We start from the raw sequence: 54819 nt of genomic DNA, 5'->3' as shown, positions 1-54819 counted from the left end.
CCAAAGGAGACCGCCATGCAGTTCTTTGCCCTTCTCACCCGCAACACCGAAAATTTGCCGATGCCGATTTCGCTCCGCTTCTACCCGGCGAAGCCGAACAGCGGCGCACGCTCTATGCCGAAGGCGCGGTACGCCAGATGTGGAACCGAGGCGACATCCCGGGCAGCGGCATGATGTTCGAGGCAGCCGATGATGCAGAGGTTCGCGCCCACCTCGCCACCTTGCCGTTGGTCAAGGCCGGCATGATGGACATTGCCGCAATCGTATCCCTAAAGCCCTACCCCGGCTTCGGCCCGAAGCACTGACAGGGACACAATCCGGGGGTGGCGAAGGCCGTCACCACCGGATTGACGTAGGTGATCGACAGACCGTGATCGGCTGTCAAGAAACCGTCACACGGAACCGGGTTCGCTCGTGCTAGAAATCAAGGCCAGGCAGCCGCCGTGCGGTGCCATCTTCGGAACATGCATCTGGCACCGCCCCCATGGATATCACTGTCGCCCCGGAAGGCACCGACCTGTCGCCCTACCTGCCCGACGAGCACGGATTGTTCTTCATCTATCACTTCACCGCTGAGGGCGTGCGAACCAGGGACGCCGCCGCCGCGCACTGGACATGGCGCAGCTACCAGCTTTCCGACATGCGCGCTCGCCATGAGATCGGCACCGATCAGGCTTTGCCGGCACCGGTGCGTGAAGCTTTCCTGTCCGCCAGCCATGGCTGCCACATCGACCTCGAGGACGACTGGCTCTATGGCGACCTGCCGGATCTGCGCCATGACTATTCGGCGGAAGCGGGCGGACTTGGCCATTTCCGCTTCGCCCTCAACGACACCATGCTGGTCGGCGCCCGCAAGCAGCCGCTGCAGTCTGTCGATAACATCCGCAAGGCGATCGAGAACGGATCGCGCAAATTCCGCTCGCCGGCCGCGCTGATCGAGGCGGTCGTCGGCCAGTCGTTCGACGGCATGGTGGCCGAACTTGCGGCACTTGGCGACAGTCTCGACGGCATCGAGGATCGCATCGTCTGCGACGCATGGCACAATGAGCGGCAGGCGCTGGTCGACGCGCGCCGGCACCTGGTGGTGATCCACCGGCAGATGGCGACGCTGACCAATCTGTTTCGCCATCTCGACCATTCGCACCGCAACGACCTGCCGGATTCCATCAACGACATGGCGGCGCGGCTGTCGCATCGTGCGCAGACGCTGCACTATGACGGCGAGCAGTTGCAGGCCCGCGCCCGGCTTTTGCAAGACGAGCTGATGGCCAAGCTGACAACGCAGTCGAACCGGCTGCTGTACGTACTGTCGGTGATGACGGCGGTGCTGTTGCCGATGACCATCATCTCCGGCCTGTTCGGCATGAATGTCGGCGGCCTGCCGCTGGTCGACACGCCAATGGGCTTCTGGGTGGTGACGGCGGTAGCGATGGTAATCGCGGGAGCGACCTATCTCTTTGTCAGGCGGCTCGGACAGATGTAGCACCCGCCGGCGGCTATCACGCCGTGGCGCGAAGATCCTCGATGACTGTGCCGGCGGCGGCCACTTCCGCTTCGTGATCGGACTCGCGCCAGATTTCGGCAAGGCCAGCCGCATACCATTCGCGCATCGCCGGTAGAGCAAGCAATTGCGCCGGATAAGCCGCAGCCGCACCCTCGAAGGGGAGCCCATAGGACTGGGCGCGGAACGCCACCGGAGCAAAGAAAGCGTCGACGGCGGTGAAATGAGCGCCGGCCAGAAACGGCCCGCCGAAACGGGCAAGACCATCATTCCAGAGGTCACCGAGGCGGAAAAGGTCCTGCTTCAGCCCATCGGACATCGGGAACGGCTTTACCCGCACGCCGCAACTCATCGGGCATGCCCCGCGCAATGCGGTGAAGCTCGAATGCATCTCGGCGGCGGCCGAGCGTGCCCAGGCGCGCGCCTTGGCTTCGACGGGCCACACGCCATGGTGGCGTTCGGCCAGATATTCGACGATGGCCAGCGAATCCCAGACCGCCCAGCCGTCCTCGATCAGGCACGGCACCCGGCCGCTGGGCGAAAACGACCGGTAGAGTTCCCAGCTCGATGCGGTCGGGAATGGCGTCAGCCGCTCCTCGAATGGGATATCCAGCGCGCGCATCAACACCCAGGGCCGCAGCGACCATGAGGAATAGTTCTTGTTGGCGATATGCAGCAGGTACATCGAAACTCCTTACCGTGCGGGCTGCGGCGCGGCGCGGCGCGCTGTCGTCAACATCGACCAGGAATAGACCGCCAAGGCCGCCCAGATCAGCGCGAACGCAATCGCCTGGGTGGTGCCGAAAGGCTCGTCGAAGATCAGAACGGCGATCAGGAACACCATGGTCGGCGCGATATATTGCATGATGCCGATGGTTGACAGGCGCAGCAGCTTGGCGCCGAAGGCGAACAGCAGCAGCGGTATCGACGTGACTGGACCGCAGCCGATCAGCAGCGCCCTATCGGCACCGCTGCTGGATACGATGTGGTCCTGCCCGGTCGCGATGAGATAAACGATGTAGCCAAGTGCCGGCACCGACAGCAGAAGCACTTCGAGCAAAAATCCCTGGCTCGGTCCGATCGGCAGCGTCTTGCGGAAGAAGCCGTAGGCGGCGAAGGAAAAAGCCAACGCCAGCGACACCCAGGGCAGCTTGCCGCCCTCGATGGTCAGCACCGCGACCGCGACGGCCGCCAGCACCACCGCCGCGATCTGCAGCCGGTCGAGGCGCTCGGCAAGCAGCAGCGCGCCGACAACGACGCTGACCAGTGGATTGATGTAGTAGCCGAGCGCGGTCTCGACAGTGCGGTCGACGGCAATCGCCCAGACATAGATGCCCCAGTTGACCGAAATCAGCGCAGCCGTCAGCGCGGCCATGGCGATGGTGCGCGGCGAACGCAGTGCCGCCTTGAAATCCGCCGTGCGGCCGGCCCAGATCAGGACGGCGGCGGCGATCGGCACCGACCAGACGATGCGATGGGCAATGACTTCGGCGAGCGGCAGATGAGCGACCGCCTTCATGTAAAAAGGCAGCAGCCCCCATAGCAGATAGGCCCCCAGTGCCAGCAGGAAGCCGCGACGGGCCTTGGAATCCGCATCCAGGGTGATTGTTTCAGTGGCCATGGGCCAACGCTATGGCCCAGCCACCTTGGCAAGACCATCGCAAAGTTCTGATGGATCAATGGACTTTCGCTGATGGTTCAACCCTATTCGGCGGCCACCAGTCCGGCCATCTCGCGGTTCTTCATCAGCTTGTAGACGATGGAATCCATCAGCGCTTGGAACGAGGCGTCGATGATGTTTTCGGAAACGCCGACCGTCCACCAGCGCGCGCCGGTGCCGTCATGCGATTCGATCAGAACGCGGGTGATCGCCTCGGTGCCGCCATTGAGGATACGCACCTTGAAGTCGGCCAGTTCCATGTCGGCGATCTCGCTCTGGAACTTGCCAAGGTCCTTGCGCAGCGCGATGTCGAGTGCGTTGACCGGGCCATGCCCCTCGGCCACCGACATCTTCTCCTCGCCGTCGACCACCACCTTGACGATCGCTTCGGAGACCGTCTTCAGCTGGCCGTTGGCGTCGAAGCGGCGCTCGACCATGCAGCGGAACGAGGTGACGTTGAAGAACTCCGGTAGGCCGTGCAGCATCTTGCGTGCCAGGAGCTCGAAGCTGGCATCGGCGCCCTCATAGGCGTAGCCCTCGGCCTCGCGCTCCTTGACCACTGATATCAGCGCGTCGAGCCGGTGATCATCTTTCGGCACGTCGATGCCGCGCCGCTTCAACTCGGCGAGGAAATTGGCCTTGCCGCCCTGGTCCGAAACCATGACGCGGCGGCGGTTGCCGACCGTTTCCGGGGGCACATGCTCATAGGTCGCCGGCTCCTTGGCCAGCGCGGAGGCATGGATGCCCGCCTTGGTGGCGAAAGCAGAGGCCCCGACATAGGGCGCTTGCGCTTCCGGGGCGCGGTTCAGGAGTTCGTCGAAGGCGCGGGACAGGCGCGAAATGCCGGTCAGCGCCTCAGCCGAAATGCCCGTCTCGAAACGATCGGCGAAGGCCGGTTTCAACGCCAGCGTTGGTACGATCGAGATCAAATTGGCGTTGCCGCAGCGCTCGCCGATGCCGTTGAGCGTGCCCTGGATCTGGCGCACGCCGGCCTCGACAGCGGCGAGGGAATTCGCCACTGCCTGGCCGGTGTCGTCATGAGCATGGATGCCGAGATAATCGCCTGAAATACCTGATGAAATAACCTTCTCGACGATGGCGCGGACTTCCGAGGGTTGCGTGCCACCATTGGTGTCGCACAGCACCACCCAGCGCGCGCCGGCATCACAGGCGGTCCTGGCGCAGGCCAGCGCATAATCGGGATTGGCCTTGAAGCCGTCGAAAAAATGCTCGCAATCGACCAACGCCTCCTTGCCGGCGGCGATCGCCGCCTCGACGGAGGCCTTGATGGCGTCGAGGTTCTCCTCATTGGTGCAGCCGAGCGCGACACGGACATGGTAGTCCCAACTCTTGGCGACGAAGCAGATGGCATCCGACTTGGATTGCACGAGTGACGCAAGGCCGGGATCGTTGGAAGCTGACACCCCAGCCCGTTTGGTCATGCCGAAGGCGACGAATTTGGCGCGCGACGTACGTTTCTCCTGGAAGAAGGCTGTGTCGGTCGGGTTGGCGCCGGGATAGCCACCTTCGACATAATCGAGGCCGAAAGCGTCGAGCAGTTTCGCGATAGCGATCTTGTCCTCGACGGAAAAGTCTATGCCCGGCGTCTGCTGGCCATCGCGCAAGGTGGTGTCGAAGAGGAACAGTCTTTCCTTTTTCATGACAGCAAGGTGCTTGAGCACCCCCCTGTGGCCTGCCGGCCATCTCCCCCGCAAGGGGGGAGATCGGCAGCTTTGACGATAGCGCTGGTCCTGCATCGTCGGCGATTGGCGAAAGCGAAGGCGACATCCAATCTCCCCCCTTGCGGGGGAGATGTCCGGTAGGACAGAGGGGGGTGTGAAGGATCGCCGTGCATCGACTATATCTTCCCTGCAAACCGATCCGTCGCCCGGATCAGTTGATCCAGAATCCCCGGCTCCGAATAAGCATGACCGGCGCCCTCGATCAGATGGAAATCCGCCTTCGGCCAGGCCTTGTGCAGCGCCCAGGCATAGCGCGCCGGGCACGGCATGTCGTAGCGGCCATGGACGATGGTGCCGGGAATGTCGCTCAGCTTGTGCGCGTCGCGCAGCAGCTGCCCTTCCTCAAGCCAGCCGGCATGGACGAAATAGTGGTTTTCGATGCGGGCGAAGGCAATGGCATAGTCGTCCTCACCAAACGGTCCACTGGTCTCCGGTTCCGGCAACAGCGTGATCGTTTCGCCCTCCCACAGGCTCCAGGCGCGGGCGGCTTCGATCTGCGCCTTGCGATCCGTGCCGACCAGCCGCTTGCGGTAGGCAGCCATCATGTCGCCGCGCTCGGCCTCCGGGACCGGCGCCAGAAAGCGCTCCCATTTGTCCGGGAACATTTCCGAGACGCCGAACTGATAGTACCATTCGAGTTCCGCACGTGTCAGCGTGTAGATGCCGCGTACCACCAACTCACTGACGCGTTCGGGGTGCGTTTCGGCATAGGCGAGCGCCAGCGTCGACCCCCAGGAGCCGCCGAACACCAGCCATTTGTCGAAGCCGGCCATTTCGCGCAGGCGTTCGATGTCGGCGACCAGGTGCCAGGTCGTGTTGGCTTCGAGCGAGGCATTGGGCGTCGATTTTCCGCAGCCGCGTTGATCGAACAGGATGACATCGTAGAGCTTCGGGTCGAACAGCCGCCGGTGCTTTGGCGAGATGGTGCCGCCCGGCCCGCCATGCAGAAACACCGCCGGTTTGGCGCCTTTGGTGCCGGAACGTTCCCAGTAGACCTGATGGCCGTCGCCGACATCGAGCATGCCGGACTCGAAGGCCTCGATCTCGGGATAGAGGGTACGCAATTGACTGCTCATAGTTGCAAACCTTTGGTCGGCCAGTCCGCTGTTTCATGGTCGGGGTGCTGGAAGGAGATGATGGATTCCTGCCTGTTATAGTAGTCGGGATCCTGGTGGACGGGCTGATCGAAGATCGTCTCCACCCAGGGCAGCCGCGCGGCGTAGTTGACCTGGATCTGCGGGGCGAGATCTGAGCGGTCGTCGAAGGCACCGATAGCGATCTCAAGTCCACCGGGCTGCCGGTAGGTCAGCGGCGTCCCGCAGCGGGCGCAGAAACCACGATCGATGTTGACCGACGACTGGAAATAGCTTGGCTCTTCATGGGTCCATTTGACGCCATCCCTGGGCACCGTGACCAGCGCACCGAAGAACGAGCCGAACTGCTTCTGGCACATCCGGCAATGGCAGATCGAGGGACGGCCGAGCGCCCCATGAATGCGGAAACGCACGGCGCCGCATTGGCAGCCGCCAGTTCTTACTGTCTCGGTCATGGTCTTTCCTTCGGCGGCCATTGTTCGGTGTCGTGGTCCGGATGCTGGTAGGAGACGAGATCGGCCAGATAAGAGGCCGACGACACGTCGGCCATCGTCTCCTCGCCCGGCAATTGCGGGATCGTATCGACATAAGGCAGCTTTGCCTCGACACCCCATTGGATCAGCGGCACGATCTCCGCCGGATTGTCGAACGCGCCGATGGCGAGGCCAACGCCGTCCGGCGCGGTGAAGGTCAGCGGCGTGCCGCAATCGGCGCAAAAACCGCGATCGACATGGTTGGAGGAGCGGAAGTATTTCGGCTCGCCGCGCGTCCAGTCGAGCCGGGCGCCACGCACCGAAACCAGCGGCGCATAGAACGAGCCGAACGCCTTCTGGCACATGCGGCAATGGCAGACCGAAGCGTCGCCGAGCGCGCCTTCAACGCGAAAGCGCACCGCGCCGCACTGGCAGCCGCCGGTGTAGATCGGCCGGTTGTCGAGGCTCATCTCGGCTCACTCCGGCGCATGGCAGACGGCTTCGACATTGTTGCCGTCGGGATCGAAGACGAAGGCGCCATAGTAGTTCGGGTGATAATGCCGGCGCAGGCCCGGCCCGCCATTGTCCTTGCCACCGGCAGCAAGTGCCGCTGCGTGGAAGGCATCGACCTCGGCGCGGCTGCGCGCGGTGAAGGCGACGTGCTGGTGATCCCTGGGCTTGTCCTTGGCCGAACTCAGCCAGAACACCGGCCGGTCACGGCCATAGCCGCCGACCTTGGCGCCGCCGGTGTATTCCAGCGGTACCATGTAGAGGAGCGCTGCACCAAGCGGCGCCATCGCCTTGTCATAGAAAGCCTTCGAAGCATCGAAATCGGCAACGGTGATGCCAAGATGGTCTATCATGAAATTGCCTCCCTAGCTGGTTCGATCGCCAGCACTTCGGCAGCGGCCAGGCCGGCCTCGATGACGATGTGCTGGCAGACATTGTCGATATCGCGAATGACGTCGTCGTTCCAGAAGCGCAGGATGGTCCAGCCACTGCTCTTAAAATATGCGCTGCGTGTCTCGTCTTGTTGTAGATTTTCGCTATCCGCATGCTGGCTGCCGTCTACCTCGACGATGAGACGATAGGCCGAGCAAGCAAAGTCAACGATATAAGGTCCGATCGGCACCTGCCGTCGAAAGCTCATCCCCATAAGCTGGTGAGCACGCAACTCATTCCAAAGTTTCAACTCCGCATCGGTCATGACGCGACGCATGGATTTTGCATTCCGGCGGTGTCGTTGCGGAACGAGATCGTGTCCCATCAAACACCCCTTCGCCGGTGATTAGCGAAATCGGCGACGAGGGCTGATCTCCCCCCTTGCGGGGGAGATGCCCGGCAGGGCAGAGGGGGGTGCTGTCCCGCCCGCTTATCAATTGGAGACCGCTGCCTTCTCAGGAAACGGTCGAAACGAGGGTAGGCAAACAGAAACGATGGCGTTCCTTCACACCCCCCTCTGTCCTGCCGGACATCTCCCCCGCAAGGGGGGAGATCGGCTGTCACCAGGGTCTCCGCCAACCTTTCAAAAGTGTTTCGCGCCAACCTCACCGCTTGACCTCCCACGTCGTCACTCGCTCGCCAGTGACCAGATCCTTACCGTCCTTCAACTGTACACCTTGCGCCAGCAGTTCGTCGCGGATGCGGTCGGCCTCGGCCCAGTTCTTCGACGCTATGAGGGCAAGTCGGGTTTCAATTGCCTCAACAATGGCATGTTCGGCAACTTTTGCTTCCGCAAAGTCAAAACCAAGAAATAACAAAGCTGCCTTTACCTCAGCAGCGGCATTCAACTTAAATTCGACGTCTATTGGATCGCCATCAATTTCAACAAAGGGCGTTTCTGAGCCCTCCGACCCCAGACCTTTGCTCGCGTCTGAAACGAGCTCCGCCAATATGTAAAAGGCCTGAGGTGTCGAAAGGTCGTCCGAAAGTGCCTTAACAAAGCTGCTAGGGGGGCCCGTTTCATAACGCGCTCCATCAGCTACTCGCTTCCATTTGCGCAGCGTGTTCTCGGCCTCTTCCAGCTTGCGCACGGAAAAGTCGATTGGTTCGCGGTAGTGCGTCATCAGCATCGCCAGCCGCAGCACCTCGCCCGGCCATTTGCGGCCGCCAAAGGTCTCGGTCTCCAGCAGTTCGTTGATCGAATAGAAATTGCCGACGCTTTTCGACATTTTCTGGCCTTCGACCTGCAGGAAGCCGTTGTGCATCCAGATGTTGGCCATCACGTCCGTGCCATGGGCGCAGCGCGACTGGGCGATCTCGTTCTCATGGTGCGGGAAGATCAGGTCGAGGCCGCCGCCATGGATGTCGAACACCTCGCCAAGATAGGCGGCCGACATTGCCGAGCATTCGATGTGCCAGCCCGGCCGACCCCTGCCCCATGGCGAATTCCAGCCGGGCTCCTCCGGCGACGACAACTTCCACAGGACAAAATCGCCGGGATTTTTCTTGTGCGCGTCGACGGCGACGCGAGCACCAGCCTGCTGCTCGTCGAGATTGCGCTTCGACAGCTGGCCGTAGTCCGGCATCGACGCCGTATCGAACAGGACTTCGCCCGCGGCAACATAGGCATGGCCGCGTTCGATCAGGCTTTGAATCAAGGTGATCATGTCGACTTTGCCGTCGGCGCGGGGCTCGACGAATTCGGTGGCGCGCGGCTCGACCGTCGGCTCCAGGCAGCCGAGAACCGCCACATCGCTGTGGAACTGGTCGGCGGTCTTTTCGGTGACCCGCCTGATCGCCTCGTTGAGCGAAAGTGTTCCGGAAGCGATCTCGCCGCCGAAGTCGCGCAGAGCGCGCGCGTTGATCTTGTCGTCGACGTCGGTGATGTTGCGCACATAGGTGACGTGCGCCTCGCCATAGACTTGGCGCAGCAGGCGGAACAGCACGTCGAAGACGATCACCGGTCTGGCATTGCCGATATGGGCAAAGTCGTAGACGGTCGGACCGCAGACATACATGCGCACGTTCAGCGGATCGATCGGGACGAAATCCTCTTTCGTCCGCGTCAGCGTGTTGTAGAGGCGCAGGCCCTGCGATGCGTCAGACATTCGTGCCTTCCCGTTTCAGATCTTTCATCTGGATGGAGCCAGCCCGCGCCAAGACGCAAATCAGGCTCCAGCCTGCTGGCCGGGGCGTTTGTCCAATCTGGGGAAAGATGAGGCGAAAACGTCCGGACCAGCGCGAGGCTAGCCAATAATGCAAATGCCACAAATGGCGAAAGACGTTTTCATGGGCGGCTTTATCGCCTTGGCGAGTGTTGCCGTCAAGTCGCTAGTTTCGGCAAAAACGTCGCTGGATCACAGGTAATGAGCCACTGAAACATTTTATTAAACATGTCGGCACAGTCATGAAACATTCGCCGGCTAGATCAGCAGGCGTCACGATTTGGTCAGAATCGGCCATCAAACGCAGACACGAAAATGTTACCTGGGAAGAGAGACATGCTCCGAAGCAAGCAGGAATCCAATCGCGCCAAGCAACCGGCGCTGGCCAACCACTATCGCGCCATAGGCCCGGCCGCGATCGTCGCCGCACTTCTCCACACCGCGAAGAAGAAGAAGCCGGCGCAGAAGATCGTATCGCCCCGCGCTGCCTGAAGCAGTGTGTGGCTGGCGCCAAAGGTGCCAGGCATGAGGGCGCTGACATGCGGCCCTGAAGAACAGCTCAGCTAAAACAACGTCAGCTGACTGTCGTCCGCGCCGGGCTTCTGGCGCTTGACTTTTTCGGGCTCCGGCCCGATCTCGCCCCGCTCCTGGATCTCCGGTCCGGTGTTGACGACCTTGTTGACGAGGTCGGAGACGGGAATTGCCTCGAAGAAATCAGGCTGTGCCGGCCGCAACAGGTCGGCGACATCGCGCGGCTCGAGCGTGCGGCAATCCAGCCAGCGGGCGAAATCCCTGGGATCGATCACCACCGGCATGCGGTCGTGAATATGGGCGATGTCGGCATTGGCGTTGACGGTCAAGATAGCGCCGGTGTCCATTTCCGAACCGCCCGGCTCGGCATAGGTCTCGATCAAGCCGGCAAAGGCGACCAGCCCGCCATGCCTTGGGCGTATCCAGTAAGGCTGGCCTTTCTTGCCGCCGGTTTGCCGCCATTCATAAAAGCCGGACGCCGGCACCAAGGCGCGGCGATGGCGCATGGCGGCCTTGAACGACGCCTTTTCGGCAGCCCCTTCGGAGCGCGCGTTGAACAGCAGCGGAAACTCGCGTGTGTCCTTCACCCAGGTCGGGATCAGCCCCCAGCGCACCAGCATTGGCTGCCGGTCCGGCTGATTGGAGCCCGGCGCCCGCGGGGGGCCGGCGACCGCCATCAGGATCGGCTGGGTCGGGGCGATGTTGTAGCGCGCCGGGAAATCCTCCAGTTCCGCCAAGCCTAGCAACGCGGCAGTCTGGTCCGGCGTCGCGGTCAAGGCAAAACGTCCGCACATGGTCGATTGGCGTCCTTCGAATGGTTCAGCTTGAAAGTGGCGATGCAACCGGCGTTGCGCAACCGCTAAAGCTTGCCCATACTGGGCGATCCACAACAGACCTGCCTACACGCCTGATCGGGAACCCGTGAACGAAGCGCGCAAGATAGTTCCGGCAGTTTCGGTCGCCGTCATACGCGCGGATGCCGTGCTTCTGGTCAAGCGCGCCCGGCAACCATCGCAAGGGCTCTATGCCTTTCCGGGTGGCAAGGTCGAAGCCGGTGAGACGCTGGAACAGGCCGCGGTCCGCGAACTGTTGGAAGAGACCGGCTTGCGGGCCACCGATTACCGCCCGCTGCGGGAAATCCACATCGACGGCAGGGATGACAGCCACCCGGTCGATTATCTCCTCACGGTCTTCGGCGCCGCCTATGCCGGCGGCGAGGCCGTAGCCAGCGACGATGCAGAGACGGCGGCCTTCTATATGCTCAGTGAGATGGCGGCATTGCCGCTCGCCGGCTCGGTGTTCGCCGTGGCCGAGGACTTGTTGGACCCGGACGGAGACGACGGGCCGAAGCCCTGAAAACCGCCTTGCAGGCGACAAATTGTTTCGCCACAAAGACTTATCCTGTTTGGCAGAGCCACGCCGTTGGGTAGAGAAGGCTTATGAACCGTCCGTCCATGCTCCTCGCCGTGTGTCTTGCGGTCGGTGCGACCGTTTCGATACGGCCCGCGCTCAGCGCCGAATCGCCGTTCGAGCCTGGGTTGATGCGGCTGGCGGAGGTTCTGGGCTCGCTGCATTTCCTGCGCAATCTGTGCGGCGAGAAGGGCGACCAGTGGCGTGTCGAGATGACAAAACTGCTCGATTCGGAAAATCCGGACGCCGAGCGGCGCGCCCGCTTCATCGCCAGCTTCAATCGCGGCTACCGCTCCTTCGGCGGCACCTATACGAGGTGCACGCCCTCGGCGACCGAAGCCATCAGCCGCTACATGAAGGAAGGCGAGACGCTGTCTCGCGATATCGCCTCGCGTTACGGCAACTAGGCATTCGCTCATCAACAACTATCCGGATCATTGCTGGGCACAGCCGATATATCGGCTTGTGCCAGGCGATATCTTGGTGCAATCCTCATGTTGCACTTCTGCAACAGTATTAACGAAACCTTACCGCGCGAAAGCGGAATTAACTCAAACTGAAGGTTTTCGCCCCGCAGGCCGCCCCAATCGGCTAAGTTTGACTCGAGCTGAACGCAGCTTCGCACAAGGCAATCGGGCTTTGTAAAAGACGATCAAAAAAATGTCGTATTTACAAATACTTAATTGCCCCTGCGTGTGAAATGAACAGATCAGGCCTGATCCACATCGATGGATCGCAGCTTGAAAGGGTGGACATTCGCTTATGGAACATGGTGTCAACGACATCGACGCGCTGGTCAGGGAAGAAAAACGCCTGACCGCCGTGGAAAGCCACAGCGAGGCCTGGGCGGAAGGTCTCTCCGCCGGGATAGAGCCCGAGATCATCGCCGAAGCAGCGCTCGAAACAGCCTTCGGCGAGATGTTGCGTGCCAATGGCGAGACCTCGGCCCTTGCCCTGCTCGACCGTATGCGTGAAAAGGTGATTGCTGGCGCCTTCGAACCTGAACGGCTGCGGCACTGAACCGACGTCCGGTTCTTTGACGGGAACATGCCGCTCGGGCGTCATGCCCGGAAGCAGGGAGAAACGGGCAGTGAGTTTTTCGATGTCAGGCAAGCCGTGTGGCTTGATCCTTCGCATCTCCTTCGCCGCTTGCTGTGCCGCGATTCCCCTGCTTGTGTGTCTCGCGAGCAGCCCCGTGTATGCGCTGAGCGAAATCAAGCGCGAAGAGCTCCCCCCGACAGTCACGCCGCCGGCCGACGACGACATGTCGCCCCCCGGAAGCGCCGTGCCAATGCCCAACCCGGTCGGAACACCGCCGCCGGCCAGCCAGCCGACTGCTCCTGCCGAAGCCGAGCCGGACAGCCCGGCGGATGGCGGCGTGACCAGACCGCGCGTCGATCCGGAAACGCCGGTGCCTGAGGTCGTCTACGATCTCGGCAAGCTGCCGGAACCGGTGCGGCGCATGCACGATCTGATCGTCGAAGCCTGCAAGGGCGGCGATATCGAAAAGCTGCGGCCGTTGATCGGCACGGGCGAGAGCATGACACAGATATCGCTGACCGACATAGACGGCGACGCCATCGCCTTCCTCAAGGGCCTCTCCGGAGACCCAGACGGCCAGGAGATTCTGGCCATCCTGGAGGAGGTGCTTAATGCCGGCTACGTCCACCTCGATGCCGGCACGCCACAAGAACTCTATGTGTGGCCGTATTTCTTCGCCCTGCCGCTGGACAAGCTGGACGCCAAGCAGCGGGTCGAGCTCTTCAAGATCGTCACCGCCGGCGATTTCAATGATATGAAGCAGTTCGGCGCCTATATCTTCTACCGTGTCGGCATCACGCCTGCCGGACAGTGGTCGTTCTTCGTCGCCGGGGATTGAGCTTTCTGCCTCTGCCCTTGCAGAGATCCGGGAGCCTAGACGGGCAATGCCTCGGAAAACTCCACCGCTTTGCCTTGGCCTGGCGTGACGATTTCGCCCTCCCACATGACACGTCGGCCTCGAATGACGGTGCCGACCGGCCAACCCGTCACTTCCCTGCCATCATAAGGCGTCCAGCCGGCTTTCGAGCCGGCCTGCGCATTGGTGATCATCTCGCGCCGCATCATGTCTACGATGGTGAAGTCGGCATCATAGCCGGCGGCGATGCGGCCTTTCCTGGCCATGCCGAAGATCCGCTGCGGGCCATGACTGGACAGGTCGACAAAGCGCTGCAAGGTCAGCCGGCCGGCATTGACGTGGTCGAGCATGATCGGCACCAGCGTCTGCACGCCGGTCATTCCCGACGGTGAGGCCGGATACGGCTTGGCCTTCTCGGCCAGCGTGTGCGGCGCATGGTCGGAGCCGAGCACGTCGACGACGCCTTGGGCAATGCCGTGCCAGACGCCGTCGCGATGGCGGGCGGCGCGTACCGGCGGGTTCATCTGGATCAGCGTGCCAAGGCGTGCGTAGTCGTCGGCGCTTAGCGTCAAATGATGCGGCGTTGCCTCGCAGGTCGCGACATCCTTGTGTTGTTCGAGAAACACAATCTCCTCGGCCGTCGAGATGTGCAGGACATGAATGCGGGCGCGAACGCTGCGCGCGATGCGTACAAGCCGTTCGGTACAGCGTAAGGCGGCGATCTCGTCGCGCCAGACAGGGTGCGATGCCGGGTCGCCCTCGATGCGCTCGTCAAGACGCTCGCGCAGCCGGAATTCGTCTTCCGAATGAAAGGCGGCGCGCCGGCGCGTGTTTCTCAGGATCGACGCCACGCCCTCGTCATCCTCGACCAGCAGGTCGCCAGTGGACGAGCCCATGAAAACCTTGATCCCGGCAGCGCCCGGCAGCCGCTCAAGCTCGCCGACATCCCCGGCGTTTTCGCGGGTACCGCCGACCCAGAAGGCGAAATCGCAATGCATGCGATCCGTGCCGCGCCGGACCTTGTCGGCAAGCGCTGCCTCGCTGGTGGTCAAAGGATTGGTGTTGGGCATCTCGAACACGGCGGTGACGCCGCCAAGCACGGCCGCGCGCGACCCCGTTTCCAAATCTTCCTTGTGCTCCAGTCCCGGCTCGCGAAAGTGCACCTGGCTGTCGATGACACCCGGCAGGATATGCAGGCCGCGGCAGTCGATCGTCTCGCCGGCCGAGGCCTGGCGGAGACCGCCGATGGCAGCGATGCGCCCGTCCTTCACGCCGATGTCGCGAGCCCCTTCGCCGTCATGGTTGACCACTGTGCCGCCTGTCAGGATGAGGTCGTAGATCATGGCCATGCTCTCTTGCGGGGGGAGTGCCAGCGGCTTACGTAAAGGCCGACCATTTTGCAAGATCAGGTTGCTTTTCCGCCCATGCCCTTTGCCCAGCTCAAAGACCGCGCCCTCATTTCCGTATCAGGTCCGGATGCCGAGCATTTTTTGCAAAACATCGTGACCACCGATCTCGACATTCTGGCTCCCGGCGAAGCCAAGCCCGGTGCGCTGCTGACGCCGCAAGGCAAGATCCTGTTCGATTTCCTGATCTCGCGCACCGGCGAGAATGCATTCCGGCTCGAATGCCGTGCCGACATAGCGGACGATTTCATACGCCGGCTGACGCTCTACAAACTGCGCGCTAAGGTCGAGATTGCAAAATCCGATAAGGCATTTGTCACCGTCGCATGGGGACATGAATCAACACCCTCACAATCTGATTCAACGGCAGCCGCCGACACACGCTTTCCGAAGGGTGCCGTCACGCGTTCCTATGGCGAAACAGATGAGCGCAGCGATCTTGCCGCGTGGCAAGCCTTCCGCATTGCCGGCGGCATTGCCGAAAGCGGCAGCGACTACCAACTCGGAGACGCCTTCCCCCACGACGTGCTGCTGGACGAAACCGGTGGCGTCGGCTTCAAGAAGGGCTGCTATGTCGGCCAGGAGGTCGTCTCTCGCATGCAGCATCGCGGCACCGCCAGGCGGCGCGTGCTGATTGTATCGGCCGACGGACCCCTGCCCGCGCCGGGCGCCGAGCTAACCGTTGCAGGCCGGCCGGTTGGCACGCTCGGCTCGACCACCGGCACGACCGGTCTGGCCATTGCCCGCATCGACCGGGTCAAGGCGGCGCTCGACGCCGGCCAGCCGATCATGGCCGGGGACGCCACCGTTTCACTCGCCATTCCCGGTTGGGCAAAATTCACCTTCCCGCAGGAAGCCGTCAGCGCGGAGGGGGTCTGATGGCCGCCGACCGCGTTGGCGCGCCGGCACGCGCCTGGCAGCGCATGCTGTCGGGCCGCCGGCTCGACCTGCTCGACCCCTCGCCGCTCGACATCGAGATTTCAGACATTGCGCATGGGCTCGCCCGCGTTGCCCGCTGGAACGGCCAGACCAGCGGTGAGCATGCCTTTTCGGTCGCCCAGCACTCGCTGCTGGTCGAAGCGCTGTTCCGCGACCTGGTACCCGAGGCTTCGGCCGACGCCCGGCTGGCGGCCCTCCTGCACGACGCCCCCGAATATGTCATCGGCGACATGATCTCACCGTTCAAATCGGTAATGGGCGGCAGCTACAAGGATTGTGAGTTGCGGCTGCAGCGCGCCATCCATCTGCGCTTCTCGCTGCCGGAACCGGGTGCTGCGCTGCGCAAGGAGATCAAGCGCGCCGACCAGATCGCCGCCTATTTCGAGGCAACGCTGCTCGCCGGCTTTTCGACCGCGGAGGCGACCGAGTTCTTCGGCCGTCCGCGCGGCTTCAATGCCGACCGCTTCGATTTCACGCCACGCTCGGTGACCTGGGCGCAAAATGCGTTCCTGAAGCGGTTTTCCGCGATCGAGACATCGCGACACCAGGTTTCGGCGACCGCAATCGACTAAAAACGCTAAATTAACCGGCGGCGGCCACAATAGCGCGTTCGATCACGGTCCGCAGGCGCGCTCATGCCCGTCGCTGATGCCAAGGATGGTTCGACCAACCCGAAACGGGAGGCCGAAGGCATGGACCGCTCCCGCCACATGGAAGACGAACTGCGCGAGCAGAACCAACGCTTTTCGGCTGCGGTCGAGAACATGTCGCACGGCCTGTGCATGTTCGACGCCGACGAGCGGATGATCATCTGCAACGGCAACTACCTAAACATCTTTTGCCTCGACACCAGGGTGATAAGGCCCGGCATCCGGTTCCTCGACATTCTGCGCCACAGCGTCGATATCGGCATCGCCTCGCAAACCGCCGACGAACTCTACGCCATCCGCAAACCCTATATCGATCAGGCAAAGCCCTCGACCTACGAAGAAACACTGTCGGACGGCCGCATCGTCAGCATCTCGCACCGCCCTCTGGCTCTGGGCGGCTGGGTCTCGATCTATGAGGACATCACTGAGCAGCGCCGCGCGCAAGAGGACCTCAAAGAGCAGCACCGCCGCTTCGACGCAGCGCTCGCCAATATGTCGCAAGGCCTGCTGATGTATGACGCCGACGGCAAGATGATCGTGCGCAACGGGCGTTTCCTAGAACTCTACAACGTCACCGCGGCGGACTTCCCGCTTGGAACGACGCACCGCGACGCGCTCGAACGATTGCTGGAACTCGGCATCTATACGAAGATCGATGTCGACAGCGAAGTCGCCAAGACCGAGGCCTGCCTGGTGGCGAAAAAAATGCATTCGGCCTATCGGCATCTTACAGACGGCAGGACGGTTCTGGTCACCCGCCAGCCGATGAACGGCGGCGGTTGGGTGGCGACCTTTGACGATGTTACGGAGCGCCGCCGTACCGAAGAGCGCATGACCCATCTTGCGCATCACGACATGCTGACCGGACTGCCCAACCGCTCGATGTTTCGCGAACGGCTCGACCTTGCGCTGGAGGACACGGCGGCCACGCCGCTGGCGATCTTCTCGCTCGATCTCGATCGCTTCAAGGCGGTCAACGACACTTGGGGACATCCGGCCGGCGACTGGCTGCTGAAGAGCGTGGCCGAGCGGCTGCAGCGCTGCCTTCATAATGAAAACGACGTCGTTGCCCGCTTCGGCGGTGACGAATTCGTCATCATCCAGTTCAATTTCAAGGGCATTGCCAATGCTGAAAAACTCGCGAAGCGCATCATCGAGACAATAGGAAAACCGTTCCGCGACAAGAGCCGCGAGATGCATATCGGCATCAGCCTGGGCATAGCGGTTTTCCCCGACGACGGTGGAGATGCCGACACGCTGCTGAGGAACGCCGATACAGCGCTTTACCGGGCGAAGAGCGAAGGGCGCAATCAGTATCGGTTCTTCGAACCCGGAATGGACGCTATGGTACAGGCACGGCGTGCGCTGGAGATCGACCTCGAGACCGCGCTGCCGCGCCAGGAATTCGACCTCGACTTCCAGCCCATCATGAACATCGCATCCGGGGAGATCGTCGGCGCGGAAGCCTTGATGCGCTGGCATTCGCCGACACGCGGCACGGTGGCGCCGGACAGCTTCATTCCGGTCGCCGAAGACACTGGATTGATCGTGCCGCTTGGCGAATGGGCGCTGAGGAAAGCTTGCACGGCGGCGGCCGACTGGCCCGCCGGCCTGCGCGTCGCGGTCAATGTCTCGGCCGTGCAACTTAAAAGCGGCAGCTTCGCCCGCAGCGTCATCTCGGCGCTGGCTTTCTCCGGCGTGCCAGCCGATCGGTTGGAACTGGAGATAACCGAAACCGTGCTGATGGACGAAAGCGAGGCGGTGCTAAGGACGCTGCGGCAGTTGCGCGAACTCGGCGTCCGCATCGCGCTGGACGATTTCGGCACCGGCTATTCCTCGCTCGGCTACCTCAGGCGTTTTCCCGTCGACAAGATCAAGATCGATCGTTCGTTCATCCACGACCTGGGCAATCGTGACGCCGCGGCGATCGTTCGCACCGTCATCGGGCTGGGCGCCGAGCTTGGCATCACTGTCACCGCCGAGGGGGTCGAGACCGAGGTGCAACTCGACATCCTGCGCGGCAATGGCTGTACCGAGGCGCAGGGCTATCTGATCGGCGTGCCGTCAACGGCCGCCGAGATCCAGCGTCTGTTGAAATCCCGAGCGCTCCACAGCCAGACCGGCTGAGGCCGGCCATCGTCAACGCAGCGTGTCGATGTATTTGCCGTGGAAGCTGACATAGCCGGGCTCGACCACCTTGAGATGCCGCCCGATCAGTGCATGAAACTGCGGCAGTTGATGAAACGGCACGCCGGGATAGGCATGATGCTCGGCATGGAACGGCATGTTCCACGCCAGCTTGCGGACCAGCCAGTTGGTCAGCGTGGTCCGGGTGTTCTCCAGCATGTTGGCGACGAACGGACAACGGCCGTGCTCGGCCAAGAGATAGAGGCGCAGAAACGGCTGTCCCAACAGCGCGGGCAGGATCCAGACATAGAGAAGCACCGAGAGCTGGAAATAGACGGCCAGCAGAATGACCACGGCATAGAAGGCAATCATGGCACGCGCCTCGATGCGCACCTTGTCATAGCCCTTGGGTGGAACGTAGCTTTCCCGGCCGCGGTCCATCGCGTTGGCATAAAGCGTCTTGAGGTGGCCCCACCACAATGGAATGCCGGATATGTGGACAAGATATTGCCGCCATGTCTCCGGTTTGGGAAAGGCCAGTTCCGGGTCGTTCTGCGGGTCCTGCGTGTATCGATGGTGGGCGAAATGGAAATAGCGAAACCAGTCCGCCGGCAGCGCGATCGCCAGGCTGCACACCCGCGCCACGGCATCGTTCAGCCATTGCGACTCAAAGGCCGTGCGATGGACCGTTTCGTGCAGCAGCGTGAACAGGAACACGATGAGGATGCCTTGCGGCAGCATCAGCAGCGGCCAGAAGGGCACCTTGGCGGCGATCAGCGATCCGATGATCACGATCGCACCCCAATGAGCGCCGAGTTGGACGAGACCCGCGACATCCGACTTGGCGGTCAGGCGGTTGCGCTCTTCCTGCGTCAACGATGAAATTACGTCGCGATGATCCATAGGCTTCGATCCGGGCTGGATTTGATGGCACCGACTGTAGTCAAAGAAAAAACTTTCCAAAAACGACGATTTCTGCAATTTTGATAAGCTGAGCTTATCTATCTGATGATCATGGCAACATTTCCATCTCTCAAAGGACTTCAGGCCTTCGAGGCCGCGGCGCGTGCGGGCAGCTTTGCCGCGGCGGCGGAAGAGCTTTCGGTATCGGCCGCCGCCGTCAGCCAGCTCATCCGCACGGTCGAGGAGCAGATGGGCCGCAAGCTGTTCCACCGCGTCAACCGGCGCGTCGTCCTCACCGAGGCCGGCGTCGAGATGCTGCCCAGGCTGACCATGGCCTTCCAGGAGATCGGCAGCGTCGCGCGCCAGCTGGGCGGCGATACGTTCCGCCCACGCCTTGTGGTGTCGGTGCCGCCATCCATGGCCATGGGTTGGCTTTCGCAGCGTCTCGCTGGTTTTGCCTCAAGCCATGGCGTCGTCGACATATCGCTCAGAGGCGACGACGACCCGGTGCCGTTCGACCGTGAACTGATCGACATCAGGCTCTCCTATGGGCCGCATTATCGCGAGCACCCGACCGAGGACATCGTCCAGGACGCAGTCTATCCCGTGTGTGCCCCCGGGCTGGCGGACACAATCAAACCCGAGGGCCTGGCCAGCCTGCCGCTTATCCACACGGGCTGGGGACCGACTGGTGCGTCCTTTCCGTCCTGGCACAACTGGTTCGAGGCGGCCGGCATCGAGCCCGGCCGGGCAGCGCAGCGCGGCCTCTCGGCCAACTCATCGCGCGCGGCACTCGACCTTGCCATTTCGGGATTGGGCGTGGCGCTGGCGCAAGGGATCTACTGTGCCGCGGCGCTGGCAGACGGCCGACTTGTCAGGCCCCTCGCCCAGGCACTGGAGCTGCGCCAGCCCTATTGCCTGACGATCCCGGAGCGCAGCGCCAGGCGCGATGTCGTGGCGGCGTTTCGCCTGTGGCTGATCGACGAGTGTCGGCGCGCAGTCGGCTCGCCGGCACTGCGTTGACGTAGCGTGCGGCGATGATCAGAGGTGCCCGCTCAATGCCTCAGCCATGTCCTTGTTTGTCGCCACGGGGATGATCTCGAACTCCACCAGATCCGCCCATTCGATGACCCAACGCTGCAGCAGCGTGACGTCATCGGCCTCCACCAGCAGGAAGCAGCGGCTCATGTCCGCCGCGATCCAGCTGTGGTGCACGAGAAGCCCGTCAGGTTTCAGGCGGCCGCGGTCGCGAAAGCGGCGGTAGATCTCCTTGCGATCGCAGCCGGTGAAATCCTCGATGACGATGAACTGCATGTTCTACCCCCGATCAAATTACCGCCCCGGCCGGTCGAGCCGCTCCAGGAACCACTGCGTCAGCCGCACCCAGACCTCGTCCTTCTCGCCAGAATCCTCCCAGCCATGGTCAAGGTTGGGATTGTCGTTGACCTCTATGACGAAGACGCCGTCCTTGGTCTCCTTGAGATCGACTCCATAGAGCCCGTCGCCGATGCAGCGCGCCGCCTTCACTGCCGTCTCGACGACATGCGCCGGCGTCTCCTTCAGCGTGAAGGTCTTGATGCCGCCCTGGTCGGGCTTGCCGTTGGCCTTGTGGTTGACGATCTGCCAGTGCTTCTTGGCCATCAGATAGTGCACGGCAAACAGCGGCTGGCCGCCGAGCACGCCCACACGCCAGTCATATTCGGTCGGAATGAATTTCTGCGCGATCAGAAGGTCGGAATCCTCCAGCCATTCGGTAGCCAGCGTCTTCAGTTCCTCGAAATTGGCGCATTTCTTGACGCCGCGCGAGAACGACGAATCCGGGATTTTCAGCACCAGCGGAAAGTCCAGCGTCTGCGCCGCCAGTTCGAGATCCGAGGTGCCGGCGATCATCACCGTCGGCGGCACCGGCACCTTGTTGTAGGCCATCAGCTCGTTGAGATAGACCTTGTTGGTACAGCGGATCATCGACAGCGGATCGTCGATCACCGGCATGCCTTCCTGCTGGGCGCGGCGGGCGAAACGATAGGTGTGGTTGGAGATCGAGGTGGTCTCGCGGATGAACAGCGCGTCGTAATTGGCGAGCTTGGCGAGGTCCCGCTTGGTGATCGGCTCGATTTCGACGCCCATCTTCTCGGCGATCTTGGCCCAATAGCGCAGCGACGAGATCTCCGAGGGCGGCAATTCCTCATGCGGGTCGACCAGCGTGGCGAAGGTGTAGCGCGCCGGCGTGCGGCCCTTGGTGTCTCGCCACTCCCGGTTGGTGTAGGTTTCCAGGCACTGGATGAAGCTTTTTTCCTCGTCCTCGGTCATCCGCGCCAGCGGATGAAAGCCGATCTTCCGGATCGAGGCCCATTCGGCACTGTCCTTGATGTGAACTTCGAGCGCCGGCGCGCGGAACCAGTCGAACAGAAGTTTGGCGAAGCGGTCCCAGATTTTCGACGGGCCGATGCCGAAGAAGATGCAGACCTTTTGCGGAAAAACGCCGCCGAGGTCCTTGCGGCATTTGTTGAGCGCCAGCTCCAGTTCCGGCAGCGCGTGTTCATAGAGCTTGCGCTCCGAAAGGTCGATCATCGTTTCGACCGTCGGGATCACCTTGTGGCCGCGCGAGCTTGCCAGCAGCGACGCATAGTAGCCGCGGCTCTGGTAGGCGTAATTGTTCGACAGGTTGATGACCTTCGGCCGCTGGCCGCGAAACAATGACGGATGCGCGAGATAGTCGCGATTGGTGATGATCTTGTGCGGTGTCGCCACCTGGTCGAGATCGCTCTGCCTGCCGGTAAGGATGACCCAGGTCATTTATCTGTCACGCTTTCCCAGAGTGATGGCGGCACGCAATCCATCGCGACCGAACTGCGCCATGTTCATGAAGATGCCGTAAGGCACGGGAATGTTGGCTGCATCAAGGATGGTCTCCTGCCTTTCGTCCTCGACCCAAGGGTCGTGGATCAGGATATGGTCGCCGTCATCGCCGATCGCCAGCACCCAGTGCGGCACCTTCTTGCCGAACATCAGGAAGCCGCTGATCAGCACCAGCACCAGCTTTCCCCCAGCGATCGCAGCGCGGATATCGTCGATTGTGAATGCACGGTAATTCACCGGGATACCGTAAAGTTCCGCGCGTCGGCGAAAGTCGACCTGGGCCAGTTCCATCACCCTGCGCTTGTCCTCACTGCGCACCGATTGCAGGAACAGCGCGCCATAGAAGGAAACGTAGATCTCCACCGCGAGCCCGCTTTCGTAGCCCGAGACAGCAAGGCCGAACGGTTCGCAACCACCGGGACCCGACATCATGAAGACGGTCGTCGCTTCACGCCACAGGCGGATTTCCATGACCGGATCCGGCACGAAGCCGCGATCGAAATTGGCCATCGCCATCATCAGGCAGCACGGGCCGCAGGTGAATTCGCAGGTCTGCGGGTAGAACGGAACCTTGGTGGCGATCGGAATGCCGCCACGCAACGTCTTTTCGTAGCGAAGTGCCGTTTCGCCATCCTCATAGTAGCCGGGCTCACGGCCGATCTTGCGATAACCGGCCCGTTCGTAGATGCGGATCGCGCGGCTGTTGTCCTCGCGAACTTCGAGGCGCAGCATCATGCGGTCGTGCTCGAAGGCGGCATCTTCGGCGGATCCGAGCAGCATGCGGCCGACACCCAGTCCGCCGAAAAACGGACTGGTCGCAATCGAGTAGAGGCGCGCCACGCCGCTGCCCTTGCGAAACAGCACGATCGCATAGCCGGCCACGCGGCCGTCGACTTCGGCGACCAGCGTCTCGGCGGTTTCACGCTCGATGAACAGGCGGAAGGAGCGGCGGGAAATACGGTCGCTTGAGAAAACAGCTTTCTCAATGGCGGCGAGATCATCGACGTCAGACGCGCGGGCCGTGCGGATCTCGGCAGGCATGCGGCTTCAGAAAACCTCGATTGGTGGTGGAAATGGCCCTACTCGAACACGTCCTTGACGCCAACCAGGGCGTTGGGAAAACCGGCGTCCACCTGGGCGCACGAAGTCCGCTCCACCACCTTGAATCTTCGCCTCGGGTTTCCAAAAACCGTTTCCGATTTTCGGGGCGATGCGACGGCATTCATCAAGCGCTATCGCACCTCGATTAGGGCCGAATTGTGACAAATCCGACGCCGGCCCGACGGGCGCAAAAGGTCCTTCGGCCGGATCAGCATTCGCGCATCGACGGCACCGGCAAAAGCGATGCCGTTCAGCTTGCCAGCCCGTTTACAAGTTGCGTGTAGGCGCTCCTCGCGACCTCGGCCAACCGCTCGCGCGGCAAGGAGCCGACCACGGCACAGCCATAGCCCTTGTCCAGCCAGTAGACGGCCTCGGGTCCGTCTTGCGCGGCGGCGTAGGTGCCCTTGGCATTCTCGGTCGATTCGGTGGTGACGAACAGCGAGATACGCTGCCCATTGCCGTCCTCGTAAAGCAGCATGGCGGCCTTGCTCTCGCCTGCCGGCAACAGCCGGCCGCCCACCAGCTGGAATCCGTCGGCGGTCAGGTCCGGCGCCACCAGCTTCAGCCCTACCCGGTTGGACAGCCAAGTCTGCAGATGGTCCTTGTCGCTGGCCGGCACCTCGACGGCATGCCGCTTTTCGGCGGCATAGATGACATGGGCCGCGATTGCCTGCTCGGCCAGCCGATCTTCCGCCGGGTCCTCCTGGCCGATGCCATCGATGCCGGCAAAGTAGCCACCAAGTCCGCCAGTGACCAGAAGCACGGCGGCAGCAGCGGCAAGCCACCAGCGTGAGCGTGGCACAGATGCCTTGACCGGCACCTCGCCAAGCACGACCTTGCGCAACCGCGCAGGCACGGCTTCGTCCAGCACGTCGGCGAAGGCGGCACGCAGCGCCGCTCGGTCGGCGGTGAAACGGGCGCTCTTGGCCTTCATTTCGGGATTGGCGTCGAGCCAGGCATCGTAGGCCGAGCGCTCATCGCCGGGCAGCTCGCCATCGAGCGCCATGTGGATGTCACGTTCGGAAAAGTCGCGGCGGATCATTTCTCGACGATCCTTATCGCCCGGCGGCGCGCCGTGTCGTCCAGCAACCCGCGCAATTCCTCACGCCCGCGCGCAATGCGCGACATCAGCGTGCCCGCAGGCACGCCCAGAATGTTGGCGGCTTCGGCATAGGAAAAACCTTCGATGGCAACCATGACAAGGGCTGCGCGACGGTCGGGGCTGATCGCCTGCAATGCGTCGATGATCTCGCGCGAGGCAATGCTCTCCATCTGCTCGGCCGGCTGGGCAACGGCCTCGCCCGCCTCCAGCGGCAGCATCGCCGCCTCGCCGCGGCGGTTCACCTTGCGCATCTGATCGATGAACAAATGATGCATGATCGTAAACAGCCACCTCCTGGGGCTTTCTCCTGTCTGCCAATTGTCGAGCCGCACAAGCGCCCGCTCGAGGCAATCCTGAACAAGGTCGTCGGCTGCGTCGCGGTCGCGCAAAAGCGAGCGTGCGTATCGGCGCAGGCGCGGTATTTCGCCAAGGATTGCTGCCTTCTTTTCGTCCATGACCGCTGGTTTTCGAGGTCGCCCTTGTTGATCCGATTGAACGCGCCTTCCGGGCGCGGCGCAAGCGGCCAGCGCGAAGCGGTCCGCCGCTCCGGTCACCCAAGCAATGAGATAACGCTGGCTGGTGCCGATTTATTCCCGACCGGAAGGCAGCGGCAAATCGATTGCTTAGATACGTAAAATATGCACAATAGGTGAAATACATATGAGGACCACCCGATGAAGCAGTTCACCTTTTCAGACATGAACCGGGCGTCCGGCGAAATTCTCGAAACGGCAATGATCGAGCCTGTCGCTCTCACGAAACGTGGCAAGGAGAAGCTGATCATCCTGTCAGCCACCCAATACCGGCAGCTCGTCAGTTCGCCTCATGCCGTAGCCTACACGCTTGAGGACGCGCCGGACGAGATCCACGATGAACTCATGTCCGGATTGGAGGCCATCACAACCGGCGACAAGCCGGATGCTTAAGCCCGGCGATTTGCTTCGATACTACTATCTATGGGCGCGGCAGGCTGATGTCGGCGAGGAGTCCGGCCGCAAGGCGCGGCCCGTCTGCATTGTGGTTAGAACGCCGGCAACGCCTGCCGCACTCTTCTTGTTTCCGCTCACTTCGCAAAAGCCCGACCAGTCCCACACGCATGTTGCCGTGAGCGAAATCGAGTGCCGCAGAGGTGGGCTCGATTTCCGTCGTGGCTGATTCTAGACGAGTACAACCGCGTACAAGTCGACGAAGCTTATGATCTGGTCACGACGAAGCCAATAGGTTCCTTCAGCCCGGCGTTTGTCCGCAAGATCGCGGGCCTCATCAAAGAGGCAGTCGTACAACGCCGCGTGCGTGGCACCATCCGAAAATAGCGAATAGGCGGTCCATGAACCGGTAAGAACTGTTCACGGAAGCAAGCGTGTCATCCCTCCTTCGCCGCCCGCGTCAGCAGCCGCTGATAAAACAGTCCGATGCCGATCAGCACCGCGCCGAGGCCGATGAAGGACAGCGCCCTGAGCACTCCCTCCAACTCCGACATGTCGAAGATGAAGACTTTCAGCACGGCGATCGCGATCAGCGCGGCCGAGGCAATTCGCAGCACCTGCGACTTCAGCCAGACGCCGGCGGTGAGCAGCGCCACACCGATGACCAGCCAAAGCGCCGAGTAGGTGTAGGTTTCCAGCTGGCCGAGGCCGCTCCACAAGCCGATGAACTCGCCCTTGAACAGACGCCTCACCGAGAGCGTGGCATAGGCGAAGGCAAGCGCGGCAGCCACCACAGCCAACATCTGCGCATACCATTTCGGCCGCTTGTCCCTGGTGTAGAGCGCCAGCGCGCCAACGGCGACCGCTGGCAAGAGATAGGCGAGGAACAACAGGTTGAACACCGGGATGCGGCCGGTCGATTCGTCGGTGAACAATGGGTTCAGCAAGACGAAATGCCTGACAACGATGAAGGCGACCGAGGCCACACCGGCGGCCATCGAACCATAGCGCAGCACCGAGCTTGGCGAGCGCATGTCGATGGCGACCAGGATGGCGCCGGCGCCAATGGCGATCAGCGTGTAGATCGACTGTTCGGCGAGCGTCATGGCACCCGTGTCGATGACGCCGCCGTGCATGGCGTGGCGCACCAGCATGGCGAGCGTGAGCAGCGCAAACAGCGCCGCAGCCGCCTCCATGGCAAGGCGCGGCCGGCCATTCGTGCTGCGGGCGAGCTGCCAGGCGGCGAAGCCGAAGGCCAGCGCCGGCACGCCGTAGCCGGGCAACAGCCAGTTGAAGACCGGTGTCCTCGACAGGAACCCGGCGCCGACAATGGTCGGGTCGAAAGCGACGCGGCCAAGCACCGCGATCACAGCGCCGACCGAAATCCAGCCGAGCACCGGATAGGCGCGCCGGCGCGTGGCCAGCGCCGGCACGATGGCCGCCGCACCGAGCAGGATGGTGGTCCAGCCGGAATCGAAAGCCATATGCATGAGCAGGAGCCCGGCGATGGCCGCGCCGCCCAGGGCAAACGACACCGCGACACCGCCCTTGAGCGGCGGCTCCTCGGCCCGCGCGATCCACCCGCCACCGGCGGCGAAAATGACGACCAGCAGTGCCGCCGCGGCAGCGTAGACAAAGTCACGGTCGAGATTGCCGAAAGTGAACCAGAGCGCCAGCAGGACGACCAGCGGGACGATGACGCCCCACGCTGCCCATGAGGCCGCGCGGATCTGCGTGCCGGCGGCGAACCGGCGTGCGGCCCAGAAGCCGGCGCCGATGAAAACCAGGCCAAGTACGATGCCGATGCGCAAGGTCAGCGCGTTGGACGTGGCCACCGGCAGTCCGTCGACGCCCAGGGCACCGCCCGAAAAATCGGAAGCGATCGAGGTTGGCGGGATGATGCCGAGATAGATCAGCACCATGACCAGTCCCGCGGCATAGAGGAACGGCAGCGCCAGCGGACGATAAAGCGCGACAGCCACCATTGCGGCGATCACCACCGCGCCCGGCAAGGCATCGCCGGCGGCTGCAAAGACCGGGTCGACCGACAGGCCAAGCGCCGAGAATGCGATGAACAAGCCAGGCACGATAGACGGCCAGTCGAAAACCCTGGCCGGCCCGGTTTCATCGCCACGGCGAGCGAGCCAGACAAGGGCCAGCACAGCCAGCGTGACGGCGTCGATGAACAGGATGGCGGAGAGGTTCGCCCCCCGCGCATCGGTCATGTAAAGGATGGTCCAGACACCGGTGCCGAAAAAGGCCGCCGCCATCAGCGACGTCCAGGCGCGCATGCGGGCGATGACGCCGGTGGCGGCGAGCACGATCGCGAGATAGCCGAACAGCGCCCAGGGATTGGGCGCCTGCGAGGCGACCAGCACCGGCGTCACCATGGCACCGACGAGACCGATGCCGGCCAGCGCCTGGCCATGGACGAGGGCTGCCGCGATCGTCGCCACGCCGATGACGCCGAGCAGCGTGAAAGCGAGTGCCGGGCCTATGAAGCCGTAAATGCCATGCGCGGCATAGACGGTGCCGAACAGGATGAAGGCACCGGCAGCAGTCAGGATTGCTGGAATATAAGCGCCGGCGGCCCCTTGCACCGGCACCTTGAAGCCGGTGCGGCGGATGAACTCGCCGCCGGCGACCAGCACCAGGCCGAGCACGCCGGCCATGGCCAGCCGCACGCCGGGACCGAAAATGCCGGCTTCAATGGTGTAGCGGATCAGGAACAGGCCGCCCAGCGCCAGTGCGATGCCGCCAACCCAGACCGCCCAGCGGGTTCCGAGCGCGGTTTCGACATCGGATTGGCGGGCGGCTTTCGCCGCTCCGGGAAGCTCCGCGGGATCCACCGCCTTCGGTGCCGGTTCTGGAGCGGTCCACGGCCCGGAGACGATCTCGCCGGTCGAGTCTTCCGTGTCCGTGGCTGGCGCCGGGGCGGTGACTGATGCGCTTACCTCCGGCGGAACGATATCGGTCGCAGCCGCTGCGTCCGGAGCCATGTCGGCGGGCGCGTTGTCGTCCACCTGTTCGGACGACTGGGCCGCAGGCGGCACGGCACCGGAAAGGACCAGGCTGCGCAGCGCGCCAAGCTCGCGCTCGACAAGGCCGATGCGGCTCTGCTGGCGCGAAATGATGACGAACAAAGCGATGATGGCGACAAGGCCGATCAGGCTTTCAAACATGGCGGTCCCCCCAAACCAGGCCAGTTTTCACTGACATCCGTCGTACTGACATTCAAATGCGGCGGCCAAGCGGCCAGAAAATCCAAGCTCGGAAAACTCAATGCGCCGCCAGTCAACGCGCCGCCAGATTGGCGGCCGGAAAGATCGAGCATGTTTCGGTGCCGAAAGCCAGCAGCTTGCCGCCGGCATCCTTCAACGTCGCTTCCGACACCGCCAACGTGCGGCCCTTGTGAACAACCCTGCCCTCGCACACCACCTCGCCGGTCCTCGGCGTGATGGGACGCGTCAAATTCACCTTGAACTCCGCCGTCGTATAGGCCTCGCCTTTTTCGAGCAGCGTCTGCACGGCACAGGCCAGTGCCGAATCGAGCAGCGTCGCCGCCCAGCCGCCATGTACGCTGCCCAGCGGATTGAGATGGCGCTCGCTCGGCATGCCACGAAAGACAGCGCGCCCTTCCGAGACTTCGGTGAGAGTGAAATTCAGCTGAAAGGAAATCGGCGGCGCCGGATACTTGCCGTCGACGATGCGCTGCAGCAATTCCAAACCGGTGTATTTCAGGATGTCGGCGTGCGGAATGGTGCCGAGGCCGAGCGGTGAGACCCGGCCAGGATAAAGTTCGACCTCGCTCATGTGATGATTTCTCTGGCTGCGTCCTCGCCAGCTATGGCCTTGCCGCGCGCGTGATGTTTGCGCAAGGCGGCGAGGAAGCCGGTACGAGCGTCTGGCGGCTCGAAGCCGCGCGGCTCATAGACATGGCGGTTGAAGAAGAAGCCGGTGAGCCGGAAGGCGTCCTCGACCGCTGCCGCATCGGCGCGCAGGCCGGAGCCGCGCTGCAGGAAAGCCGGCAGAGTCAGCATCTTGTCGCGCCAAGGCAAACCGGCTTCGCGCGATACCGCGCGTCCCGACTTCGGCGAGACATAGGCCAGGTCCTGTCGCGTGCCGGTGGCGGCGCATTGGCTGAGATCGAGGCCGAAGCCGAGTTCGTCCAGCACCAGAAGCTCGAAGCGCGCCACCAGTTCACCGGCAACATCGGCATCGTCGAGATGGACGATCATTACGGCAAGCGTTTCGTAGAGACCTTCATGCGCGTCGCGCTCGGGCAGCAGGCGCAGATGCGCGGCCATGGTCTGCAAGCCGTAGACGGCGACGGCGCTGTCCATCAACCGGGCCGCGTTCATCTCGATCGCCTCGGCCTGGAACGTGCCGAGATGTTCATCAAGGCGCGCACGCCACAACAGGTCGACGCGATTGCCGGGCTGGAGCACGGGCTGCTGCTTGCGCGAACGGCCGCCGCGAACAAGGCCGAGATGACGGCCATGCGCTCGCGTCAACACCTCGAGAATGGCGCTGGTTTCGCCATGCTTGCGGGTGCCGAGAATGATTCCCTCGTCGCGCCATTCCATTTCAGGAGCTTTTCACCGATCGGGTGGCGAAATCAAGGTATCGGCTTGCGCCGGGACCGACTCTTGCAACAGCACATAAAAAACCGCCCGCAGCAAATGCTGCGGGCGGGCTGGTGAGGTCAGTCGATCCGTTAGAAATTGCGCTGGAAGCGAACGATGCCGCCGACGCTGCTCTTCTTGTCGGCCTTGGTCCAGTTGTTGAAGTCGAAGTCGTCGAATTTTCCTGCATTGAGGTAATCGACTTCGGCCGTGATCGTGTAGCCGGGGACGATGGTGTAGGCAACGTTGGCCGCGACGGCGAGGTTCTTCCAGTCGTCATAGGAGACCTGGGCGTTGAACGAGGTCTTGTCGTTGAACTTGTAGGTGCCGCCGCCCCAGATCGCCCAGTTTCCGCCCCATGGCTTGTACTGGGTACGGCCTGTGCCGAAGTCGTTGATGTTGTCGTTGGTGCCGTAGCCGCCCATGACGAACAGCGTCAGTTCCTTGCTGACGTTGACGTCCAGTCGGACCTTGCCGGCCACTTCCTCATAGTTGCTGTCATAGGCCACGACGCCGGTGATCGCACCCCAGTCGCCCTTGTACTTCAAACCGCCGACGACATGCGGAACATAGCTGTCGATGGTGTTGACGCCGGTGCCTTCTTCGAGCGAGACCACGCCCGTGACGCCGTTCCCCGCGTCGAAATTGTACTGGAGGACGTTGGTGTCCTTGATGCCATACGGGATGATCGTGTCCTGGATGACGTTGCCGGCGTAACCGATGAACTGGTCGTATGCCGTTTCATCCTTACCGACGCGCAGGCCACCGAGCTGGATCCAGGCGAAGTTCAGGGTGGTGGTCTTGTTGCCGGCCTGCCAGCCGGCGCCGCCACCTGTATAGTCGCCGGAAGAGTTGCCGAACTGGAAGCGGGTCTCGGTAAAGGTCTTCAACGTGCCGAGTTCGGTTTCCTGGCCGGTATAAGTCCTCAGCGTGAAGCGCATGTTCTTGTAGTAGGTGTCGTTCCTATCGCCGTCCATGTGATCGGAAACGTTGTTGGCGCCATCCAGCGCGCCGGAATCGCCGACGCCCATGTCGTAGCGGAGATAGCCGCCGATGCGCAGGCAGGTCTCGGTGCCCGGAATATAGAAGTAGCCGGCGCCGTAGACGTCGCAGATCTTGACGTATTCGGCTGGTTCCGGTTCGGCGACGACGACAGCGTCGGCGGCGCGTGCGCCGCTGACCGCGATCAGGGCCGCGGCTGAGCCGAGAAGGAGGCTCTTGATGTTCATTTTCTGACCTCTCCAGTCATAGTTATAAATGGCTTCGGATTTGTGGCTGGCGGCAATGTTTTCCCGCCTCACCCCCACAACGAAAAAGGCTCGCATCGCTCGCCCTTTTCAGCGGCGAACATACCCATCGATCATCTGCCTTCAATGACCATTTCCGAAATAATTCTAGTTCTATGAACAGATTAGTGCTGTGTTGCACAAATAACACTTATTACCAACACGAATGGCACAATCGGCACAACGTCATATTTTGAATATATATGCGGATACTTACGTGGCTAAATACATTTCTAACGTTCTATATTTCTAAAATTACCGCACAGTGCGGAATATCTACCTGATTTACGCCGAAATCGACCTGGCTCTTGCCGCCACCCCTCTATCAGCGGATGACGCTCATCCGCCAAATCTACTCTGATACCGAGGCGAAAGCGGGATGACGCTTCCAAGCCTGTCTGCTCTTCCAAGACGATCGAAACTCCCTGGAGCGCTGTCGCGTCGCCGATTGTGACAGCAGCCAGCCGTTGAAGACGATTCCTCCATGACGCCTCTCAATCGACCTTGGCGACGCCGGCGATGTAGTCCCCCGCCTTGATCAGGCGGGTGGGCACGCATAGGTCCGGAAAAGCATCGCCTCGGCCAGAATGTCCCTGGTCGCGCCATACGAGGCGGATGGTTCGGCGACAGGATTAGGATCTGGTGGGCGAGAGCGGCTTGAACGTTTGGCGCCTCACGCGCCGTGCGCGTGATCGGCAAGCACTTCATCGATCACGTGACGGGATCTTTCAACCTCGACAGGGTTGACGTCGATCTGTCCGGCAACCGTGATCAGCGCCTTCCAGAGCGTCCAGCCACGACCGCGCGCCCACATCGCCTCGTCGGCCGGAAGGCCGGCACGAAACGCCTCCCGGCTTTTGCCTTCCAACAGCGTCCACGCGATCGCCAGATCGCAGGCGGGATCGCCGACGCCGGAGGTTCCGAAGTCGATCACCGCGCTCAATCGGCCTTGCCTGACCAGCAGGTTTCCCCAACTGACGTCACCGTGGAACCAGACCGGCGCACCGTGCCATGGTGCGGCAAGTGCTGCCTCCCACACCGCACTGGCGGCGTCCGTATCTATCTTGCCGTCGAGAGCAGCAATCGCTTGCCACGTTTCGCCATCGTAGACGCTGAGTGGTCCGCCGCGAAAGAAATTGTGCTGTCCCGGCGCCGGTCCACCGGTCGCATCGATCCGCTGCAGGGCGACCAGGAACATGGCCAGGTCGGTCGCGAATCGCGGCAGGCTGGCGATACGCTCGCGCTTTGCTGTCTCGCCTTCGATCCAGCGGTAGACGGACCAATGCCAGGGATAGTTTTCGGCCGGAACCCCCATCGCCAGCGGCACGGGAATCGGCAGCGGCAACAGAGGCGCCAGCCTCTCCAGCCAGCGATGTTCCTTTTCCACCTGCAGGGAATAGGCCGCGGCACTCGGCAGCCGCACGGTCATCTCGTCGCCGAGATGGAAGGTCCTGTTGTCCCAGCCGCCAAACTCGACGGGCCTGACCGCAAGGTCCTTCCAACGGGGAAACTGCGTGGCGATCAATCGGCTGACAAGCGCTATGTCGATGTTCGGCTTGCTGTCCATCGATCCTAGCGCGGAAACTCGAGCCCCATCTCGCGATAGCGCTCGGGATCATCGCCCCAGTTCTCGCGCACCTTGACGAACAGGAACAGGTGCACCTTCTGTTCGAGGATGCCTGCTATCTCCATGCGCGCCGCCTGGCCGATGGCGCGGATGGTCTCGCCCTTGTGGCCGAGCACGATCTTCTTCTGGCTGTCGCGTTCGACATAGATGGTCTGGTCGATGCGCACCGAACCATCCGGCTTCTCTTCCCATTTCTCGGTCTCGATATGCGAGGAATAGGGCAATTCCTGATGCAGCCTGAGATAAAGCTTCTCGCGCGTGATCTCGGCCGCGAGCTGGCGCATCGGCAGGTCCGAGATCTGGTCTTCCGGATAATACCACGGGCCAACCGGCAGAGCCTCGGCCAGATAATCGAGAACGTCCTTGCAGCCGGAACCGGTCAGCGCCGAAACCATGAAGGTGCGTTTGAACGGCACCCTTTCGTTCGCTGCCGCCGACAGAGCCAGCAGCGCTTCGTGCTTGACGCGGTCGACCTTGTTGAGGATCAGCACCATCGGCTGGCGCACATCCTTCAGCCGTTCGAGGATGGCGTCGGCGTCGCCCCTGATGCCGCGCTCGGCGTCGATCAAAAGCAGCACGATATCGGCGTCCTTGGCCCCGCCCCAGGCGGTGGTCACCATCGCCGTGTCGAGCCTCCGCTTCGGCTTGAAGATGCCGGGCGTGTCGACGAAAACGATCTGCGCATTGTCATGCGTGGCGATGCCGCGCACGATGGCGCGGGTCGTCTGCACCTTGTGGGTGACGATCGACACCTTGGCGCCGACCAATTGGTTGACCAGCGTCGACTTGCCCGCATTGGGCGCGCCGATCAGGGCAACGAAACCGGAATGCGTGGGGGCAGCTTCCGTTGCCAGTTCTTCGGTGGCGGTCATGCCGCACTCCCTTCACTTGAGCGCGCGCGCTCCGATTTTTGGGCCGACGTGGTGGCCCAGACGCCTTCGCGCAAAAGAAATGCCGAAGCCGCCGCTTCTTCGGCAACCCTGCGGGAGCCGCCAGTACCGCTTATCGGCGCAAAGCCGCGGACCTGCAAGGACACGGTGAAGACGGGCTGGTGGTCCGGGCCTTCGCGTTTCTCGATCACATATTCGGGACGCGCATCGCTGGCCTTGGCAATCCATTCCTGCAGATCGGATTTCGGATTGAGCGGTTTTGCGATCACCGTATGCGAGCGCGGTTCCCAGTAGCGCAGGACGAACCGCCGCGCGGCCTCGATGCCACCGTCGACGTAAACCGCCGCGATCAGGGCTTCTACCGCATCCGCCAGATAGTTTCCGCCCGAGCCACGCGACCGCATCTTCAAGGCAGAATCGGCGCGGACCAGATCTTCGAGCTGCATTTCGATGCCGATTTCCGAGCATGTCCGCGCATCGACCAGCGCATTGAAGCGCGGCGCGATTTCACCTTCCGGCGCATCGGGAAATTTCTCGAAAAGCATATCGGCGACGACAAGCCCGAGCACGCGGTCGCCAAGAAATTCAAGACGTTGGTTGTTGGTGGCCGCCTTGACCGCGCTGGAATGCGTCAGGGCGGTCTCGAGCAAACGGACATCCTTGAAGACGTGGCCGGTCTTGGCCTTCACCAAACCGGCCAGGGTTTCGCCTGTCGGACGCTTCAAAGCCATCAATTGACGAAGTGGAACAGGCGCGAAGCGCGCATCAGCGACGGCCATTTCCAGATTTCGAGAGGGCTCGCCTTGCCGGCGATCGAGAAGAAAACAAGATTGGCGCGGCCAACCAGATTTTCCGCGGGAACGTAGCCGACGGTGAAACGGCTGTCGGCGGAATTGTCCCGGTTGTCGCCCATCATGAAATAGTGGCCGGGCGGCACGTCGAATTCGCGGGTGTTGTCGCCGATCGAGTTCGAATTCAGGTCGAGCGTGTCGTAGCTGACGCCGTTGGGCAAGGTCTCACGATACACATCGATCGGTCGCGATTCTTCGGTGATGTCGGGATTGTCGATCTGGCCTGTTTTCACGCGGGGCACGCCGACGCCGTTGATGAACAGCTGGCCGTCCTTGACCTGGATCTTGTCACCCGGCAGGCCGACAACGCGCTTGATGTAGTCGACGGACGGATCAGGCGGGAACTTGAAAACCGCTACGTCGCCGCGCTTCGGCTCGGAGCCCCAGATGCGGCCTGAAAAAATATCGGGTCCGAAAGGCAGCGAGTAGCGCGAATAGCCATAGGACCATTTGGTGACGAACAGATAGTCGCCTTCCAAAAGCGTCGGCCGCATCGATCCCGACGGGATCGAAAAAGGCTGGAACAGCAGCGTGCGGATGACCAGGGCGAGCAAAAGCGCCTGGACTATGACGCTGACGGTCTCGCCAAGCCCGCCGGATTTCTTCTCGGATTTTTCAGCCACGCTCATGTCGTCCTCGATTGTGCGTTGGATGGTATAGAGTCTCGGCGCGCGCTGGGCAACGTCAATGCCGGTCGTCAGAGGCAATCAATGTGGCGCTTCTTCGACGGGCAGCGCCTCGATGATCACAAAGGCTTGAGCGAGCGGGAAATCATCCGTGATGGTGAGGTGGATTGCCGCGCGATGGTCTTTTGGCAGGATTTTGTCCAGCCTGGCCTGCGCTCCTCCGGTCAGCGCCATGGTCGGCGCGCCACTGGGCAGGTTGACGACACCCATGTCGCGCCAGAACACGCCCTGCGCCAGACCGGTGCCCAGCGCCTTGGCGCAGGCCTCCTTGGCAGCGAAACGCTTGGCATAGGAGGCAGCACGCGCCTGCCGGTTTTCGGAGCGGGCCTGTTCGATCTCGGTGTAGATTCTCTGGATGAAGCGCTGGCCGTGACGCTCCAGCGACTTTTCGATGCGTCTGATGTCGATCAGGTCGCTGCCGATGCCGATGATCATCGCGCGGTGGAACCGATGCTTGCGCCGGGATGGGACGATTGCGCATGCCGGCTTGCACGCTCGGCCAGACGCTTGCGCCGCTGTTCGCGGAAAGCGTTCATGCCCCAGCGCGTGATGGCGTAGAACAGCAGCCCGAAGGCGAGCCCGAGCGGAACCGCGCCGATCAGCATCGGTTCGAGGACCGGTTTCCACAATTGCGCGAAGGAGAGATTATGCAGCATCTCGCCCAGATGTGCCGGCGGCCCATGCGTCGGCAGGCGGTCATGCAGGATGAGCTTGCCCGTTTCCCACGACGCGCCCCATAGCAACGGGAAGGTCAGCGGGTTGCCGAAAAAAACCGCGCCGAAAGCGGCCGCCACCAGATTGCCGGCGATCACCCAGCACAGGAGGGCAGCGATGATGAAATGGAAACCGACGGGAAAGAATGAAGCGAAGACACCGGCCGCAACACCGGCCGCAACCGCATGCGGTGTGGCCTTCAGCCGCAGGATGCGCTTGGAAAAATACTGAAGCGAGCGCGAAAACGAGCGGCGCGGCCAAAGGTAGGTACGCACCCGCTCATAAAGGCCATCAGGCTTGCGGCGTCGAAAAAGCACTCTGTTCCCGTTCCACAGCGCCCGCAACGGCACCTTCAGCCGGGCGTGGCAGCCACATCTTGCGCTTGACGATCACCCTATGGCAATCGCCACCTTATATAACGACGCGCTGGCGCAAGAACAACCAAACACCTTCTGTGCGCCGCGCTTGTCGCCGCCCTTCGGGGCGGCAGGTCTTGCTTCGAACATCGGATAATCGCGGCGAATTTAGGGAACCGGCAGTCGCATCGCCGAAAGGCGCATCGTCGCCGGCGGCTACCGCAGGTATTCGCTGACCTCGACCAGATTGCCGTCTGGGTCACGGAAATAGACCGACATCATAGGACCTCTAGCCCCGACACGTTCGACCGGGCCGAGTTCCACCGCCACACCATTGGCCGCGAGCCGGGCACGGACCTCATCCAGTGGCCGGTCGGTGATCAGGCAGAAATCACCTGATCCTGATGTCGGCGACTTCGCCTTGGGCTCGAAGGTGCGGCCGACCTCATGCACATTGATCTTATGGGTACCGAAAGCCAGCGCCGTCGGCCGATCCGCCGCGTCGATGCGCTCAAAACCCAGCACGCGCTGGTAAAACTCACAGGTCACTTCCAGCGAAGCGACCGTCAGCACGAAATGATCGATGCCGGCGATCATTTCCAATCTGTCTCACGCATGTCGCTTTCCCCAAAACCGCCGCACACTGTTGGGCGAAAAAATGCCCCGTCAGATGTTGCGGCTGCCGGGCTTGATCGCCGGGATGGCGGCAAGCTCCGGCGGCAGCCGGTCGGCCGGATAGGCCGGGACCTCATACTCGGCAAGCGCGATGAGCGGCACACCGACATCGGTCTTGCCAGCCGAACGATCAATGATGCAGGCCGCGGCCACCACCTCGGCGCCAAGATCGCGCAGGCACTCGATGGTCTCACGGATCGACAGGCCAGTGGTGACGATGTCCTCGACGATGACGACACGCGAGCCCCTGGCGATCTCGAAGCGGCGCAAGCGGAACTTGCCGCCTTCCCGCTCGACCCAGATCGCCGGCACGCGCAGATGACGCGAGGTCTCATAGGCCGGGATCAGCCCTCCGATCGCCGGGCCGACGACATAATCGATCTTGCCTGGCACGCCAGCGCGGATCTTCTCGGCCAACGCCTTGCACAGAAGCTCGGTCTTGTCGGCATGCATGAACACGCGCGCCTTCTGCAGGAAGACCGGACTGCGCAGGCCCGAGGTCAAAATGAAATGCCCTTCCAGAACAGCACCCGCCTCGCGGAAAATGCCCAGCACTTCATCGGTGTTCATGTCTGCCTCTTTTTGATTGACCACGACTTTGTCCGAAACCGGAGCATGGTCTAGCCATTGACGCGTCTTGCGTCGCTGACGCTCGAATTGTCCTTGAGCTGCGACAGCAGCCGGTTGAGGTGCTTGAGATCCCAGACTTCGAGATCGATCAGCATTTCGGTGAAGTCGGGAGCAGTGCGCACCATCGACAGCGTATGGATGTTGGCGTCGTTCGAGGCAACCACCTGCGCTATATCGGCAAGTGACCCCGGCGCGTTGATGGCGGTGACCGATACGCGCGCCGGAAAGCGTTCCTTGGTGCGCTCGTCGATGTCCCAGCGCACGTCGATCCAGCGCTCGGGCTGATCGTCGAACGCCTGCAGCGCCGGCGACTGGATCGGATAGATGGTGATGCCGGTGCCGGGCTGGACGATGCCGACGATGCGATCGCCAGGCACTGCCCCTTCCGGCGCGAAGCGCACCGGCAGATCGCCGCGCACGCCGCGGATCGGCACGGCGCCATCGCGTGGCTGGTCCTTGTCCTTGCGCGCGGCGCGACCCGGAATCTGGAACAGCATGCCGGCGGCATTGCGGATTTTCGACCAGCCCTCCTCGCGCGGCTTGGGGACGGCCGTGGTGACGCGCTCATCCTTGTAGTCGGGGAATACCGCCTTCATGACGTCGGTGGAGGCGAGCTCGCCGCGCCCGACGGAGGCCAGCACATCCTCGATGTCCTTGCGCGCCAGCCTGTGCAGCACCTGCTTCAGGCTCTCCTTGGTGAAGGTCTTGCCGGCACGCTCGAAGGCGCGCTCCAGGATGCGGATGCCGAGACCCGAATATTGCTTGCGGATGGCGTTCTTGGTGGCACGGCGGATGGCCGAGCGCGCCTTGCCGGTGACGACGACCGATTCCCAGGCCGCCGGCGGCACCTGCGCCTTGGAGCGGATGATCTCGACCTCATCGCCGTTCTTCAGTTCCGTCATCAGCGGCATGATGCGGCCGTTGACCTTGGCACCGACGCAGGTGTCACCGACATCGGTGTGCACCGCGTAGGCGAAGTCGATCGGTGTCGCGCCGCGCGGCAGCGCAATCAGCATGCCTTTCGGGGTGAAGCAGAACACCTGGTCCTGAAACAGTTCCAGCTTGGTATTTTCGAGGAAATCCTCGGGATTGTCGCCTTCGGCAAGCTGCTCGATGGTGCGCCGCAGCCAGGCGTAGGCGTTGGTTTCCTTTGAAATCGCGTGGGCGGCGCCATTCGTCTTGCCGCCGGTGTCCTTGTAGATCGAATGGGCAGCGACGCCGTATTCGGCGATCTTGTTCATCTCTCGGGTGCGGATTTGCAGCTCGACACGCTGGCGCGACGGGCCGACAATGGTGGTGTGGATCGACCGATAATCGTTCTGCTTCGGCGTCGAGATGTAGTCCTTGAAGCGGCCCGGCACCATCGACCACGCGGTGTGGATGGCGCCAAGCGCCCGGTAACAGTCCTCGACCGTGTCGACGACGACGCGGAAGCCGAAAATATCCGAGAGCTGCTCGAAGGACAGTGCCTTGGCCTCCATCTTGCGGAACACCGACCACGGCTTCTTCTGCCGGCTCTTCACGCCGGCGTTGATCGCATGCTTCTCGAACAGCGTGGACAGAGCCTTTTCAATGTCCGTCAGCACGCCTTTGTTGCGCTCGAAGATTTCGGCAAGCCGTGCGGTGACGGCGCGATAGGCTTCCGGATTGATGAAGCGGAAGGCGATCTCCTCCAGTTCCTCGCGCATGCCTTGCATGCCCATGCGCCCGGCCAGCGGCGCGTAGATATCCATCGTCTCCTCGGCGATGCGCAGGCGCTTGGCCTCCGGCATATGGTCGAGGGTGCGCATATTGTGCAAACGGTCGGCGAGCTTGACCAGCAGCACGCGGACATCTTCCGAAATCGCCAGCAGAAGCTTTCTCAGGTTTTCCGCCTGCTCGGCCTTCTTCGAGACGAGATCGAGCTTCTTCAGCTTGGTCAGGCCCTCGACCAGCTTGCCCATTTCGGGGCCGAACAGATCGTCGATCTCGGCCCGTGTGGCGGTCGTGTCCTCGATCGTGTCGTGCAGCAGGGCGACCGCGATCGTCGCCTCGTCCATATGCATCTCGGTGAGGATGGCGGCGACTTCGAGCGGGTGCGAGAAATACGGGTCGCCGGAAGCGCGCTTCTGGTGGCCATGCTTCTGCATGGCATAGACATAGGCCTTGTTGAGCAACGCCTCGTTGACGTCAGGCTTGTAGCGCTGGACGCGCTCGACAAGCTCATACTGACGCATCATGGGCGGGATCTCGCGGTGCTGAAATGATTGATGCGCCGCACTAGCGTACGGCGCATCCCATAGATAGCCACGAAACTGACTGGACGGAAGTGCCGGAAACGTATTCCAGGCAGGTCCAGAGCGCTGGCTTAGTAGTCGTCGCTCTTTTCCGGCGGCACCAGGCCCTCGATGCCGGCCAGGAGGTCTTCCTCGGTCATCCGGTCGAAGGTGACGTTCTCCTCGGTGTCATCGGCGTCGGTGGCCGCAACGGCGGCGCCGGTCTGATCGGCAATCGCCTCGCCGTCGGCTTCGGGCTCGTCGACCTCGACATGCTTCTGCAGCGAATGGATCAGATCTTCCTTGAGGTCGTCGGGCGAAAGCGTCTCATCGGCGATCTCGCGCAGCGCCACGACCGGGTTCTTGTCGTTGTCACGCGGCACGGTGATCGGCGCGCCCTGGCTGATCTGGCGGGCGCGGTGGCCGGCCAAGAGCACCAGCTCGAAGCGGTTGTCGACCTTGTCGATGCAATCTTCAACGGTTACGCGGGCCATGGATTGCCCCTTTCATGCGATGGATTTGATGGAAAACAGGCGCGGTCCATAACCCGAACGCCGCCAAAATACAAGCATCATGGCAATGGCCGGGCTGCATGGCGCCCAAACCTTGGTTCAAACACCCGATTTGGCAAAACCTGTCTGTGGTTATGTGTTCGGTGTCCCGATCACAATTGCTTGCAGTACCGCACGCACCCTTGGATTGCCGCGAAACTGGCGCTATCTCGGATGGCATGGAGGTCAGCCGGTTTATTATGAGCCTGACCGAACGCTATCGCATTTCGTTTAGACGGCCGTTTATTTCGAGAAGGAATATTTTCCATGTTCGACCCTCGTGAAAAAATCGCCCTATTCATCGACGGCGCCAATCTTTACGCAACGTCACGTGCACTCGGCTTCGACATCGACTATCGCAAGCTCCTGTCGAGCTTTCAGAAGCGCGGCTATCTGTTGCGCGCCTATTATTACACGGCGCTGGTCGAGGATCAGGAATACTCCTCGATCCGTCCGTTGATCGACTGGCTCGACTATAATGGCTTCAAGGTGGTCACCAAGCCGGCCAAGGAGTTCACCGACTCGACCGGTCGCCGCAAGATCAAGGGCAATATGGACATCGAGCTTGCGGTCGATGCGCTGCAGCTCGCCGATGTCGTCGACCACTACGTCATCTTTTCCGGCGACGGCGACTTCCGCACGCTGGTCGAGGCGTTGCAGCGGCGCGGTCGCAAGGTGTCGATCGTCTCGACCATGGCCTCGCAGCCGCCGATGATCTCCGACGACCTGCGCCGCCAGGCCGACCATTTCATCGACCTGATGACATTGAAGAACGAGGTCGGCCGTGATCCCTCCGAGCGGTCGGTGCGGCGGCCCGAGCCGGCCGAAGTCGACGAGGACGATTACTGAGGCCAGTCGCCTTGACCGCCCTTTCCGCCTCCGGACCCGGCCGCGATTGCCCGCTCTGCCCGCGGCTGCATGACTTCATCGCCGAATGGCGGCAGCGCGAGCCGTCCTGGTTCAATGCGCCGGTGCCGACTTTTTTGCCGCCGGAGGGCGACGCCGGAGTTCAATTGCTGATCGTCGGGCTGGCGCCTGGCCTTCGCGGTGCCAATCGAACGGGCCGCCCGTTCACCGGCGACTATGCCGGCGACCTGCTCTACTCGACGATGATTTCGCACGGTTTTGCGCGCGGAGAGTTCAAGGCCCGGCCAGACGACGGATTGGAGTTGGTCGGCACCGCGATCACCAACGCGGTGCGCTGCGTGCCGCCGGAGAACAAGCCGGTGGGCGCCGAGATTGCCACCTGCCGGACATTCCTGGTGCCGACGATCGCGCGGTTCCCCAATTTGCGCGCCGTGCTGGCACTGGGATCGATCGCGCACCAGTCGACCGTGCGGGCACTGGGTGGGCGCGTCGCCGCCTACCCGTTCAAGCATGGCGGGCAGCTGCCGGCCGGTGGCGTCACGCTGTTTTCGAGCTATCACTGCTCACGCTACAACACCAATACCGGCGTGCTGACCGAGGCAATGTTCGTCAGCGTTTTCAGCCAGATAGCGGCGTTCTTGGGCAAGTAGGCACGATAAGCAATCAGCTTCTCCCCTTGACAATAGTCAACCATGGTTTACAGTTACCATGATGCAGGTTTCGAAACCGATACATTCAAACGCTGGCTCGAAGACCTCCGCGACGCGCAAGCAAAAGCCCGCATTGTTCGGCGCATCGACCGACTGACTGTAGGCAATCCGGGAGACGTCAAGCCCGTTGGCGAGGGCATAAGCGAAATGCGGATCGACGATGGTCCTGGCTATCGCATCATTTCCTCCAAGCAGGCAACTTGTGCGTGCTGCTCCTTTGCGGTGGCGACAAAGGAACGCAAAGCAGAGACATCGCAGCCGCAAAAAAACTCGCCAAGGAATGGAAGGACAAGGCAATATGGCAATGAAAGTCACAGCCTTTGACGGGGCCGAATATCTCGACACTCCAGAGGCAATCGAAGCATATCTGGCAGCGACGTGCGAAGATGGCACCGCAGCGGAGATTGCTCATGCGCTTGGCGTCATTGCGCGTGCGCAGAACATGACGAGACTTGCCGAGAAAGCCGGTATGACGCGACAGGCTCTCTACAAGGCCCTGAGCGGCGAAGGGAATCCCGAATTCGCAACGATCATGAAAGTGGCCGAGGCGCTTGGTCTGAAACTGACCTTCGTGAGCGCGCAGGCAGGACGGAACGCTGCGTAACACGGATCAGCGCGCCGACATTTGGTTCTCCATCTCGCCAGCGGAATTCGTCTGATCAAGGTGCAGCGAACAGCTCGGCCAATTTCTTCGGCCCACCCTGCAGCACATTCAGGTCGACATCGCCGTTGATGCCGTCGACGCGACCCCTGTTGTGGTACTGCCAGTAGACCCAGTCGTCGCGATCCGGCTCCAGGAGCAATGAGCGGAGCCAGAGCGGACGGGCAGCAATGCGCCCTGCATACGCTTCCGCTGCGTCGTCGGTCAGATAGACCACCGCCGGCTTGCCGAACGCCGCCTCGACTGGAGCGAGGAACGCGGCCAGTTCGGCGTTCAATTGTTCGGGCGTCGGCCGCTGCGGGCAGTTGCCGCCGAATTCGATATCGACCACGGGCGGCAGCAGGGGCTGATCGTGCGGCACCACCGAGATGAAATTCTTCGCCTGGTCCGCACCCGGCCGGCAAAAGGTGAAAAAGTGATAGGCGCCGACGGCGAGACCGGCGGCCCGGGCCTCTTCCAAATTCCGTGCGAAAGCATCATCGACATGATCGCCGCCTTCGGTCGCCTTGATGACGGCAAAGGCGACATCGTCGGCGGCTACGCGCCGCCAATCGATCTGGCCCTGATGATGGGAGACGTCGATGCCCCTGACCGGATATTTATCGCGATCCGGCGAGAATGTGCGGAAGTAGAGATAGCCGCCTGCCGTGACGAGGCACACCGAGACCAGGCTCGCTAGACCGAAAAGAACAATCCGGTTCGTCAAGCGAATGGCCCCAGCCTACCCACGCTCTTTTAAGAGCCGGCCCTTCTCGCGCGACCAGTCGCGCTGCTTCTCGGATTCGCGCTTGTCGTGCAGTTTCTTGCCGCGGCCGACGGCGAGCAACAGCTTGGCGCGACCCTGGTCGTTGAAATAGATTTTCAGCGGCACCAGCGTCATGCCTTCGCGGTCGACACTCTGCGACAGTTTCGCCATCTCGCGCTTGTTGAGCAGCAGCTTGCGGCGCCGGCGCGGCTCATGGTTGAAGCGGTTGGCCTGCAGATATTCCGGCAGATAAGAGTTGATCAGCCAGATCTCGCCGCCTTCGACCGAGGCATAGCTGTCCTGGATGTTGGCTTGGCCCTGGCGCAGCGACTTGACCTCGGTGCCGGTCAGCACCAGACCGGCCTCGACCGTGTCGAGCACCTCATAGGAAAACCGCGCCTTGCGGTTTTCCGAAACGGTCTTGTTGTTGGGATCGGCTTTTCTGACTTGATTCATGATGCGGAGAGGTGGCGCCTCATCCCTAATTAATCAAGCCGGCGTGCTTCATCGCCGCATCGATCTTGTCGGCGGTCGACTGTTCGACCGTCATTAGCGGCGAACGCAGCACATTTTCGACCTTGCCCAGCTTCGACAGCGCATATTTCGCCCCGGAAACGCCAGGTTCGATAAAGATCGCCTTGTGCAGCGGCAGCAGACGATCTTGCAATTCCAGTGCCTTGGCGCTGTCGCCGGACAGCGTCGCCTCCTGAAATTCCGCGCACAGCCGCGGCGCGACATTCGAGGTCACCGAGATGCAGCCGACGCCGCCATGCGCGTTGAAACCAAGCGCCGAAGCATCCTCGCCCGAAAGCTGGATAAAATCCATGCCGCACGTGGCGCGCTGCTCGGAGACCCGTTCGACCTTGCCGGTGGCATCCTTGACGCCGACAATGTTCTTGAAGTCGTGCGCGAGCCGCCCCATCGTCTCCGGCATCATGTCGATGACCGAGCGCGGCGGGATGTTGTAGATGATGATCGGCAGCTTGGTCGCCCTGGCGACGGCAGCGAAGTGCTCGTACAGGCCGCGTTGTGTCGGCCTGTTGTAATAGGGCGTGACAACGAGTGCAGCGTCCGCACCGGCCTTCTCGGCATACTGCACGAGGCCGACCGCTTCCTCGGTGTTGTTGGAGCCGGCGCCGGCGACGACCGGAACGCGGCCCTTGGCCACCTCGATACACACCTTGACGACCTGGCGGTGCTCGTCATGCGACAGCGTCGGCGACTCGCCGGTGGTGCCGACCGGCACCAGGCCCGTCGTGCCCTCTGAGAGTTGCCATTCGACGAACGCGCGAAAGGCTTTCTCGTCGAAACGCCCGCTCTTTTCGAACGGTGTCACGAGCGCAGTAAGCGAGCCTCTCAGCATATCGTCCAACTCCTTGGCACTTCTGGTGTTTTGTGTCGGTGTTTGTGGTCGCGCCTTCTAGCCGAAAGCGAAGCGGCGCACCATAGTCTCGACATGGTTGCGCGGCAAGCATTGCCATGGTGCCAGCAAACGCAATTCGAACGGCCTCGCTAACTCTTTGTTTACGAGCTCTTCACGACCTAAGTTTAGGCTTCGAGGCATCTTCGCCTGCTTGTGGAATGCCAGGACAAGGAAAGACTTAAGGATCATGCCGGGCGGTCGGCCTCACATTCTCGCGCTGCTTGGCGCCACGCTCGCGCTGATGCCGGGCATGGCGATCAGTGGTAGCGTGGACGTACGGGTCACCTCAGCCATTCCGATGCCAGGCGCGGCAATTGCGCTGCCTGACCTGCAGGGCAGGACCCCACAGCCGCCCTTGCCCGACGTCGCCCCCTTGAAAAGCGGGCTGGATGCGTTGGCGGCGGGCGATAGTCCCCGCGCTCGTGGTGTGCGCGATGGCCTTCCCGCTCAGTCGCTCGACCAGCATATCCTTGCCTGGGCGATTGCGCTTTATGGCGGCGACAAGATTCCGAGCGGCGACATCACTGCTGCGGCCAAGATGCTGCCCAATTGGCCGGGCACCGTCGTCCTGCGCAAAAACAGCGAACGCGCACTCTATCGTGAAAATCCCGCCCCCGATGCCGTCATTGCGGCATTCGACGGCGGCCAGCCGCAGACATTCGAAGGCGTGATGGTTCTTGCCCGCGCCTATGTGACGTCAGGCAATATCAAGGCGGCACGTTCGGTGCTGTCGCCCTTCTGGCGCACCGCGATCCTGGAGGCCAGGGACGAGGCGGCGCTGATCAAGGAATTCGGCAGCTTGATCCCGGCCGCCGACCACCGTTTTCGCATGGAGCGCATGTTCTATGCCGACCGCGCGAATTCCGCCTTGCGCGTCGCCGGCCTGGCCGGTGCCCAGCAGCTCGCCGAGGCCTGGGCGGCGGCCGACAAAGGCGACAAGAACGCCGCCAAACTGCTGAAGGCGGTGCCGGCGGCGCAGCGTTCGGCCGGCTACTTCTTCGCGCAGGCCGAATATCTGCGCAAGCAAGAGAATTTTGCCGGGGCCGCCGCCATTGTGATGCAGGCGCCGACCGATCGCGACGCTCTCGTCGATCCGGATGCCTGGTGGGTCGAGCGCCGGGTGCTGTCGCGCGAATTGGTCGACCAGGGCGATATGAAGGCCGCGTACAAGATCGTCGCCACACACGCCGCCGAAAGTGCCGCCAATGCGGCAGACGCCGAATTCCATGCTGGCTGGTACGCGCTGCGCGGCCTGAACGACCCAAAAACCGCGGCCAGTCATTTCGCTCGCATCGCGGACCTCGCCCAGGGGCCGATGACGCTGTCGCGCGCCTATTATTGGCTCGGCCGTGCCGCGGAAGTCGGCGGTCCGGGCAATGCCAAGGACTATTTTGCACGCGCCACTGCCTATGGCACGACATTCTACGGCCAGCTTGCCGCCGAACGCGTGGGCCGGCAGGCGCTGAACATCGTCTATCCCTCGCCAAGTGCAGCCGACCGGCAGAATTTTGCCGGCCGCGAGGCCGTCAGCGCCATCAAGCGGCTGCAGGAGGCGGGCTACGACCGCTATGCCGAGACGCTCTATCGCGACCTTGCCGGGCAGTTGACGAGTCCGGGAGAACTGGCGCTGCTGGCTGTCCTTGCGGAAAAGCAAGGGAACCATTTCATGGCGCTGAAAATCGGCAAGATCGCCGGGGCGCGCGGCATCGATGTCGGCGCATTGTCGCATCCGCTCGGCGTCATTCCCGATTCGGCCGACATTTCCGGCTCGGGCAAGGCGCTGGCCTATGCGATCGCCCGCCAGGAAAGCGAATTCAACATCGGCGCCGTGTCGAGCGCCGGCGCGCGCGGGCTGCTGCAGCTGATGCCGGGAACCGCAAGGCAACTGGCGAAGAAGGCCGGGCTGCAGTTTTCACAAACACGGCTGACCACTGATGCCGGCTATAACGCGACGCTTGGTTCGGCCTTCCTCGGCGAACAGCTCGACCGCTTCAACGGCTCCTACGTGCTGACCTTCGCCGGCTACAATGCCGGCCCCAACCGGGCCAGCCAGTGGGTGGCCAGGTATGGCGACCCACGCGGCAAGGACATCGACGCGGTCGTCGACTGGATCGAGCGAATTCCCTACACGGAAACCAGAAGTTACGTTCAGCGCGTGATGGAGAATTACGAGGTCTACAAGATGCGTATTTCGGGCAAATACGACATTGTCGGGGATCTGGTGAACGGGCGGGGTTGACGGCTCAAGAGGCGACTTCGTCGAAGCTGGAGATCTCCCCCTTGCGGGGGAGATGCCTGGCAAGGCAGAGGGGGGGTGCTGTCCCTCGGCCTATCAGTTCAATGGCTCATTCCCAGTAATGGGCCAAGGTTGGCAATCCTTCACACCCCCCTCTGGCCTGCCGGCCATCTCCCCCGCAAGGGGGGAGATCGGCAGCTTCAGCGCCCCGCCCTCTATTTGACCATCCCCGCGCTCGCCTGTAGCAGTCGGCTGAGGCATGGCGGGAGAGAATCCAGATGTCGAGCACCAAAGGCTTTTCCGACTTCTTCTTCAGCGCACCCGATGAGCTGAAGCTTCATGCGCGCATCTATGGTGAGGCCAATACCGGATCCTGGCCGGTTGTCTGCCTGCCTGGCCTGACCCGCAACGCCAAGGATTTTCACGAGCTGGCGCTCTATCTGTCGACGGATGCGGCAACTCCGCGAAAGGTCATCGCCTTCGACTACCGTGGGCGCGGGCAGTCAGCCTATGATCCCGACGTCAAAAATTACAATGTCGGCGTGGAGGCTGGCGACATCCTGGCCGGGCTGACGGCGCTGAACATCGGAGGAGAAGCGGCCTTCATCGGCACCTCGCGCGGCGGGCTGATCATCCATGTGCTCGGGATGATGCGGCCATCCGTCCTGAAAGCCATTGTTTTCAACGACATCGGACCGGTGATCGAGACGGCCGGACTTGCTCATATCCAGTCTTATCTCGAGCGCGACCCGGCACCGAAAACCCGCACACAGGCGGCCGCCGCCCAGCGCAGCGTGCATGGCGAAGACTTCCCCGCCCTTGCCGGCCCCGATTGGGATCGGATGGCATGGGCTCTCTACCGCGAAACGGATGGTGGGCTGGTGCCGGATTTCGATCCGAAGCTGGTGGATACCGTGGCGAGCCTCGATCTGACGCAGAAGCTGCCTGATCTATGGCCTCAATTCGAGGCGTTGGCGGCCATCCCGTTGCTCGCCATACGTGGTGCCAATTCGAGATTGCTGTCCATGGACACGCTCAAGCAGATGAGAGAGCGCCATTCCATGATCGAGACGATCACTGTCGAGGGCCAGGGCCATGCGCCATTCCTCGATACCGGCAGCCTGCCGAGCGACATAGCCGCTTTTCTCGACCAAGCCGAGCGGAAGAATATCCCCACGTAAATCCCATGACCAAACAAAGTCACGGGATAGCTACAATACTATAAGCAGAATTCTTCAGCCTACTTGGCTTTTGAATTTTTCCGAGCCGCTTTCGGCGACTCCTTTGCGGCGGCGGCTGCCTCATCCCTCTTTTTTCGCCCTGCCGTCGGCGACGAAGGCGTCGTCACGGGCGAAGAAAACATGGAGCCTTCAGCGCGATTGCCGCCCGGCTGAGTCGATCGAGGCGTTTCCAGCACGATGACGCAGCCATCGAGATCGTTGGTGGCCAGATGCGCGTAGCGCATGGTCATCGACAACGTCTGGTGGCCGAGCCACATCTGCACGCGCCGGATGTCGATGCCGCCCTGGACAAGGCGCGAGGCGCAGGTATGGCGCAGTATGTGGGGTACCACCTGGTCGTCGGCGCCGAGGCCGACTTCGGCCTTCGCGTCGTTCCAGATGGCACGAAACTGTGCCTGGCTGAGCTTGGTGAACGGTCCTTTGGGCCGGCGACCCTCAGTGGGAGGCAGCTTGATGACTTCTTTGACTCGCTCGGTCATTGGAATGGTGCGGCTGCGGCCGGATTTGGTGATCCAGAAACTGACGCGATGCTCCTGGATATCGTTCCAGATCAGCCCAAGCGCCTCGCCGAGACGGCATCCGGTGTCGACCAGGAAGACGGAAAGCCTGTAGGCATCCTCGCTGCGGTTCTTGATGGCGGCGAACAGGCGCGCCTCTTCGTCCCTTTCGAGGAAGCGAATCCGACCCGCCCGCTCCTTCTGGCGGCGGAACTCGGGCAGGCTGTGGATATCTCCCATCTTGTGAGCCTTGCGCAGCAGTTTGCTGAGGGCAGCCATTTTTCGATTGATGGTTGCGTTGCTGTTGCCGCGCTGGCGCAAGGTGCCGATAAGGTTGTCCAGGGTACTTTGGTCAAAGGCGCTGAAACGCTCCCCAAGGAGAATCTCGTCTATTTCGCCGATGAACGAGCTGACATTATACTTATGCCGCCCATCATCCCATAATATGTCCCGATATGCTGAAAAAAGATCTCCGACCCGATGCGACTTTACTTCTCTAATCTTGTTGTAGGTGTATCGAATCTTCGGACTTTGAGAAGAAAACATCGAAAAATGATCAGAGGTCTCGCCCTCTTGAATCGCTTCGTTCGTCATCATTTGCCACACCCCCGAGTGGGATAGGTCAGCCCTACCCGCTTGGAAGCGTCCTTTCAAGAGATTTTAATCACGCAGTTGTGATTTCATCCGCCCATCAGCGGATCCCACGAAATCACCCCACGGATTTATTCAGCTACCGTTACCCCCATCCTTCCGTTTGCCTTGATCCAGTCACGAAACAAAAACAGCCCGGGCGTTGTGCGCCCGGGCTGGATTTCACCTGTAAGGAACCAGCCCTTAGAACGAGCGCTGGAAGCGGAGGATACCGCCGATGCTGCTGTCATCGTCAGCGCCGGTCCAGTTGGACGCCGGGAAGCTGCCCGCATTGACGTAGTCGACTTCGGCCGTGACCGTGAAGCCGGGAACGACGTCATAGGCGATATTCGCCGCGATGCCGAGGTTCTCGTCTTCATCATACGACACCTGGGCGTTGAACGAGGTCTTCTCGTTGAACTTGTAGGTGCCACCGCCCCAGACTGCCCAGTTGCCGCCCCACAGCTTGTACATGGAGCGACCACCGCCGAAGTCGTTGATATTATCATCAGTGCCGTAGCCACCCATGATAAACAGCGAAAGTTCATTCGTGGCGTTCACATCCAAACGAACCTTTCCAGCAACTTCTTCGTAATTGCTGTCATAAGCAATGACACCGCTGATGCCACCCCAACCCTGCGTCCACTTCACGCCGCCAACGACATGAGGGACGTAGCTGTCGATCGTGAAGTCGCCATAGCCTTCTTCGAGAGAGACCACAGCCGAGAAGCCGTTCCCAGCGTCGAAGTAGTACTGAATCACGTTCGTGTCGAAGCCACCATAAGGAACGAGCGTATCCTGGATGACGTTGCCAGCATAACCGGTAAACGTATCGAACGCCGATTCGTCCTTACCGACGCGCAGGCCACCGAGCTGGATCCAAGCGAAATTAAGCGAAATGCCCTTATTGAAGGCTTCGTCGCTAAAATTCGTGTTGCCGAAATTGATACGAGTCTCGGTGTAGGTCTTCAAGGTACCGAGTTCGGTCTCCTGGCCGGTCCAGGTCTTCAGCGTGAAGCGTGCATTTTTTCTCCAGGTATCCTGGACGTCACCATCCATCCGGTCGATAGCACGAGCACCATTAAACGAACCAATGTCACCAGCGCCGATGTCGTAACGCACATAGCCGCCGATGCGCAGGCAGGTTTCGGTGCCGGGGATGTAGAAGTAGCCAGCGCCATAGACGTCGCAAATCTTGACGTATTCAGCGGGTTCCGGCTCGGCGACGACGACGGCGTCGGCGGCGCGCGCACCGGAAACTGCGATCAGGGCCGCAGCGGAGCCGAGGAGAAGGCTCTTGATGTTCATTTTCTGACCTCCAGTCAAAAGTTAAAAAACGGGTCTGGGTATTCTTTGCTGAAGGACAGCGTTCCCTGCCCCATCCCCACTACCGAAAAAGATGCGCACCGCGCCGCTCCTTCGAAATCGACATTACCCATGAGCCGGCGGCGTTCAACCACGATCGTACCGGCGAAAGGGCTGTTCGGATGCTATCCCCTGGCGTTGTTGCACAAATGACACGATTTGGCCTCACTCAGAAAGCTCTCGTTAACCATCAGGCCCGCCGCACCCCCTTGTTTGCCGCCGAATCCGGCGAAGGGCCGTCGGAATCATGGCAAGCTCCCGAGTCGCTAGCCAGGAAACAACCGCAGAACCGCCACATCCATGGAAGGTCGCGGTTCGGCGCCTTCTTATTTTTGCATATAATGATGCGGGCTTGTTGATTGTGCCGGCGCTTTTCTTTATCCACCGGCGCAACGGAGAGGTGGCCGAGTGGTCGAAGGCGCTCCCCTGCTAAGGGAGTAGAGGTCAAAAGCTTCTCGTGGGTTCGAATCCCATCCTCTCCGCCATCCTGCTTCGCTCTTCGAGCTTCGCAGGACAAGTCCAGACCTCTGCGCGAAGCAGGATGCCCTCCGAAGCCTCGGCGAAGGAGGGCTAAAACCCTAGCAAAACAAGGTTTTCTGCTTGCACTGTGCGCTTCGCAGGACAAGTCCAGACCTCTGTGCGATCCCAGCAAAAGCAGGGGTTGGCGGGCCGCCTTCCCCGAGCCAGGATACTCGCTTGGTTAAGGGGGTGGCTCGTGTGGTACGTATACCTGCTGGAAAGCAAGGCTACGGAAGGTGAGCGCTACATCGGCGTGACTTCAGACCTGAAGCGCCGACTTGCCGAACATAACGCCGGAAAATCCAGCCATACATCCAAGTTCATGCCATGGCGGATCGTCACCTATATCGCCTTCTCGAATCGAGCCAAGGCGACCTCGTTCGAACGTTATCTCAAATCCGGCTCCGGACACGCTTTCGCCAGCAAACGTCTTTGGTGATTGTTCGCGCGACGGCGGAAAATCCAGTATATTTTCGAAAAACCCTGGAGCCTCAATCACTTAACGCATAAAAGCGGTTTGCCGGTTCCGCTGTTTCGTTCGATTCTGACTGGAGGTCAGAAAATGAACATCAAGAGCCTTCTCCTCGGCTCCGCTGCGGCCCTGATCGCAGTTTCCGGTGCGCGCGCCGCCGACGCCGTCGTCGTCGCCGAGCCGGAACCCGCTGAATACGTCAAGATCTGCGACGTCTACGGCGCTGGCTACTTCTACATCCCCGGCACCGAAACCTGCCTGCGCATCGGCGGCTATGTCCGTTATGACATCGGCGCCGGCGACGTCGGCTCGTTCGATGGTGCTCGCAGCAACGACGTGCAGGACGGCAAGAACCAGGGAGCCTGGTACAAGAACACCCGCTTCACGCTCAAAACCTGGACCGGCCAGGAGACCGAGCTCGGTACCTTGAAGACCTACACCGAGACCCGCTTCAATTTCGGCAACAGCAACGGTGATCCCGACTTTGGCCCGAACGATGCGCACAACAAGGACGTATCGCTGAACTTCGCCTGGATCCAACTCGGCGGTCTGCGCGTCGGTAAAGACGAATCGGCCTTCGATACGTTCATCGGCTACGCCGGCAACGTCATCCAGGATACGCTGGTTCCCTACGGCGACTTCGACACCAACGTCGTCCAGTACTATTTCGACGCAGGCAATGGTTTCTCGGCCGTGCTCTCGCTCGAAGAAGGCTCGGGCGCTGGCTCTGTCGACGATCTCGGCAACGGCAAGTATGGCGTTGGCACGATCGACAGCTATGTTCCCCATGTCGTCGGCGGCGTGAAGTGGACCCAGGGCTGGGGCGCGATCACCGGTGTCGTTGCGTATGACAGCAACTACGAAGAAGTCGCTGGCAAGGTTCGCTTGGATGTGAACGTTTCCAACGAGTTGTCGTTGTTCATCATTGGTGGCTATGGCACCGACGATAACCTCAACGACCCGACCTACGATCAGCCCGCGGGCGGTCGAGGCTTCTACAAGCAGTGGGGCGGCAACTGGGCAGTTTGGGGCGGTGGCACCTACAAGTTCAACGAGAAGACCTCGTTCAACCTTCAGGCGTCTGCTGATGACTGGAAGAACGTCGGCGTCGCAGCGAACGTTGCCTATGACATCGTCCCCGGCTTCACCGTCACGGCCGAAGTTGACTATCTTCACGCCGGCAAGTTCGATGAGGGCAGCACGGACAACGTCGCCTGGACTCCGGCCGACAAGAAGAACAGCGTCGGCGGCCTCCTTCGCTTCCAGCGCTCGTTCTAATAAGTTGCGACTTGTCGAATCGAAAACCCGGCGGGCAACCGCCGGGTTTCAGACTGCTGACAAACCCCGTCGATTTTCGGCGGGGTTTTTTGTTATGTGATTGAAGTGTCTTGGACTGTTTGTGTCAGGAGATGGGCAGCCGCGGCAGATGGCGGGGTCGCTCTTGTAGCGGCGGTAGCCATTGCGGTCGGTGGTGGCGTAGGCCAGCACCTGGCCCTGTGGGCCATCAGCCGCCGGCTCATGGGTGAAGGCCGACGGTGCCATCATGCCGGGCTTGGGCGGTCTCGGTCGGCGATAGCCGGTGACACCGCACATGGCTCGATCCTCCAGTCCTTTGGCGATGCCGGCCGTGGCATAGCCGGCGTCCAACCCGACGGCGCCGACATCAAAGCCGAAGCCCTCCACCTGCCGATCGAGCCTCGACAGGTAGACGGTCGAATCATGGACGATCGCTGTCGCGTGTGTGTCGGTGATGATGGCATGCGCCGCATCCACCGTGCGGTGATCGAGATAGAAAAAGCCTTTCGGCTTGCCCTCGCGCACCATGTAGCCGCTGTCGGGATCGATGCGCGAGACCTTGGTCTCTTTCTCCACCGGCTGGCGTTGCTTCTCCTTCAGCCGTTTCTGGCTATGGACGGCGCGCTCTTCATCGATCGCCGCGTCCAGCGCCTCCCAGTAATGGGCCCGCGACTTGGCCACGAACGCCAGATCGAAGCGGGTCTTGTTGGCGTTGGCCTTCAGATGGGTGGAGGCGGTGTAAAGCACCGTGCCATCGACAAGGCCCGCCCGGATCGCCTGCTCGACGATGCGGTCGAAGATCGCCTGCGACACGCTGGTGTCGTCGTAACGCCGCCGCCGGTTCTGTGACAACGTCGAGGCGTCGAACACCTTGTCCGTCAGCTTCAGCCGCAGGAACCAGCGATAGGCGACATGACCTCGATCTCGCGCACCAGCTGCCGTTCCGAGCGAACTCCAAACAGATAGCCGATGAACAGCGCCTCGAACATCAACGTCGGATCGAGTGGCGGGCGGCCATTGTAGGGGCAATACAGTGGCGCGGTCAGTTCGTGGATGAAGGAGAAATCAATCACACGGTCGATCTTGCGCAACGGTGATCAGCCGGAACCAACTGATCCAGCGTCACCATCTCGAGTGCGGTCTGTTCAGGGGCGGGTCGCTTCAACATAACCCAGTGAATCAAAAACCCCTAGCAAATGCTAGGGGTTTGTCAGCAGTCTGCAACCCGGCGGGCAACCGCCGGGTTTTTTTCAGGACATTGTGCGACTATTGGATGCGGTGCTGCAACCCGCTGTCTTAATTGATTGATTCGGTATTAACAGCGAAAGTCGCGGGCGCATTGCATGCACCCGCACAGCTCGGATTGGATTATTTGTCCGCTAGATCGCCCAACGCATCAATCAGCGTCTGAATCTCATTTTCATAATTCTTCCAGCGCTTGACCGACGATTTGTAGATCGGTTGGCGAACCTGCCAGCGGCTGGGCGTATTGACCGAACCATCCCTGTCGAAAAAACGCAGGCAGGCGTCATCCCAGGGCAGCCCAAGGTAATCTATGAGGCGGCGTGACTGCGCCTCCTGAT

56 protein-coding genes, 1 tRNA gene and 2 pseudogenes (2 of these 59 only partly in view) are annotated in these 54819 nt (G+C 61.8%); 21 read left to right on the top strand and 38 right to left on the bottom strand.

Features of this window, described 5'->3' with window-relative positions:
* Positions 1 to 305, top strand: the 3' portion of a protein-coding gene (locus tag NKJ00_RS19600; RefSeq protein WP_352630854.1) for a muconolactone Delta-isomerase family protein. It extends 43 nt beyond the left edge of the window; the window shows 305 of its 348 coding nt (coding positions 44-348); its start codon lies beyond the left edge, outside the window; it ends in the stop codon at positions 303 to 305.
* A gap of 179 nt (positions 306 to 484) precedes the next feature.
* On the top strand, positions 485 to 1483 hold the full coding sequence (locus NKJ00_RS19595; RefSeq protein WP_352630852.1) for a transporter: 999 nt from the start codon (positions 485 to 487) through the stop codon (positions 1481 to 1483).
* Positions 1484 to 1499: 16 nt separating this feature from the next.
* Here the strand turns inward: NKJ00_RS19595 and NKJ00_RS19590 are convergent, their stop codons facing one another.
* The 9 genes from NKJ00_RS19590 to cysS all read right to left on the bottom strand — a co-directional run bounded on the left by NKJ00_RS19590 (position 1500) and on the right by cysS (position 9520).
* Positions 1500 to 2186, bottom strand: coding sequence for a glutathione S-transferase family protein (locus tag NKJ00_RS19590; RefSeq protein ID WP_023812903.1), 687 nt, complete (start codon positions 2184 to 2186; stop codon positions 1500 to 1502).
* Between the two features lie 9 nt (positions 2187 to 2195).
* Positions 2196 to 3122 carry an EamA family transporter RarD gene (rarD, locus tag NKJ00_RS19585; protein ID WP_023812902.1) on the bottom strand — a complete coding sequence of 309 codons (927 nt, stop codon included), beginning with the start codon at positions 3120 to 3122 and terminating at the stop codon, positions 2196 to 2198.
* 83 nt (positions 3123 to 3205) lie between these two features.
* Positions 3206 to 4822: a citramalate synthase gene (gene cimA / locus NKJ00_RS19580; protein WP_352609793.1), complete on the bottom strand. Its 1617-nt coding sequence runs from the start codon at positions 4820 to 4822 to the stop codon at positions 3206 to 3208.
* A 197-nt stretch (positions 4823 to 5019) separates the two neighbouring features.
* Positions 5020 to 5979, bottom strand: a complete 960-nt coding sequence (gene pip, locus NKJ00_RS19575; RefSeq protein ID WP_023812900.1) for a prolyl aminopeptidase — start codon at positions 5977 to 5979, stop codon at positions 5020 to 5022.
* Positions 5976 to 6452 (bottom strand): GFA family protein, encoded by a 477-nt coding sequence (locus NKJ00_RS19570; protein ID WP_023812899.1) that lies wholly within the window; start codon positions 6450 to 6452, stop codon positions 5976 to 5978. The genes pip and NKJ00_RS19570 overlap by 4 nt, the downstream gene beginning before the upstream one ends.
* The gene (locus NKJ00_RS19565; RefSeq protein WP_023812898.1) at positions 6449 to 6940 is read right to left on the bottom strand and encodes a GFA family protein; all 492 of its coding nucleotides are present in this window, start codon (positions 6938 to 6940) and stop codon (positions 6449 to 6451) included. Before NKJ00_RS19565 ends, NKJ00_RS19570 begins: the two co-directional genes overlap by 4 nt.
* 6 nt (positions 6941 to 6946) lie before the next feature.
* On the bottom strand, positions 6947 to 7333 hold the full coding sequence (locus NKJ00_RS19560) for a VOC family protein (protein WP_023812897.1): 387 nt from the start codon (positions 7331 to 7333) through the stop codon (positions 6947 to 6949).
* A complete protein-coding gene (locus NKJ00_RS19555) occupies positions 7330 to 7737 on the bottom strand; it encodes an endonuclease domain-containing protein (protein ID WP_023812896.1) in 408 nt (135 codons plus the stop codon). Before NKJ00_RS19555 ends, NKJ00_RS19560 begins: the two co-directional genes overlap by 4 nt.
* 280 nt (positions 7738 to 8017) lie before the next feature.
* Entirely contained in the window at positions 8018 to 9520 is a 1503-nt protein-coding gene (gene cysS / locus NKJ00_RS19550) for a cysteine--tRNA ligase (protein ID WP_023812895.1), read from the bottom strand.
* 393 nt (positions 9521 to 9913) lie between these two features.
* Between cysS and NKJ00_RS19545 the strand changes: the two genes are divergently transcribed.
* The gene (locus NKJ00_RS19545) at positions 9914 to 10069 is read left to right on the top strand and encodes a hypothetical protein (RefSeq protein WP_023812894.1); all 156 of its coding nucleotides are present in this window, start codon (positions 9914 to 9916) and stop codon (positions 10067 to 10069) included.
* A 71-nt stretch (positions 10070 to 10140) separates the two neighbouring features.
* On the opposite strand, the gene NKJ00_RS19540 is transcribed toward NKJ00_RS19545, so the two are convergent.
* Entirely contained in the window at positions 10141 to 10902 is a 762-nt protein-coding gene (locus NKJ00_RS19540) for an SOS response-associated peptidase (RefSeq protein WP_352609796.1), read from the bottom strand.
* Between the two features lie 127 nt (positions 10903 to 11029).
* Here NKJ00_RS19540 and NKJ00_RS19535 point away from each other — a divergent pair, with 127 nt between their 5' ends.
* From NKJ00_RS19535 to NKJ00_RS19520, 4 genes are all read left to right on the top strand, one after another.
* Positions 11030 to 11464, top strand: coding sequence for an NUDIX hydrolase (locus NKJ00_RS19535; protein WP_352609798.1), 435 nt, complete (start codon positions 11030 to 11032; stop codon positions 11462 to 11464).
* A gap of 83 nt (positions 11465 to 11547) precedes the next feature.
* Positions 11548 to 11925 carry a TIGR02301 family protein gene (locus NKJ00_RS19530; RefSeq protein ID WP_013532565.1) on the top strand — a complete coding sequence of 126 codons (378 nt, stop codon included), beginning with the start codon at positions 11548 to 11550 and terminating at the stop codon, positions 11923 to 11925.
* Positions 11926 to 12280: 355 nt separating this feature from the next.
* Entirely contained in the window at positions 12281 to 12538 is a 258-nt protein-coding gene (locus tag NKJ00_RS19525; RefSeq protein WP_008874920.1) for a hypothetical protein, read from the top strand.
* Positions 12539 to 12608: 70 nt separating this feature from the next.
* Complete coding sequence (locus NKJ00_RS19520; protein ID WP_023812890.1) at positions 12609 to 13397, top strand: hypothetical protein; 789 nt, start codon at positions 12609 to 12611, stop codon at positions 13395 to 13397.
* 35 nt (positions 13398 to 13432) lie between these two features.
* On the opposite strand, the gene NKJ00_RS19515 is transcribed toward NKJ00_RS19520, so the two are convergent.
* Complete coding sequence (locus NKJ00_RS19515; protein WP_352609800.1) at positions 13433 to 14764, bottom strand: dihydroorotase; 1332 nt, start codon at positions 14762 to 14764, stop codon at positions 13433 to 13435.
* Positions 14765 to 14839: 75 nt separating this feature from the next.
* Here NKJ00_RS19515 and ygfZ point away from each other — a divergent pair, with 75 nt between their 5' ends.
* The 3 genes from ygfZ (at position 14840) to NKJ00_RS19500 (ending at position 18537) form a co-directional block, all read left to right on the top strand.
* Entirely contained in the window at positions 14840 to 15700 is an 861-nt protein-coding gene (ygfZ, locus tag NKJ00_RS19510) for a CAF17-like 4Fe-4S cluster assembly/insertion protein YgfZ (RefSeq protein ID WP_352609802.1), read from the top strand.
* On the top strand, positions 15700 to 16332 hold the full coding sequence (locus NKJ00_RS19505) for an HD domain-containing protein (protein WP_127289343.1): 633 nt from the start codon (positions 15700 to 15702) through the stop codon (positions 16330 to 16332). The genes ygfZ and NKJ00_RS19505 overlap by 1 nt, the downstream gene beginning before the upstream one ends.
* A 63-nt stretch (positions 16333 to 16395) precedes the next feature.
* Positions 16396 to 18537 carry a putative bifunctional diguanylate cyclase/phosphodiesterase gene (locus NKJ00_RS19500; RefSeq protein ID WP_352609803.1) on the top strand — a complete coding sequence of 714 codons (2142 nt, stop codon included), beginning with the start codon at positions 16396 to 16398 and terminating at the stop codon, positions 18535 to 18537.
* 12 nt (positions 18538 to 18549) lie between these two features.
* On the opposite strand, the gene NKJ00_RS19495 is transcribed toward NKJ00_RS19500, so the two are convergent.
* Positions 18550 to 19440, bottom strand: coding sequence for a fatty acid desaturase family protein (locus tag NKJ00_RS19495; RefSeq protein WP_352609805.1), 891 nt, complete (start codon positions 19438 to 19440; stop codon positions 18550 to 18552).
* A 111-nt stretch (positions 19441 to 19551) separates the two neighbouring features.
* Between NKJ00_RS19495 and NKJ00_RS19490 the strand changes: the two genes are divergently transcribed.
* A complete protein-coding gene (locus NKJ00_RS19490) occupies positions 19552 to 20463 on the top strand; it encodes a LysR substrate-binding domain-containing protein (protein WP_352630849.1) in 912 nt (303 codons plus the stop codon).
* 18 nt (positions 20464 to 20481) lie between these two features.
* On the opposite strand, the gene NKJ00_RS19485 is transcribed toward NKJ00_RS19490, so the two are convergent.
* From NKJ00_RS19485 to NKJ00_RS19465, 5 genes are all read right to left on the bottom strand, one after another.
* Positions 20482 to 20754: a DUF3303 domain-containing protein gene (locus tag NKJ00_RS19485; protein ID WP_352630847.1), complete on the bottom strand. Its 273-nt coding sequence runs from the start codon at positions 20752 to 20754 to the stop codon at positions 20482 to 20484.
* An 18-nt stretch (positions 20755 to 20772) separates the two neighbouring features.
* The gene (locus NKJ00_RS19480) at positions 20773 to 22236 is read right to left on the bottom strand and encodes a RimK family ATP-grasp domain-containing protein (protein WP_352630845.1); all 1464 of its coding nucleotides are present in this window, start codon (positions 22234 to 22236) and stop codon (positions 20773 to 20775) included.
* A complete protein-coding gene (locus tag NKJ00_RS19475; protein WP_352630842.1) occupies positions 22237 to 23340 on the bottom strand; it encodes a peptidase C39 family protein in 1104 nt (367 codons plus the stop codon).
* A 310-nt stretch (positions 23341 to 23650) separates the two neighbouring features.
* Positions 23651 to 24442: an anti-sigma factor family protein gene (locus NKJ00_RS19470; protein WP_352443177.1), complete on the bottom strand. Its 792-nt coding sequence runs from the start codon at positions 24440 to 24442 to the stop codon at positions 23651 to 23653.
* Entirely contained in the window at positions 24439 to 24957 is a 519-nt protein-coding gene (locus tag NKJ00_RS19465; RefSeq protein ID WP_023812879.1) for an RNA polymerase sigma factor, read from the bottom strand. Before NKJ00_RS19465 ends, NKJ00_RS19470 begins: the two co-directional genes overlap by 4 nt.
* 219 nt (positions 24958 to 25176) lie before the next feature.
* Here NKJ00_RS19465 and NKJ00_RS19460 point away from each other — a divergent pair, with 219 nt between their 5' ends.
* Positions 25177 to 25428, top strand: coding sequence for a type II toxin-antitoxin system Phd/YefM family antitoxin (locus NKJ00_RS19460; protein WP_023812878.1), 252 nt, complete (start codon positions 25177 to 25179; stop codon positions 25426 to 25428).
* 437 nt (positions 25429 to 25865) lie between these two features.
* Here the strand turns inward: NKJ00_RS19460 and NKJ00_RS19455 are convergent, their stop codons facing one another.
* From NKJ00_RS19455 to rpoZ, 14 genes are all read right to left on the bottom strand, one after another.
* A complete protein-coding gene (locus NKJ00_RS19455) occupies positions 25866 to 28610 on the bottom strand; it encodes a DUF2339 domain-containing protein (protein WP_352630840.1) in 2745 nt (914 codons plus the stop codon).
* A gap of 112 nt (positions 28611 to 28722) precedes the next feature.
* Positions 28723 to 29241, bottom strand: a complete 519-nt coding sequence (locus NKJ00_RS19450) for a PaaI family thioesterase (RefSeq protein ID WP_023812876.1) — start codon at positions 29239 to 29241, stop codon at positions 28723 to 28725.
* On the bottom strand, positions 29238 to 30014 hold the full coding sequence (gene recO / locus NKJ00_RS19445) for a DNA repair protein RecO (protein WP_352630838.1): 777 nt from the start codon (positions 30012 to 30014) through the stop codon (positions 29238 to 29240). The genes NKJ00_RS19450 and recO overlap by 4 nt, the downstream gene beginning before the upstream one ends.
* A gap of 131 nt (positions 30015 to 30145) precedes the next feature.
* Positions 30146 to 31282: a porin gene (locus NKJ00_RS19440; RefSeq protein WP_352630836.1), complete on the bottom strand. Its 1137-nt coding sequence runs from the start codon at positions 31280 to 31282 to the stop codon at positions 30146 to 30148.
* A gap of 730 nt (positions 31283 to 32012) precedes the next feature.
* A complete protein-coding gene (locus NKJ00_RS19435) occupies positions 32013 to 32906 on the bottom strand; it encodes an aminoglycoside phosphotransferase family protein (protein WP_352630834.1) in 894 nt (297 codons plus the stop codon).
* Between the two features lie 5 nt (positions 32907 to 32911).
* Positions 32912 to 33838, bottom strand: coding sequence for a GTPase Era (era, locus tag NKJ00_RS19430; protein WP_352630831.1), 927 nt, complete (start codon positions 33836 to 33838; stop codon positions 32912 to 32914).
* A complete protein-coding gene (rnc, locus tag NKJ00_RS19425) occupies positions 33835 to 34587 on the bottom strand; it encodes a ribonuclease III (protein WP_128303083.1) in 753 nt (250 codons plus the stop codon). Before rnc ends, era begins: the two co-directional genes overlap by 4 nt.
* Positions 34587 to 35336: a signal peptidase I gene (gene lepB, locus NKJ00_RS19420; protein ID WP_013532585.1), complete on the bottom strand. Its 750-nt coding sequence runs from the start codon at positions 35334 to 35336 to the stop codon at positions 34587 to 34589. Before lepB ends, rnc begins: the two co-directional genes overlap by 1 nt.
* 78 nt (positions 35337 to 35414) lie before the next feature.
* Complete coding sequence (acpS, locus tag NKJ00_RS19415) at positions 35415 to 35828, bottom strand: holo-ACP synthase (protein WP_128303037.1); 414 nt, start codon at positions 35826 to 35828, stop codon at positions 35415 to 35417.
* Positions 35825 to 36424 carry a DUF2062 domain-containing protein gene (locus NKJ00_RS19410; protein ID WP_352630829.1) on the bottom strand — a complete coding sequence of 200 codons (600 nt, stop codon included), beginning with the start codon at positions 36422 to 36424 and terminating at the stop codon, positions 35825 to 35827. Before NKJ00_RS19410 ends, acpS begins: the two co-directional genes overlap by 4 nt.
* A 255-nt stretch (positions 36425 to 36679) precedes the next feature.
* On the bottom strand, positions 36680 to 37060 hold the full coding sequence (locus tag NKJ00_RS19405; protein ID WP_352630857.1) for a VOC family protein: 381 nt from the start codon (positions 37058 to 37060) through the stop codon (positions 36680 to 36682).
* Between the two features lie 69 nt (positions 37061 to 37129).
* Complete coding sequence (gene pyrE, locus NKJ00_RS19400; protein WP_127289373.1) at positions 37130 to 37708, bottom strand: orotate phosphoribosyltransferase; 579 nt, start codon at positions 37706 to 37708, stop codon at positions 37130 to 37132.
* A 50-nt stretch (positions 37709 to 37758) separates the two neighbouring features.
* On the bottom strand, positions 37759 to 39987 hold the full coding sequence (locus NKJ00_RS19395; RefSeq protein WP_023812864.1) for a RelA/SpoT family protein: 2229 nt from the start codon (positions 39985 to 39987) through the stop codon (positions 37759 to 37761).
* Between the two features lie 128 nt (positions 39988 to 40115).
* The gene (rpoZ, locus tag NKJ00_RS19390) at positions 40116 to 40517 is read right to left on the bottom strand and encodes a DNA-directed RNA polymerase subunit omega (RefSeq protein WP_023812863.1); all 402 of its coding nucleotides are present in this window, start codon (positions 40515 to 40517) and stop codon (positions 40116 to 40118) included.
* Between the two features lie 324 nt (positions 40518 to 40841).
* Here rpoZ and NKJ00_RS19385 point away from each other — a divergent pair, with 324 nt between their 5' ends.
* The 4 genes and pseudogenes from NKJ00_RS19385 to NKJ00_RS19370 all read left to right on the top strand — a co-directional run bounded on the left by NKJ00_RS19385 (position 40842) and on the right by NKJ00_RS19370 (position 42755).
* Positions 40842 to 41423: a LabA-like NYN domain-containing protein gene (locus tag NKJ00_RS19385; RefSeq protein WP_023812862.1), complete on the top strand. Its 582-nt coding sequence runs from the start codon at positions 40842 to 40844 to the stop codon at positions 41421 to 41423.
* 11 nt (positions 41424 to 41434) lie between these two features.
* The gene (locus tag NKJ00_RS19380) at positions 41435 to 42091 is read left to right on the top strand and encodes a uracil-DNA glycosylase (RefSeq protein ID WP_352630827.1); all 657 of its coding nucleotides are present in this window, start codon (positions 41435 to 41437) and stop codon (positions 42089 to 42091) included.
* 42 nt (positions 42092 to 42133) lie between these two features.
* Positions 42134 to 42459: pseudogene (locus NKJ00_RS19375) on the top strand (type II toxin-antitoxin system RelE/ParE family toxin).
* Positions 42450 to 42755 carry an addiction module antidote protein gene (locus NKJ00_RS19370; protein ID WP_023812859.1) on the top strand — a complete coding sequence of 102 codons (306 nt, stop codon included), beginning with the start codon at positions 42450 to 42452 and terminating at the stop codon, positions 42753 to 42755. Before NKJ00_RS19375 ends, NKJ00_RS19370 begins: the two are co-directional and overlap by 10 nt.
* Positions 42756 to 42810: 55 nt before the next feature.
* On the opposite strand, the gene NKJ00_RS19365 is transcribed toward NKJ00_RS19370, so the two are convergent.
* Genes NKJ00_RS19365 through dapA form a run of 3 tightly spaced genes read right to left on the bottom strand, consistent with a single transcriptional unit; the run spans position 42811 to position 44920 of the window.
* Positions 42811 to 43518 carry a glycoside hydrolase family 25 protein gene (locus NKJ00_RS19365; RefSeq protein ID WP_352630825.1) on the bottom strand — a complete coding sequence of 236 codons (708 nt, stop codon included), beginning with the start codon at positions 43516 to 43518 and terminating at the stop codon, positions 42811 to 42813.
* A gap of 15 nt (positions 43519 to 43533) precedes the next feature.
* Complete coding sequence (smpB, locus tag NKJ00_RS19360; protein ID WP_013532594.1) at positions 43534 to 44013, bottom strand: SsrA-binding protein SmpB; 480 nt, start codon at positions 44011 to 44013, stop codon at positions 43534 to 43536.
* A 25-nt stretch (positions 44014 to 44038) separates the two neighbouring features.
* Positions 44039 to 44920, bottom strand: coding sequence for a 4-hydroxy-tetrahydrodipicolinate synthase (gene dapA, locus NKJ00_RS19355; RefSeq protein ID WP_352630823.1), 882 nt, complete (start codon positions 44918 to 44920; stop codon positions 44039 to 44041).
* A gap of 247 nt (positions 44921 to 45167) precedes the next feature.
* Here dapA and NKJ00_RS19350 point away from each other — a divergent pair, with 247 nt between their 5' ends.
* Together NKJ00_RS19350 and NKJ00_RS19345 are read left to right on the top strand one after the other, a co-directional pair.
* Positions 45168 to 47219, top strand: a complete 2052-nt coding sequence (locus NKJ00_RS19350) for a lytic transglycosylase domain-containing protein (protein WP_352630821.1) — start codon at positions 45168 to 45170, stop codon at positions 47217 to 47219.
* A gap of 275 nt (positions 47220 to 47494) precedes the next feature.
* The gene (locus NKJ00_RS19345) at positions 47495 to 48397 is read left to right on the top strand and encodes an alpha/beta fold hydrolase (protein WP_352630819.1); all 903 of its coding nucleotides are present in this window, start codon (positions 47495 to 47497) and stop codon (positions 48395 to 48397) included.
* 59 nt (positions 48398 to 48456) lie between these two features.
* Here the strand turns inward: NKJ00_RS19345 and NKJ00_RS19340 are convergent, their stop codons facing one another.
* Together NKJ00_RS19340 and NKJ00_RS19335 are read right to left on the bottom strand one after the other, a co-directional pair.
* Positions 48457 to 49551, bottom strand: a complete 1095-nt coding sequence (locus NKJ00_RS19340) for a tyrosine-type recombinase/integrase (RefSeq protein WP_023812853.1) — start codon at positions 49549 to 49551, stop codon at positions 48457 to 48459.
* A gap of 237 nt (positions 49552 to 49788) precedes the next feature.
* Positions 49789 to 50892 (bottom strand): porin, encoded by a 1104-nt coding sequence (locus NKJ00_RS19335; RefSeq protein WP_352584950.1) that lies wholly within the window; start codon positions 50890 to 50892, stop codon positions 49789 to 49791.
* 451 nt (positions 50893 to 51343) lie between these two features.
* Here NKJ00_RS19335 and NKJ00_RS19330 point away from each other — a divergent pair.
* The 3 genes from NKJ00_RS19330 to NKJ00_RS19320 all read left to right on the top strand — a co-directional run bounded on the left by NKJ00_RS19330 (position 51344) and on the right by NKJ00_RS19320 (position 53218).
* Positions 51344 to 51434 (top strand) — tRNA-Ser (locus NKJ00_RS19330).
* Positions 51435 to 51664: 230 nt separating this feature from the next.
* A complete protein-coding gene (locus tag NKJ00_RS19325) occupies positions 51665 to 51907 on the top strand; it encodes a GIY-YIG nuclease family protein (protein WP_023812851.1) in 243 nt (80 codons plus the stop codon).
* Between the two features lie 123 nt (positions 51908 to 52030).
* Positions 52031 to 53218 (top strand): porin, encoded by a 1188-nt coding sequence (locus NKJ00_RS19320; RefSeq protein WP_023812850.1) that lies wholly within the window; start codon positions 52031 to 52033, stop codon positions 53216 to 53218.
* 132 nt (positions 53219 to 53350) lie between these two features.
* Here NKJ00_RS19320 and NKJ00_RS19315 read toward each other — a convergent pair.
* Positions 53351 to 54404: pseudogene (locus tag NKJ00_RS19315) on the bottom strand (IS1182 family transposase); the annotation flags it as partial.
* 200 nt (positions 54405 to 54604) lie between these two features.
* Positions 54605 to 54819, bottom strand: partial view of a tetratricopeptide repeat-containing sulfotransferase family protein gene (locus tag NKJ00_RS19310; protein ID WP_352441277.1) — the final stretch only. It continues 1459 nt past the right edge of the window; the window shows 215 of its 1674 coding nt (coding positions 1460-1674); its start codon lies beyond the right edge, outside the window; it ends in the stop codon at positions 54605 to 54607.

Origin of the sequence: Mesorhizobium sp. M0227, from assembly GCF_040321855.1 — a bacterium.
In the GTDB taxonomy this organism is placed as follows: domain Bacteria; phylum Pseudomonadota; class Alphaproteobacteria; order Rhizobiales; family Rhizobiaceae; genus Mesorhizobium.
The sequence above is the reverse complement of the archived record's forward strand: the minus strand, read 5'-3'. Positions and strand labels throughout refer to the sequence as shown.

What these genes read in the sequence shown, in the direction of transcription:
- NKJ00_RS19480 (WP_352630845.1), bottom strand. Translation starts at nt 22,236, where the DNA reads ATGACCTGGGTCATCCTTACCGGCAGGCAGAGCGATCTCGACCAGGTG.
- ygfZ (WP_352609802.1), top strand. Translation starts at nt 14,840, where the DNA reads ATGCCCTTTGCCCAGCTCAAAGACCGCGCCCTCATTTCCGTATCAGGT.
- NKJ00_RS19555 (WP_023812896.1), bottom strand. Translation starts at nt 7,737, where the DNA reads ATGGGACACGATCTCGTTCCGCAACGACACCGCCGGAATGCAAAATCC.
- NKJ00_RS19560 (WP_023812897.1), bottom strand. Translation starts at nt 7,333, where the DNA reads ATGATAGACCATCTTGGCATCACCGTTGCCGATTTCGATGCTTCGAAG.
- NKJ00_RS19370 (WP_023812859.1), top strand. Translation starts at nt 42,450, where the DNA reads ATGGCAATGAAAGTCACAGCCTTTGACGGGGCCGAATATCTCGACACT.
- NKJ00_RS19500 (WP_352609803.1), top strand. Translation starts at nt 16,396, where the DNA reads ATGCCCGTCGCTGATGCCAAGGATGGTTCGACCAACCCGAAACGGGAG.
- NKJ00_RS19405 (WP_352630857.1), bottom strand. Translation starts at nt 37,060, where the DNA reads ATGATCGCCGGCATCGATCATTTCGTGCTGACGGTCGCTTCGCTGGAA.
- NKJ00_RS19395 (WP_023812864.1), bottom strand. Translation starts at nt 39,987, where the DNA reads ATGATGCGTCAGTATGAGCTTGTCGAGCGCGTCCAGCGCTACAAGCCT.
- lepB (WP_013532585.1), bottom strand. Translation starts at nt 35,336, where the DNA reads ATGAGCGTGGCTGAAAAATCCGAGAAGAAATCCGGCGGGCTTGGCGAG.
- NKJ00_RS19440 (WP_352630836.1), bottom strand. Translation starts at nt 31,282, where the DNA reads ATGAACATCAAGAGCCTCCTTCTCGGCTCAGCCGCGGCCCTGATCGCG.
- smpB (WP_013532594.1), bottom strand. Translation starts at nt 44,013, where the DNA reads ATGAATCAAGTCAGAAAAGCCGATCCCAACAACAAGACCGTTTCGGAA.
- recO (WP_352630838.1), bottom strand. Translation starts at nt 30,014, where the DNA reads ATGGAATGGCGCGACGAGGGAATCATTCTCGGCACCCGCAAGCATGGC.
- NKJ00_RS19505 (WP_127289343.1), top strand. Translation starts at nt 15,700, where the DNA reads ATGGCCGCCGACCGCGTTGGCGCGCCGGCACGCGCCTGGCAGCGCATG.
- NKJ00_RS19570 (WP_023812899.1), bottom strand. Translation starts at nt 6,452, where the DNA reads ATGACCGAGACAGTAAGAACTGGCGGCTGCCAATGCGGCGCCGTGCGT.
- NKJ00_RS19595 (WP_352630852.1), top strand. Translation starts at nt 485, where the DNA reads ATGGATATCACTGTCGCCCCGGAAGGCACCGACCTGTCGCCCTACCTG.
- pyrE (WP_127289373.1), bottom strand. Translation starts at nt 37,708, where the DNA reads ATGAACACCGATGAAGTGCTGGGCATTTTCCGCGAGGCGGGTGCTGTT.
- NKJ00_RS19465 (WP_023812879.1), bottom strand. Translation starts at nt 24,957, where the DNA reads ATGGACGAAAAGAAGGCAGCAATCCTTGGCGAAATACCGCGCCTGCGC.
- cysS (WP_023812895.1), bottom strand. Translation starts at nt 9,520, where the DNA reads ATGTCTGACGCATCGCAGGGCCTGCGCCTCTACAACACGCTGACGCGG.
- NKJ00_RS19490 (WP_352630849.1), top strand. Translation starts at nt 19,552, where the DNA reads ATGGCAACATTTCCATCTCTCAAAGGACTTCAGGCCTTCGAGGCCGCG.
- NKJ00_RS19590 (WP_023812903.1), bottom strand. Translation starts at nt 2,186, where the DNA reads ATGTACCTGCTGCATATCGCCAACAAGAACTATTCCTCATGGTCGCTG.
- NKJ00_RS19525 (WP_008874920.1), top strand. Translation starts at nt 12,281, where the DNA reads ATGGAACATGGTGTCAACGACATCGACGCGCTGGTCAGGGAAGAAAAA.
- NKJ00_RS19495 (WP_352609805.1), bottom strand. Translation starts at nt 19,440, where the DNA reads ATGGATCATCGCGACGTAATTTCATCGTTGACGCAGGAAGAGCGCAAC.
- acpS (WP_128303037.1), bottom strand. Translation starts at nt 35,828, where the DNA reads ATGATCATCGGCATCGGCAGCGACCTGATCGACATCAGACGCATCGAA.
- pip (WP_023812900.1), bottom strand. Translation starts at nt 5,979, where the DNA reads ATGAGCAGTCAATTGCGTACCCTCTATCCCGAGATCGAGGCCTTCGAG.
- NKJ00_RS19340 (WP_023812853.1), bottom strand. Translation starts at nt 49,551, where the DNA reads ATGATGACGAACGAAGCGATTCAAGAGGGCGAGACCTCTGATCATTTT.
- NKJ00_RS19515 (WP_352609800.1), bottom strand. Translation starts at nt 14,764, where the DNA reads ATGGCCATGATCTACGACCTCATCCTGACAGGCGGCACAGTGGTCAAC.
- NKJ00_RS19320 (WP_023812850.1), top strand. Translation starts at nt 52,031, where the DNA reads ATGAACATCAAGAGCCTTCTCCTCGGCTCCGCTGCGGCCCTGATCGCA.
- NKJ00_RS19335 (WP_352584950.1), bottom strand. Translation starts at nt 50,892, where the DNA reads ATGAACATCAAGAGCCTTCTCCTCGGCTCCGCTGCGGCCCTGATCGCA.
- NKJ00_RS19545 (WP_023812894.1), top strand. Translation starts at nt 9,914, where the DNA reads ATGCTCCGAAGCAAGCAGGAATCCAATCGCGCCAAGCAACCGGCGCTG.
- rnc (WP_128303083.1), bottom strand. Translation starts at nt 34,587, where the DNA reads ATGGCTTTGAAGCGTCCGACAGGCGAAACCCTGGCCGGTTTGGTGAAG.
- NKJ00_RS19475 (WP_352630842.1), bottom strand. Translation starts at nt 23,340, where the DNA reads ATGCCTGCCGAGATCCGCACGGCCCGCGCGTCTGACGTCGATGATCTC.
- NKJ00_RS19345 (WP_352630819.1), top strand. Translation starts at nt 47,495, where the DNA reads ATGTCGAGCACCAAAGGCTTTTCCGACTTCTTCTTCAGCGCACCCGAT.
- NKJ00_RS19435 (WP_352630834.1), bottom strand. Translation starts at nt 32,906, where the DNA reads ATGGACAGCAAGCCGAACATCGACATAGCGCTTGTCAGCCGATTGATC.
- cimA (WP_352609793.1), bottom strand. Translation starts at nt 4,822, where the DNA reads ATGAAAAAGGAAAGACTGTTCCTCTTCGACACCACCTTGCGCGATGGC.
- rpoZ (WP_023812863.1), bottom strand. Translation starts at nt 40,517, where the DNA reads ATGGCCCGCGTAACCGTTGAAGATTGCATCGACAAGGTCGACAACCGC.
- NKJ00_RS19455 (WP_352630840.1), bottom strand. Translation starts at nt 28,610, where the DNA reads ATGTTTGAAAGCCTGATCGGCCTTGTCGCCATCATCGCTTTGTTCGTC.
- NKJ00_RS19350 (WP_352630821.1), top strand. Translation starts at nt 45,168, where the DNA reads ATGCCGGGCGGTCGGCCTCACATTCTCGCGCTGCTTGGCGCCACGCTC.
- NKJ00_RS19450 (WP_023812876.1), bottom strand. Translation starts at nt 29,241, where the DNA reads ATGAGCGAGGTCGAACTTTATCCTGGCCGGGTCTCACCGCTCGGCCTC.
- NKJ00_RS19540 (WP_352609796.1), bottom strand. Translation starts at nt 10,902, where the DNA reads ATGTGCGGACGTTTTGCCTTGACCGCGACGCCGGACCAGACTGCCGCG.
- dapA (WP_352630823.1), bottom strand. Translation starts at nt 44,920, where the DNA reads ATGCTGAGAGGCTCGCTTACTGCGCTCGTGACACCGTTCGAAAAGAGC.
- NKJ00_RS19530 (WP_013532565.1), top strand. Translation starts at nt 11,548, where the DNA reads ATGAACCGTCCGTCCATGCTCCTCGCCGTGTGTCTTGCGGTCGGTGCG.
- NKJ00_RS19470 (WP_352443177.1), bottom strand. Translation starts at nt 24,442, where the DNA reads ATGATCCGCCGCGACTTTTCCGAACGTGACATCCACATGGCGCTCGAT.
- NKJ00_RS19385 (WP_023812862.1), top strand. Translation starts at nt 40,842, where the DNA reads ATGTTCGACCCTCGTGAAAAAATCGCCCTATTCATCGACGGCGCCAAT.
- NKJ00_RS19460 (WP_023812878.1), top strand. Translation starts at nt 25,177, where the DNA reads ATGAAGCAGTTCACCTTTTCAGACATGAACCGGGCGTCCGGCGAAATT.
- NKJ00_RS19485 (WP_352630847.1), bottom strand. Translation starts at nt 20,754, where the DNA reads ATGCAGTTCATCGTCATCGAGGATTTCACCGGCTGCGATCGCAAGGAG.
- era (WP_352630831.1), bottom strand. Translation starts at nt 33,838, where the DNA reads ATGACCGCCACCGAAGAACTGGCAACGGAAGCTGCCCCCACGCATTCC.
- rarD (WP_023812902.1), bottom strand. Translation starts at nt 3,122, where the DNA reads ATGGCCACTGAAACAATCACCCTGGATGCGGATTCCAAGGCCCGTCGC.
- NKJ00_RS19565 (WP_023812898.1), bottom strand. Translation starts at nt 6,940, where the DNA reads ATGAGCCTCGACAACCGGCCGATCTACACCGGCGGCTGCCAGTGCGGC.